Here is a 57,671-nt window from a genome sequence, read left to right as displayed (position 1 = left end):
TCATGTACGACGAGCTGTGGTGCGCACGGTGCAGCGGCCACAGCAGCGGCGAATGCGAGGCGCGGTGCCAAAGGTACTGTGTGAGGTCATCACCGATCAGCAGCAGGCCCGTCATCGCCCACCAGGGCAGATTGGCCCAGGCGTTGTGCTGCGCAGGCATCAGCCAGTTACACAGCGCGTTACTGCCAAGCAGCGCAATCGGCTGAGTGACGGCAACCAGGCTGACGAACATCAGCACTTCCAGCCACGCGTCGTTGGCGGTGGCCTTGCCACTGACACTGGCCTGGTAGCGCCGGGTGACGAACTCCATGGCGCCAAAGCCCAGGATGCAGGCGCTGATCAGGAGCAGTTGCTGCTGTGAACTCATCGGGGTGTCTCCTCGCTTTTGTTGCGAATTCTTGTGGAGACAAGCCTAGGAGTGTCGATTCAATGCGTCCAATGCATAATGAACATCCGTTCAATGCAATGGACGCAACACCATGGATTTACGCCGTCTGAGCCACGTCGTTGCCCTGGCCGACACCCTGCACTTCGCCCGTGCTGCCGAGCTGGCGCACCTGAGCCAGCCCGCCTTCAGCCGCAGCATCCAGGCCATTGAGGATGACCTTGGCATCCGCCTGTTCGACCGGGACGTGGGTGGCGTGCGGCCCACTGCCGCGGGTGAATTCGTGATCGCTCGCGGACGCAAGCTGCTGTTCGAGGCGCGTTGCCTACAGCGCGACGTGGATCTCTACCGCGACAGCCAACTGGGCGACACCGCCTTCGGCGTGGGACCGCTGCTGACCGCCACCCTGATGCCGCAGGCACTGCGTGAGTTGCGGCAGCAGCATCCCCAGGTGGCGCTGCGCATGGAAGTCGGCAACTGGGTGCAGTTGCTGGAAAGCCTACGTACGGAGAGCATCGAGTTCTTCGCCGCCGATGTGCGCGATATGCCGAAAGATGCCGCGCTGGATATCCAGCCGATCGGCGGCCAGCCACCTCACCTGTATGTGCGGGCCGGCCATCCGCTGGCGGAGCGCGAACACACGCTGCGCGAAGTCTGGGAATACGGCATTGCCGTGCCGAAGCTGCTGAGCCCGTCCAAGGTGGAACTGGCCGCTCTGTTGGGCCTGCCAGCAGGACAGGAAGCCAGCATCGCGCTCGAATGCGACAACTACGGCGTGCTCAAGACAGTGGCACTCACCACCGACACCGTGCTGGGGGCAACGGACGCTGCGGTACGGGAGGAGTTGGAGTCCGGTGCGCTCATACGGCTGGCAGTGAAGGGTTGGCTATCGCCGCCGTCAATTACCGGGATTGTGCGGTTGCACGGCAGAACCGCATCGCCGGCAGCGCAGGCGGCCATCGCAGCGATTGTGCGGGCCGCCGTGGCAATCAACGTGTAAGCACGCGGCGCATGGTCCAGTGCGGAATGCCTGCCTCCTCAAACTCCTCGCCCTCGGCCGCGAAGCCGGCGCGGGTGTAGAACGGCATGGCGTGGGTTTGCGCGTTCAGGATCAGTTCGGGGTAACCGAGCGACTTGGCCTTGTCGATCAACGCATCCAGCACGCGCGCGCCAACGCCCGTACCGCGCGCTTCCTTGCGCACCGCCATGCGGCCGATATGGCCGTCAGGTAGCAGACGGCCGGTGGCAACCGCACGGCCAGCCGTGTCACGTGCCAGGGCGTGCCAGCACTGGTCGTCCCACTCATCCCATTCAAGTTCGACGGGCACGCCCTGCTCAATGACAAACACGTCGTAGCGGATGGCGCGCGCGTCTTCGCGCACGGCATCCCAGCGGTCGACTTCAACACCAGCAAGCGGGCGGATAGATTCAGGGGCAGTCATGCTCAGTTTTCAGAATTCAGGCTTCAGGACTTCAAAATTGAGAATGCGATCGCGCAGCGTGTCGGGAATCGGCGCGGAGGTCTGCGTCGCCGGATCGGCGCACACATAGATGACTTCGCCGGTAACGAGGTGCTCGTCTGCGCGATACATCTCGATGATAAAGCGCATGCTGGAGCGGCCCAGGCGCGCGACGCGGCAGCGCAGATCCAGCTCATCATCAAAGCGCGCGGACGCATGGTATTCGAGCGTGGATTTGACCACGTAGAAATCGACACCAAACGTATCCACCACATCCAATGGATACCGCACGCCGATGCTGCGCCAGTACTCGGTAATGCAGACATCGACATACAGCAGGTAGTGGCCGTTGAAGACGATGCGCTGCGCATCCACTTCGGCCCAGCGCACGCGCAGCGGCGTGCTGTGGCGGAAATCCTCGATCGCCATGCCGGTCTCCTCTCGTTATGGCTTATTCAGTCACGGTGCCGAAAGCGCGGCGCAGCGCGTCGGCAGCATCCCGGTGCGCGTCTTCGACGGCCGGCACGAAGCGGCCGATCTTGAAGAAGTCGTGGATCATGCCTTCGTAGATCTTGAGCTCGACCGGTACCTTTGCGACGCGCAGTTTGTTCGCGTAGCCGATGCCGGCATCGCGAATCGGGTCGAAGCCCGCCACGGCAATCCACGCGGGGCACACACTGCTCACGTCTGCGCCGTGGCCGCCCGCGTCCAACGGGGCGAAACGCCAGTCGTCACGGTCGGCATCGGTGCGCAGGTATTGCGAGAAGAACCAGTGGATCATCTCCTGCGTGAGCAGATAGCCCTCGGCGAATTCGCGGTGCGACGAAGTGGTCTCGCGTGCGGTGGTGCCGGGGTAGATCAACAGTTGCAGCACGGGCTGAAAGCCACAATTGCGAGCTTCAATGGCCGTGACAGCGGCCAGCGTACCGCCCGCGCTGTCGCCACCGAATGCGATGCGCGTGGGGTCGGCGCCGATCGTGGCGGCTTCATCGAACACCCACTGCAGCACGTCGAAGGCGTCGTTTGCTGCGGTCGGGAATTTCCAATCCGGCCCGAGCCGGTAATCGACCGACAGCACCATCGCGCCAGACTTGACCGCGAGCGACCGGCAGAGCTGGTCGTGCGTCTTGATGCTGCCCACCGTGAAGCCGCCGCCATGGAAGTACACCAGCAACGGTAGCGGATCGGCCCAGCTTGCCTCGCGCGCCGCGTACGTGCGGATCGGAATGACATAGCCATCGCGCGCCGTGACCGTCAGGTCATGCACAGCCTCCAACGGGATGGTCGGGATGTCGACAATGGGGCTGCTCTTTTCGTAGGCGATCTTGGCGTCGGCGGGGTCGAGCGCATTCAGCGGCGGACGCTTGGCACGCGCCACCAGATCGAGCAACTGGGCAACGTGCGGGTCGAGAGACGGGGACTGCATGAGGGCGTTAACTGAACGATCGTTCTAATTTGGCTATCATCGGAGTATCCATTGAACCACGCCCGCAGGACAAGACGGGCGATGCAGACAACACCATCCGGAGACAACGCATGGCCCTCATCTTCTATCTCACCCACGTTCACCTTGGCTTTGGCACGGTCAACGAACTGAAAAGCGAATGCGCTCGCGTCGGCATCCGCCGGCCGATGATCGTGACGGACAAGGGGGTGGCTGCCGCGGGCCTCGCCCAGCGCGCCATCGATGCCACGGGCGGCTTACCCGTCACGGTGTTCGACGAGACGCCATCCAACCCGACCGAGGCGATGGTGTTGAAAGCCTCTGCGCAATACAAGGACGCGGGCTGTGATGGGCTGATCGCCATCGGTGGCGGCTCGTCGATCGACCTGGCCAAGGGCATCGCCATTGCGGCGACGCACCCGGAGCCACTCACCACCTACGCCACCATCGAGGGCGGCAGCACGAAGATCACGGAAGCGGCGGCGCCGCTGATCGCCATTCCCACCACCGCCGGCACCGGCAGCGAGGTGGCGCGCGGCGCGATCCTCATCCTAGAGGACGGTCGCAAGCTGGGTTTCCACTCTTGGCATCTGCTGCCCAAGTCGGCCATCTGCGACGCTGAGTTGACGCTCGGCCTGCCGCCAGCGCTCACGGCGGCCACCGGCATGGATGCCATCGCGCATTGCATTGAGACCTTCCTCGCCCCAGCCTTCAACCCGCCCGCTGACGGTATCGCGCTGGACGGTCTGGAGCGTGCCTGGGCCAACATCGAGCGCGCCACGCGTGATGGCGCCGACCGCGATGCGCGGCTGAACATGATGAGTGCCTCGATGCAGGGCGCGATGGCGTTTCAGAAGGGGCTGGGGTGCGTGCATTCGCTATCGCACCCGCTGGGCGGCGTGAAGGTGAATGGCAAGACCGGACTACACCACGGCACGCTCAATGCGGTGGTGCTGCCGGCGGTGCTGCGCTTTAACGAGACGGCGGAAACGGTGGTGCGGGACAACCGCTACGCGCGTATGCGCCGCGTGATGAACCTGCCGGCTGGTGCGGACCTCGCCCAGGCCGTGCACGACCTGACGGCGCGCCTGGGCCTGCCGACTGGCCTGCGTCAGATGGGTGTGCCGGATGATGCGCTGGAGCACGTGGTGGAAGGTGCCCTGCTCGACCACTGTCACAAGACCAACCCGCGCATCGCCACGGCAGATGACTACCGCCGCATGCTGGCGGAGTCGATGTAAGCGGGAACGTTACGAAACGAATGGCCGGATCAGCGCAGTGATGCGCTCCGGCTGTTCGTGCACGACCCAGTGCGTGCCGTTGGGAATGCGCTCCAGGCGCATATCCGGAATGAAGCGCTCCAGCCCGTTGAGCAGGCCCTTGGGCAACGCCATGTCCATCTCACCCCAGATCACCAGCGTGGGCATCTTCACGACAAACGCCTCCGGCGGCATCTGATCGATGCGCAGCGGCGCAGTACCTTCGGTGGGCGGGTGCAAAGGCGAGGCGCGGTAGTAGTTCACACCGCCTGTCAGGCCATGCGAGCCGCCCTCACCCGGTCGGCTCCAGGCTGCGTGATAACGCGCTCGCACCTCTGGCGTGAACCACTCGGCCACGGGCTGGCCCATGCCATGGAAGAAACCTTCGAGCTTCTCGAATTCGTTGGCGGCCAGCGCCTCTTCCGAGCCCGGCTGGCGCAACCAGTTCATGTATGCCGACGAAGCCTGCTGCGCTGGATCGCTCAGCAGCGCATTCGCAAACACCCACGGATGCGGCGAATTGACGATCACCAATCGCTCAACCAACTCCGGATGCTGGATGGCAAGGTTCCAGCAGATCGCCCCACCCCAGTCATGCGCGACCACGATGGCACGTTCATACCCCAGCGCCGTGATGAACTGCGCTAGATCCTGCACCAGCAGCTTGGGGCGATACGCCTCCACCGCTGCCGGCTTGCTCGACAGGTTGTAGCCGCGCATGTCAGGCGCCACGGCAAAGTGCGTGTCGCTAAAGGCCGCGAGCTGTGCCTCCCACTCGTACCAGAACTCCGGAAAGCCGTGCACGAACAGCATCAGCGGCGCACCGCGCTTGCCGGCGCTGGCGTAGTGCAGCCGCGTGCCGTTGGGCAGATCGGCGAACTGCGATTCGGCGATGGTGACTGATGATGCGGCAGCCGTTGCTGTAGTCATGGCGATTCCGGAGTCGTGGAAATGGAGTTACCCGCGCAACGCATCCACCAGACGCGCACGCACGTCCGGCTTGCCCTCGAACGGATCCGACGGGTTGCGTTGCGAGACGATGTCTTCAAAGCGATGCTGTACCGGTGCAAGTGCGTGCGGGTGCGAGTAGATGTAAAAGCCCGCGTTGCGGATTGCGTCAAAGGTCATCTGGCCAACCTGCTCGGCGGTGACTTTGCCGGAACTGACGGCTTTCTCCGACATGGCGCGCGAGACCAACTGCGACTTGGTGGGCGGCGCTGTATTGGCCAGATCCTGCGGTCGATTGCGGTCCGACTGCGTGATGCCGGTCGGCACAAAGTACGGGCACAACACCGAGCAATGGATCTGCTCGGTCACCAGGCTCAAGTCCTGATACAGCGATTCCGACAGCGCCACCACCGCATGCTTGGACACGTTGTAGATGCCCATGGCCGGCGCGTTCAGCAGCCCCGCCATCGATGCCGTATTGACGATATGGCCTTCGTACGACGGGTCTTTCTTGGCGGCTTCCAGCATCAGCGGTGTGAAGATGCGCACGCCGTGAATCACGCCATGCAGGTTCACGCCGAGCACCCAATCCCAGTCACGTTCGGAGTTCTCCCAGATCAGGCCACCGGCGCCCACACCTGCGTTGTTGAACAGCAGGTTGACCTTGCCGAACGTCTTGATGGCCGCATCGGCCAGCGCCCGCACGTCTTCCACCTTCGACACGTCGACGCGCAGACCGATCACTTCCACGTCCTGCGCCTGGAACTCGGCAATGGCGGCGTCCAGTGCATCTTGCTGGATATCGGCCAGCACCAGCTTCATGCCCAACCCGGCAGCGATCTTGGCGAACTCCTTGCCGAAACCCGACGCACCACCCGTAATGACGGCCACGCCGCCTGCGAATTGCTTCATACGTGTCTCTCTCGTGTTGTTGTCATGAAAGGCGATCAAAGCGGCAATGCCCGCGTGTCCAACGCCTAGCTTGCAGCTTCAACCTTGCGCACGGCGTAACCCACGCGCGGGAAATACACCACCACCTGGCCGACACGTGCGTCTTCGCGCAGCACGCCCACCGTGTCGCGGGTGGAAACGATCAGTTCACCTTCGATTGGGTCGACACCGTAGTCGACTGCAGCCACCGTCACGCGCGTGCCCTTCGGCAGGCCGTAGCGCTCGTCGAATGGCGCATTCGGTTCGGTCAGTGCGCGTGGCGTGGCAGCCTTGGCGACGTCGAGCGCTTCAGCCGGTGTCATCGGCTGGGCTTGCGAGTGCCCAAGCGCGGCGACGCGATGCATCCACGCCACGACCTCCGGATGGGCGTCCAGAATGCCCGCCACGCCTGTCGCACGGCGGATGAACCACAGGCAGTGATAGACGGAGAAGTCAGCCACCGTCGGCTGCTCGCCGAATAGGAAGATGTGCTCACCGGTGGCGAGTTGTCGCTCCAGTTGTGCGAGGAAGACATGCAGCGTGGACGCGGCCTCCTGCGGCGGCGTGCGCAGGCCGGTACCACCTGCGCGCATGGCCTTGCGGTCTTCCACGAAGGCTTTGACGAATTCCTCTGGCATGCTGCCGAACAGACTTTGGAAGCCCGCCGGTTGCATGACAAAGGTGGCCGACGCCCAGAACAGCGTCGTATCGGCCCATTGCGCCATGGCAAACACCGCTGCCGCATGTTCGGACGGCACGAGCCTGGGCAGGGGGTGAATCGACTCCAGCACCTGCGCGATCAACGCGGTATCGCAGTAGATATCCGCGCCGATCTGCAGGAACGGCGTGCGCCGGTAGCCACCGGTGAGCGGCATCACATCCGGCTTGGGCAAGATCACGGGTACCGTGACGGACTTCCACGGCTGGTCCTTGTAGCCGAGGATCAAACGCACCTTCTCCGAAAACGGCGACGTGGCGTAGTGATGCAGGATCAGATCCGTCATGGGTGCTCCAAAAGGTTGCGAGGCCGATCAGTCGAGCAGATCGGGTTGTTCCTTGACGATGCGGGCGTATAGCGGCTGGAACTGGAACCACCCTGCCTGTGCCGAGCCAACGATGGAATACGCCTGCCGCGCGGCCGCATCGGAAATCGTGCGCGGTGCCTCGCCCGTGCGCGCGCCTGCGGCTTCGGCCAGCAGCTGCACCTGGCAGGAGCGCTCCATGGTGATGAACCACCAGGCAGCCTCGTCGACCGTCTTGCCGACCGTCAGCAGGCCGTGGTTCTGCAGGATGGCGGCCTTGTTGTCGCCGAGTGCTTCGGCAATGCGCTGGCCCTCATCCAGCTCGACTACCACGCCGCCGAAATCGTCATACACCGCATGATCGCCATAGAAGGCGCACACGTCTTGCGTGAGCGGATCGAGCTTGCGACCGAGCGTCGACCACGCGCGCCCGTACGTGCTGTGCGAGTGCGCAGCAGCCACGGCATCGGGCCGCGCCTGATGCACGCGCGAGTGAATGGCAAAGGCGGCAGCGTTGACGGGATAGTCGCCCTCAACAACGTTGCCATGGTGATCGCAGCGGATCAGGTTCGACACCGTCACCTGGCTGAAATGCACGCCGAACGGGTTCACCCAAAAGCTGTCTTGGTGCTCTGGATCGCGCGCCGTGATGTGCCCGGCTACGCCTTCATCGAAACCGAATTTGGAGAACAGCCGGAATGCTGCTGCCAGACGCTGCTTGCGATGCAGGCGCTCTTCGGCGACGGTGGCGAATTGCGGCGGACGCGGCAGATTGCGATAGCGGGCAGCGGCCTCGGGGCTGAGGCTGGCCGCCATGTCATCAGGCCGCTTGGCGTGGGCGGTATCGGGTGCGTTCATGGTGTCTCCTTCACGCAGTCGTTGTGGGTGGAGCCATTCTGTGGGGGCCTTCATCCCGCGGACTGTCAAGCGATTGACAGTCCGCACATCAACGTTAAAACGTCAGACCAGCTTCACGAGTTGCTTGCCGAAGTTCTTGCCCTTGAGCAGGCCCATGAAGGCTTCCGGCGCACTGGCCAGACCGTCTGCCACGCTCTCGCGGAACTTCAGCTTGCCCTGCGCCACAAAGCCGCCCAGCTCGCGCAGTGCTTCCGGCCACACGTCCATGTGTTCGGAGACGATGAAGCCCTCGATGGTCAGGCGCGATACCAGGATCAGTTGCGGGTTCTGCAGCGGCAGCGGCTGGCCGTCGTAACCGGCGATCATGCCGCACATGGCGATACGGCCGAAGGCGTTCATGCGTGACAGCACGGCATCCAGGATCGAGCCGCCGACGTTTTCAAAGTACGAGTCGATGCCGTCGGGCGTGGCTTCCTTGAGCATCTGGTACAGCTCCTTCGAGTCCTTGGCAGCCTTGTAGTCGATGCAGGCATCAAAGCCCAACTCGTTGACCACGTAGTCGCACTTGTCCTTGCCACCGGCAAAGCCCACGGCGCGGCAGCCCTTGAGCTTGGCAAGCTGGCCGACCACGCTGCCCACGGCACCCGAAGCAGCGCTCACGGCCACGGTCTGGCCGGGCTTCGGCAGCATGATCTTGTTCAGGCCGTACCACGCCGTCACACCGGGCATGCCCACCGAGCCCAGATACGCCGACAGCGGAATGTGGCGCGTATCCACCTTTTGGATGCCGCGGCCATCGGACACGCCCACTTCCTGCCAGCCGAACATGCCGACCACGTTGTCGCCCACGGCAAACGACGGGTTCTTCGATGCTTCCACCACGCCCACGGTGCCGCCGATCATGACTTCATCGAGCGGCTGCGGCTGCGCATACGACTTGCTGTCGTTCATGCGGCCGCGCATGTACGGATCGAGCGACAGGAAATGGTTGCGCACCAGCACCTGGCCGTCCTGCAGCTCGGGGATGTCAGCCGTCTCCAGACGGAAGTTGTCCGGCGTCACGGCACCCTGCGGGCGGGAGGCCAGAACAATGCGTTGATACGTCTTCGACATAAATGCGCTCCTAGGTATTCGAGTAAATCACTTCTGATGCATGAAGAATTCGGCCAGCGCGCCGAACGCCGGCAGCGTGATCGGGTCGTTGGCGCCATTGGCGGCAATGGGGTGCGAGGCGTAGCGCACGATGGTCATCTGGGCCACCGGATCAATATAGATGGCCTGACCATGGATGCCGCGCGCCTCGATGGCGTGGTGGCTGTTGTTCGAGATCCACCACATGTCGCGGTACGACCAGCCCGGCAGCGTGGCATAGCCTGCCTTGGCAAACTTGGCCGGATCTCCACCTTTGTGGATGTCATCGATCACGCTCTTGGGCAGGATCTGTTTGCCGTTGAAGCGGCCGCCGTTGCGGATCATCTCGCCAAAGCGGGCCAGGTCGGGAAGTGTCGTGCTCAACCCGCCGCCGCCAAACTCCGTACCGATGCTGTCCAGTGAGAAGTACGCGTCGCTCTGCGCGCCCATTGGCTGCCAGATGCGTTCGGACAGTAGCGCTGCGGTCGACTTGCCTGATGCGCGGCGCACGATCCAGGCCAGCACCTCGGCGTTGACGGTCTTGTAGGCAAACGCCTCGTCGTGCTGGCCTTCCTTGTGCGTCGTGACCAGGTACTCGTAGAAGCTGCCCGGGCCCTTATAGTCAGCCGGGCGCGGCAGTACGCCGCCAGCGCGTGCATACGTCCAGATATCGGCGTTCGGGTCGGCGTAGTTCTCGGAGAAGCGCACGCCAACCGTCATGTCCATCACCTGGCGCACAGTGGCGTCGCCATAGGCGCTGTCCTTCAATTCGGGCACGTACTGCGTAACGGGTGCCGCCGGGTCGAGCTTGCCGTCTGCCACCAGCGTGGCCGCCAGCGTGCCGACAAACGATTTCGTGACCGACATGGCGATGTGCTGCGTGTGTGCATCGAGCGCGCCAGAGTAGCGCTCGTACACCACCTTGCCCTTGTGCATGACGAGAATGCCGTCGGTGTACGTGAGCTTCAGCATCTCGGCAAAGGTGCGACGCGTGCCGCCGGCATCGGTGAAGAGCACGCCGTCGATATCCTGCTCGGCACGGGGCAGCTTGCTCACCGCGCCGTCGCCGCGCCAGATCACGCGCGTGGGCAGAAACTCTCGCACATGGCTGAAGCCGTAACGCGTGCGCGGGAACATATTGCCCGCCATATCGAAGCGGATGATGCGATCGGGTGGTGGCGGAAAACCCTGCATCCAGCCCATCTTGTTCGGGTCGGATTCGTCCGCGGTGAGCGGCTTCTGCATGGGCGGCTTCGGTGCCGGCGGCGCCAGCACGGTGGTCGGTGCACCTGCGGCAGGCGCATCAGCCGGCGCGGAATTGGAGGCGCATCCTTCCAGGGTCATGGTCAGTCCGGTGCAGCAAAGCAGAGTGATGGCAAGGGCAGACGCCCTCCGCCGCGCGAGTTGTTGCATGGTTGTCTCCGTGATTGCTTTTTTTTATGGACCGGGCCTGACTGCCTGCCCGGCCGGCCGGCGTGCAACTGGGTACTGCAACTGCGGTATGTGTAGATCAGCCGTCCGCGCCCGCTTGTGGGGCCGATTCGGGTGTGCGCGGCGGCGGCATGCGCTTGACGAACTTGAACGTGCCCGAACCGCGCGCGACGAGCTTGCCGTCGTCATCCCTCACCTCACCTTCACAGAAAGCCATGGTGGTGGACTGATGCACACAACGCGCGCTGGCCTTGAGCGTGCCACGCCCGGGCTGCATGAACGCCGTCTTCATCTCGATCGTCACCACGCCGCGGCCATGCACGTCTGCTGAGCGACCGGCCATGGCCATCGCCACATCGAGCATCGTCATGGTCACGCCGCCGTGGGCCATTTCCCAGCTATTCATGTGCTGGGCCTCGAGGGGGAGTTCGACGATGCCCTCGCCGCCTTCCGCCTTCAGGCAGCGCATGCCCAGAAGCTTCAGGAAAGGAATCTCGATCGGAAAACCGTTGTTGTCTGCGCTCATGCTGCGTTCAATGGAGTGAAAGCCAGCCGAAATTAGACCACGCTCACGCCGCCGTCGACGGCCAGGATCTGCCCGGTGATGTGCTTGGACGCATTGGAAGCGAACAGCGCGGCCACGCCCTTGAGGTCTTCCTCGTCGCCAATGCGGTGCAGCGGGGTCTTCTCCGACAGCTTGTCCACGCCCAGCTTTTCCAGCGAGCCGCGCGTCATCTTCGAGGGGAAGAAGCCCGGGGCGATCGCGTTGACGGTGATGTTGTGCTCCCCCCATTCGCCTGCCAGCGCGCGCGTGAAATTGACCACTGCGCCCTTGCTGGTGTTGTAGGCGATGGTGTCGAGCGAGCCCGGCGGGTTGCCCTTCAAGCCAGCAATCGATGCCACGTTGATGATCTTGCCGTACTTGCGCGGAATCATCGACCGCTTGCCGATCTGCTGGGAGAGCAGAAACAGGCCACGGATGTTCAGGTTCATCACCTTGTCCCAGGCTTCGACCGGGTGGTCTTCGGCCGGAGCACCCCAGGTGGCGCCCGCGTTGTTGACCAGGATGTCGATATGACCCAGCTTGGCGAGTGCCTCGTCAGCCAGGCGCTGGATGTCCGCTTCGACCGCGCCATCTGCGGCAATCCAGTCGGCCTCGATACCGAGCGACTTCAGGTGCGCCTGCGCTTCCTTCAACTCATCGGCCTTGCGCGCCGACAGCACGATGCGTGCGCCCTGCTCACCCAGCGCCTCGGCAATCTGCAGGCCGAGCCCACGCGAGCCGCCGGTGATCAGCGCCGTCTTGCCTGAAAGATCAAACAGATGCTTGAGCGTACCCATGGTGTCTCCTATGTATCGTTGTCTTAGTTAGAACCAAGCGTCCTGCATATCCAGCGTGGTCGTGTCGAGCGAGCCCAGCAGCACGATCTGCGGGTCGATCTTCGGCAGTTCCCACTGGAAGAAGTAGCGCGCGGCCTGCAGCTTGCCGCGATAGAAATCGGCGTCCTCGCCTTGCGCATTCAGCAGTGCCTTGGCAGCAGCCAGGGCCTGCTCCAGCCAGATCCACGCAATGACGACGTGGCCGAAGGCCTCCAGATACACCGATGCGTTGGCCAGCGTCACACGCGGGTCGCCAGCGGCCCACAGCGTCTGCGTAACCTTGGCCAGCTTTTGCGTAGCCATGCCGAGTGCGCGGCCGTAGCTGATCAGCGCTTCATCGCCGGACTCCAGCGCGCGGCCGACGGTGGCCTGCACGCGCTCGCCGAGTGCTGCAAACGCGGCGCCGTCCTGCATCACAACCTTGCGGCCCAGCAGGTCGAGGCCCTGGATGCCGTGCGTGCCTTCGTGGATCGGGTTCAGGCGGTTGTCGCGGTAGAACTGTTCGACGTTGTATTCGCGCGTGTAGCCATAGCCGCCGTGCACCTGGATCGCCAGGCTGTTGGCCTCCAGGCACCACTGCGACGGCCAGCTCTTGGCGATCGGGGTGAGGATGTCGAGCAGCAGGCCGAGCTTGGTACGCTTGGCGACATCGCCAGCGCTTTCCGCACCGCGCTCTTCGTCGACGAGCTTGGCGCAATACAGGTTCAAGCCGAGCGCACCTTCCACATAGGCCTTCTGCGCCAACAGCATGCGACGCACGTCAGCGTGATCGACGATGCGGATTTGCGGGGAGGCCGCATCCTTGCCCGACGGGCCGACCGGGCGGCCTTGCGGGCGATTGCGTGCGTAATCCACCGCATGCAGATAGCCGGTGTAGCCCAGCATCGTCGCGCCCATGCCAACGCCGATGCGCGCCTCGTTCATCATGTGGAACATGCACGCCAAGCCCTTGTGCGGCTCGCCGACGAGGTAACCAATGGCACCGGCGCGCGGCTGGCCATCCGCACCCTTCGGGCGGAATTGCGTGCCCTCGCCAAAGTTCAGCAGGCAGTTGGTCGTGCCGCGATAGCCCATCTTGTGGTTCAGGCCGGCCAGCACCACGTCATTGCGCTCACCCAGCGAGCCATCTGCATTGACGAGGAACTTGGGCACGATGAAGAGCGAGATGCCCTTCACGCCCGGGATCAGTTTGCCATCCGGCCCGGGGATCTTCGCCAGCACGAGGTGGACGATGTTGTCCGACAGTTCGTGCTCGCCGGCGGAGATCCACATCTTGTTGCCGGTCAAGCGGTATTGCTGGCCCAGCGGCGATTCACCTTCGTATTCCGCACGCGTAACGACATCCGACAGCGACGATCCGGCTTGCGGTTCCGACAGGCACATCGTGCCGTAGAAGCGGCCTTCCATCTCGGGCTGCACGAACGTCTCGATCTGCGCGGGCGTGCCGTGTGCAAGCAGCAGGTTCGCGTTGCCGATGGTAAGGAACGGATACGAGCTGGTGCCGACGTTGGCGGCCTTGAAGAAGCCGAAGCCGGCTTTCTCGACCACGGTCGGCAGTTGCATGCCGCCGCGTTCAAAGTCTTGCCCAGCGGCCATCAGACCCGCCTTGTTGAAGGCATCCAGCGCCACCTTCACTTCGGGAATGATGTGGACCGTGGTGCCGTCAAAATGCGGCTCCTGCTGGTCGTTCTTCTTGTTGTGCGGAGCGAAGAGATCCGTCGCGATGCGCTCGCAGGTATCGAGCGCAGCGTCGAAGGTTTCGCGGGAGTGGTCGGCAAAACGCGGAATGCGGGTGAGCGATTCCACGTCGAGCCATTCATAGAGCAAAAAGCTCAGGTCGCGGCGCGACAGCAGCAGAGAAGACATGACGATGTTAGGGGGTGATTTCCGAACAGACGCTCCATGCCGTCCCTGCGCTGCAAGCGCGCGAGGGGCGACGATGTGAAACAGGCTCCCGTTTGAAGCGGGAGCCTGTGTCTTTAGAGCACCTCGAACAGACCAGCAGCGCCTTGGCCGCCGCCGATGCACATGGTCACGACCACGTACTTGACGCCGCGGCGCTTGCCTTCGATCAGCGCGTGGCCGACCAACCGCGCACCCGATACACCATACGGGTGACCCACGGCGATGGCACCGCCGTTGACGTTCAGGCGATCCATCGGGATGCCCAACTTGTCAGCGCAGTACAGCACCTGCACGGCAAAGGCTTCGTTCAGCTCCCACAGGCCGATGTCTTCGACCTTCAGGCCGGCCTTTTTGAGCAGCTTGGGGATGGCGAACACGGGGCCGATGCCCATTTCGTCCGGCTCGCAGCCCGCCACGGCAAAGCCGCGGAACACGCCCAGCGGCTGCAGGCCCTTGGCGGCGGCGACCTTGCCGTTCATCACCACGGCAGCGGATGCGCCGTCGGAGAACTGGCTGGCGTTACCCGCCGTAACCACGCCGCCCGGCAAGGCCGTGCGGATCTTCGACACGCCTTCGAGCGTCGTATCAGCGCGGATGCCTTCGTCAGCGGAGATCGTGACTTCACGCGTCATCAGCTGACCGGTCTTGGCATCGGCCACGCCCATCACCGTGGTCATCGGCACGATTTCGTCGTTGAACTTGCCGGCGGCAGCGGCAGCGGCAGCACGCTGCTGGCTCTGCACGCCGTATTCGTCCATGCGCTCCTTGGCGATGTTGTAGCGCTTGGCGACCATTTCCGCCGTCTGCAGCATGCTCCAGTAGATCTCGGGCTTGTGCTGGCTGAGCCAGCCTTCGCGCATCATGTGGTGGTTCATCTCCTGCTGCACGCACGAGATGGATTCCACACCGCCTGCGACGAAGATATCGCCTTCATCGGCAATCACGCGCTGCGCGGCCATGGCGATGGTCTGCAGGCCCGACGAGCAGAAGCGGTTGACGGTCGCGCCCGGCACGGTCACGGGGCAGCCGGCGCGCAGAGCGATCTGGCGAGCGATGTTGGCACCGGTCGCGCCCTCCGGGTTCGCGCAGCCCATCAGGATGTCTTCCACTTCGCCCGGCTCGATCTTGGCGCGCTCGATGGCGTGCTGGACCGCGTGGCCGCCCAGCGTGGCGCCGTGCGTCATGTTGAAGGCGCCCTTCCAGCTCTTGGCCAGGCCGGTACGTGCGGTGGAAACGATGACTGCTTCGGTCATGGTGTTGCTCCTCGTATCTGGTGGCGAGCGCGGCTTCTGTTGCGCGCCCGTTGTATTCCGTTATCCGTTCAGAACCTCGTGCGACTGCAACCGCGCGATGCCCGCATCCGTCATGTGCTGCCACGCCTGCGCGAGCGACCCATTCAGGTCAATCGCACGGCAGGCATCTTCGATGACAACGACTTCCAGCCCCGCAGCGCGCGCATCCAGCGCCGACCACGCCACGCAAAAGTCCGTGGCCAATCCAACGCAGAACACGCGCTTGATCCCAAGCTCGCGCAGGTAGCCCAGCAGGCCGGTCGACGTTTTGCGATCCGCTTCAAAGAAGGCGGAATAGCTGTCGATGTGCGGGTGATAGCCCTTGCGGACGATCAACTGCGCATGCGGCACGTCCAGCCCATCGGCCAGTGCGGCGCCGGTGCTGTGCTGCACGCAATGGACAGGCCACAGCACCTGCTGCCCGTACGGCAAATCGATCGTGCCGAACGGCTGCGTGCCGGCATGGTTGGCCGCGAACGACACGTGTTCGCGCGGGTGCCAATCCTGCGTCAGCACCACGCGACCGAATGCCTGGGCGAGCCGGTTGACGACCGGGATGACCTGGTCGCCGTCCGGCACGGCCAGCGCACCGCCGGGCAGGAAGTCGTTCTGCACGTCGATGATCAGCAGGCAATCGGTGGGCGTGAGTTGCATGGTGCGGTTGCGTCGCGTGTCGATTGATCAGCCGTTGAAGCCCTTGCCTTCGTCGGCCAGCTTCTGCAGCAGCGGCGCGACCTTCCACGCTTCACCGTGGTAACCCTTGCTGTAGCGATGCATGGTCTGCGCGACGTTGTACAGGCCGACGGTGTCTGCGTAGAGCATCGGGCCACCGCGGAACAGCGGGAAGCCGTAGCCGGTCAGGTAGACCATGTCGATGTCCGACGCCTTGGAGGCAATGCCCTCTTCCAGGATCTTCGCGCCTTCGTTCACCAGCGCGAACACCAGGCGCTCGACGATCTCTTCATCCGAGATCTTGCGGCGCGTGATGCCCAGATCCTTGGAGTGCTGGACGATCATGTCGTTGACCTGCTGGTTCGGGTACGGCTTGCGGTCGCCCGCCTTGTAGTCGTACCAGCCGCCGCCGGTCTTCTGGCCGAAGCGGCCCATCTCGCACAGCAGGTCGGCCGTCTTGGAGTAGACGATGTCCGGCTTGTCCACGGCACGGCGCTTACGGATAGCCCAGCCGATGTCGTTACCGGCCAGATCGCCCATACGGAACGGGCCCATCGCAAAGCCGAACTTCTCGATGGCCTTGTCGACCTGCTCCGGCAGCGCGCCTTCGTCCAGCAGGTAGCCGGCCTGGCGGCTGTACTGCTCGATCATGCGGTTGCCGATAAAACCGTCACACACGCCCGACACCACGGCCGTCTTCTTGATGGCCTTGGCCAGCTTCATGACGGTCGCCAGCACGTCCTTGGCGGTGTCCTTGCCGCGCACCACTTCCAGCAGCTTCATCACGTTGGCCGGGCTGAAGAAGTGCATGCCGACCACGTCTTGCGGACGCTTGGTGAAGCTGGCGATCTTGTCCACGTCCAGCGTGGAGGTGTTCGACGCCAGGATCGCGCCTTGCTTGACGACTTCGTCCAACTTCTTGAACACGACTTCCTTGACGCCCATTTCTTCAAACACGGCCTCGATGACGAGGTCGGCGTCCTTGATATCGTCATACGAGAGCGTCGGAGTCAGCAGGGCCATGCGCTGCTCGACCTTCTCCTGCGTGAGCTTGCCCTTCTTGGCGCTGTTCTCGTAGTTCTTGCGGATAGTGGCGACGCCGCGGTCGAGCGCTTCCTGCTTGGTTTCCAGCATCGTGACCGGAATACCTGCGTTCAGGAAGTTCATGGAAATGCCGCCGCCCATGGTGCCGGCGCCGATCACGGCAACCTTTTCGACCTTGCGCACCGGGGTGTCTTCCGGCACGTCGGGGATCTTGCTGGCCGCACGCTCGCCGAAGAAGGCGTGACGCAGCGCGCGCGATTCGGACGTGTTCACCAACTCGATGAACAGGTCACGCTCGAACTTGATGCCATCGTCAAAGCGCTTTTCCACCGCGGCCTGCACGGCGTCGACGCACTTGCCCGGTGCCGGGAAGTTCTTGGCGACGGCAGCCACCGTATTGCGGGCAAATTGCAGGAAACCTTGCGGATTGTCGTGCTCGACCTTGCGATCGCGGAGCTTCGGCAGCTTGCCTTCGGCAGCAGCCTTGAGCGCGAAATCAATGGCGCCGGCCATCAGATCGCCATCGACCATCTGGTCTAACAGGCCGCTCTTGGCCAGTTTTTCCGACAGGATGGGCGTGCCCGAAACAATCATGTTCAGAGCGGGCTCCAAGCCGATCGCACGCGGCAGGCGCTGCGTACCGCCTGCACCCGGCAGGATGCCCAGCTTCACTTCCGGCAGCGCGATTTGCGCACCCGGCGCAGCCACACGATAGTGGCAGCCCATCGCCAGTTCCAGGCCACCGCCCATTGCCACCGAGTGGATGGCCGCCACAACCGGCTTGCTGCTCGATTCCACCGCCTTGATGACAGCGTGCAGCGTCGGCTCCTGGGTCGCCTTGGGCGTGTTGAACTCGCGGATGTCGGCGCCGCCCGAGAAGGCCTTGCCTGCGCCGGTGATCACGATGGCCTTGACGCTGGCGTCGTCGCCAGCCTTGACCATACCTTCAACGATGCCCAGGCGCGTGGAGTGGCCAAGGCCGTTGACCGGCGGGTTGCTGAGCGTAATGACGGCAACGCCGTCCTGGACCTTGTACTCCGCTGTCATGCTGGTTCCTTTGGTGATGCGAGGGCCGGCTGGAAGGCGCACCACGCCTCGCGGTTGAACTGTCTCTCAACTATCGTTTTTTTAACGCGCGGTAGGTCCGCGACTCGACAAAGAATACACAAAATAGCACGGTCGTTCAATTTTTATTTTTGCGCTGCACGGCGCCATTCAATGGGCCATTCCGCGGGCAGCGCGGCGGGCTGCGAAAGGTTCAAACACATGTGCTGCAGCATCGATTTTTTGCCCGGCACATGACGGTTTTGATAGAGTCGCGCATTTCGTTCGCCGGGTGCCCATCAGGCGCGGGGACGTCTCGTCACATTTCGTCGATTCCGTTCGCGATCCGAGCAGAATCGTCCACTCTGTACACATGTCAGAACACGCTACCCCGTCTGCAGAGACGCCGGGCTTGCGCCGCACCTTGCGCGCGCGCCATCTCACCATGATCGCCATTGGCGGATCGATCGGTACCGGGCTCTTCGTCGCCTCGGGCGCGACGGTCTCGCAAGCAGGCCCCGGCGGCGCTCTCGCCGCCTACATCCTGATTGGCGTGATGGTCTACTTCCTGATGACCAGCCTGGGCGAGCTTGCCGCCTACATGCCCGTCTCCGGCTCGTTTGCCACCTACGGCGCGCTGTACGTGGACGAAGGCTTTGGCTTCGCGCTCGGCTGGAACTATTGGTACAACTGGGCGGTGACGATTGCCGTGGAGCTGGCAGCCGCGCAACTCGTCATGCACTACTGGTTCCCCGATGTGCCGGGCGTACTGTGGAGTGCGGTCTTCCTCCTCATCATGTTCCTGCTCAATGCCATCTCGGTACGCGGCTTTGGCGAGGCGGAATACTGGTTCGCGCTCATCAAGGTCGTCACCGTCATCTTCTTTATCGGCATCGGCCTGGCGATGATCTTCGGGATCCTGAAAGGCGGCCCGCAATCGGGCCTGCAGAACCTGACACTGGGTGACGCACCGTTCGTGGGCGGGCTGCCGGCGATGATCGGCGTGGCGATGATTGCGGGGTTCTCGTTCCAGGGAACGGAGCTGATCGGCGTGGCAGCGGGGGAATCAGCGGACCCGGCACGCACGATTCCGCGGGCGGTAAAACAGGTGTTCTGGCGCATCCTGCTGTTCTATGTGCTGGCGATCTTCATCATCGGCGTGCTGGTGCCGTACACCGATCCGAACCTGCTCTCGACGGAAATCACCAACATTGGCGTGAGTCCGTTCACGCTGGTCTTCAAGCATGCGGGCCTGGCCTTTGCCGCCGGGCTGATGAACGCGGTGATTCTGACCGCCGTGCTGTCGGCGGGCAACTCGGGCATGTATGCGTCCACGCGCATGCTCTACAACCTGGCCACCGAAGGCCGCGCGCCGCGCATCTTTGCGCAACTCACGAAGAACGGCGTGCCGCGCAATGCGCTGCTGGCAACCACCGCCGTCGGCGCGCTGTGCTTCTTGAGTTCGCTATATGGTGACAAGACGGTCTACCTGTGGTTGCTGAATACCTCGGGCATGACCGGCTTCGTGGCATGGCTGGGCATTGCCATCAGCCACTATCGCTTCCGCAAGGGGCTGGTGGCGCAGGGGCACGATCCGGCGCAGTTGCCGTATCGCTCGAAGTTCTTCCCATATGGCCCGCTGTTCGCGTTCGGGCTGTGCCTGATCATCACGCTCGGCCAGAACTATCAGGCATTCACCAGCGGCACGATCGACTGGCCCGCGGTGATTGCCACGTACATCGGCATCCCGGTCTTTTTCCTGATCTGGACCGGCTACCGGCTGGTGCGTGGCGGCGGCATCGTCCGCTATCAGGACATGCACTTCCCGCGCCCGCCCGTGGTGCGTGATCCGCTGGCCGGCCAGGACCCCGGCCCTGAGCTGCCGACCGTCGCTCCCCACACGCAGCAGTAACTCCGCTACCCGCCCGCCGTTTGCGTTGCATTCGGTGGGCGTTTTGATTTGGGCGCCGACCTTGGCGTCTGCCGCTATGCACACACCCATCACCCCTACCGGCCTCGAAGCCCAATCCGAACTGCGCCGACGCCTGCGCTCGCGCCACCTGATGATGATCGCCCTGGGTGGCGCCATCGGCACGGGGCTGTTCGTTGCCTCCGGTGCGTCCATTGCGCAGGCCGGCCCCGGCGGCGCTCTGCTCACCTACGTGCTGCTTGGCGCGATGGTCTATTGCCTGATGACGAGCCTGGGTGAACTGGCGGTGCATCTGCCGGTGTCGGGTTCGTTCGTGACGTATAGCCGGCTGTATGTGGAAGAAGGCTTCGGCTTTGCGCTGGGATGGAACTACTGGTTTGCGCTGGCGGTGTCGGTAGCGGTGGAGCTGGCGGCAGCGCAACTGGTAATGAAGTACTGGTTCCCGGGTGTATCGGGCATGGTGTGGAGCGCCGCATTCCTGCTGCTCATGTTCGGTCTCAACGCCTTCTCCGTGCGCGGCTTTGGCGAGGCGGAATACTGGTTCTCGATGATCAAGGTGGTGACCATCGTGGTGTTCCTGTTGATCGGCCTGGCGATGATCTTCGGCATCATGCACGGCGGGCCGCAGTCGGGCTGGCAGAACTTCACTGTGGGCGAGGCGCCGTTCGTCGGCGGCCTACCGGCCATGGTGGGCGTGGCGATGATCGCCGGGTTCTCGTTCCAGGGCGTCGAAACCATTGGCGTGGCTGCCGGCGAGGCGGAGAACCCCTCCGGCACGATCCCACGCGCGATCCGCCAGACGTTCTGGCGCATCCTGCTGTTCTATGTGCTGGCGATCCTGATCATCGGTGTGCTGCTGCCGTACACGGATCCGAGCCTGCTGCGCAATGAAGCGACGGATATTGCCGTGAGCCCGTTCGCGCTGGTATTCCAGCACGCCGGCTTGGCGTTTGCCGCCGGGATGATGAATGCAGTGGTGCTGACCGCGCTGCTGTCGTCGGGCACGTCGAGCCTGTATGTATCGACGCGGATCCTGTACGACCTGTCGCTCGAAGGCCAGGCACCGCGCTGGTTTGCCAAGGTGTCGCGCCATGGCGTGCCGATCCGCTCGCTGCTAGCCACTTCGGCCGTGGGCGGGCTGTGCTTCTTCAGCTCGCTGTTTGGCGATCAGGTGGTGTACCTGTGGCTGCTGAATACGTCTGCGGTGACGTGCTTCATTGCGTGGTTCGGCATCGCCGTAGCGCACTACCGGTTCCGCAAAGGGTTCGTGAGCCAGGGGCACTCGGTGGATCAACTGGCTTATCGCTCACCGTTCTTCCCCTTCGGGCCGATCATGGTCGCGATCCTGTGCGTGGTGATCATTCTTGGGCAGAACACCACGGCGCTGTTTGCACCGATTGCCAACTTCGGCCCCTTCGTTGCGACGTACTGCGGGGTGTTCCTGTTCGTGGTGATTTGGCTGGGATACCGCTGGAAGTTCAAGACGCGGTTTGTGAAGTATTCGGAGATGCAATTCAGTGGGGAGCATCTCAAGCGCGACAATTGAGCGCACCCCCTGTCAGACAGGGTGTTTCGTTCGGAAACATGATCAAAGCATTACCCAGCATGCGCTGGGAATACTTAAGATCATCGATCGGCAAAAGAAGCGACGGCCTGGCTCTCGAAAACCAGGCTGGCTAATGCTGACGCCAGATTCTGAACAGACCTCCCTATGTCGCGTATCTCGAAGCGCAAACTACCTGCGATGCCACCGAAAACTCTGGTGGCATCGCTGCTTTCAGCCATCGCACTGACTGCAACGGCTGCGCAACCCGCTCCAGCCGCCGCCAATGCCGCGACGCCAACGCAGCAAAGCAAATGCGACTGCGATTCTCCCCACCGAGAATACAAAGCGGCCGACACGCCGCAGACAACCGCACTGTTTGCCGCCGTCGACGCCAGTGGCGAGGCGGCGTTCTCTGCTGCGTTGGCGCAGGTAGACCACCCGGGCGACTACGCCCTCAACGGCAAGCCACTGCTTCATGCCTTGCTGACGCCACCGCGCAGCTTGCGCTCCAAGAGTGAGACCTACTGGAGCATGACGCCAGAGGAATCGGCGCAGCGCCGCCAAGCCTGGCAGGCGCTGCTGCCGGCGCGCACGCGCATGCTGGCAGCATTGCTGGCCACGCATCCTGCGCTGGATGATGCGACATACGAATCGCGCCGACCGTCCCTGCATCTGGCCCTGTTGTATGGCACGCCGGCGATCATGGAGATGCTGCTGGCGGCGGGCGCCAAGCCCGACCAGCGGGGCGAGAGCAACCGCACGCCGCTGGAGTTCCTGTTGAACCGCGACTTCGAGTTCGCCGTGCGCATGACGTATCTGCCCCGCTTGGTGGACCGTCCAGCCATGACGCGCATGGTGGTGGCGCTGTTCAAGGCCGGTGCCTCGCGACCCTACCTGTCGATGGAAGAGCGGCCCGACGCTGCAACGCTCAGTTGGCTGACCGACAAGCAGGGCCGGGTCCGGCCTGCTGCCGACCACCTGGCGTGGTCGCGGTTGGTGGAGCTGACTGAAGGCGCCGCGCCCTTGTTGGCATTGGCGGCAGTTGGCAGCAAGCCAGCCGATGACGACGGCCTCAACGCGTTGGTGATCGCCGCTTACACGGGCAATTCGGGTGCGCTGCCGTTGCTCATGGACTGGGGCCCGCACATCATCTCGGGCACAGCGTACGGAATCACCTACCAGCGCGACGCGTGGATGGACGCCGCGAAGGCCGCAATGGCGGGCGACCATCCGGAAATCGCACGGCAACTGCTGCGCAAAGGCATGCCGTTTGAGCAGAGATCCGAGCGCGTTGAAGGCACGTTCGTCAAAGTCGAGGCCAGCAACACGCCCATCCTGAACCTGGCGGCCAGCAAGGGAGATGTCACGACCTTGAAGCGCCTGCTGGCGCTGGGTGCACCGGTCGAGGGAGACCCCGCCGGACAGTACGGCACCAGCCCATTGATCGATGCCACGCAGGCCGGCAAGCCCGAGGCTGTGAAGGTGCTGCTGGCAGCGGGCGCCGATCCCCTCCTCACGCAGAGCAAGTACAGCTCGCAGTCCGCGCTGACGGTGGCAATCAAGGCGGATGACCCTTCCATGCTGCGCGAGTTACTGGCCGCATCCAAGCCCGACGCTCTGAAGACGTTGTTGCATGATCCTGCACGCTCGCCGGTCAAGGTGGTCCTGGAGCAGCGCTCCAAACACAGCGTCGAGATGTTGCGGCAACTGGTAAGCGCTGGCGCAGACCTCAAGACGCTGAATTCGAACGCGATTGCCCAAGCCCTGCGGAAGCGGGATACGACACTGGCGACGTATCTGATCGACGCAGGCGTACCAGTCAATCCGCCGGCCGGCGCGTCGGCGCGGGGCGAGGGTTATGTCGATTCGCCACCCTTACAGTTGGCGGTGACCTACAGGCAGAACGCCATCGTCGAGCAATTGCTTGCCAAGGGAGCCGACCCGTTGGCGTTGACGCCAGATGGCGCAAGCACCTTGTTCCAGGTGATCGCGCGGCGGGATGACGCCATGCTGGACCGCCTGCAGCGCGCAGGCGCCAAGCTGGATGACCCACGCCTACCCAAAGCGCCCACGGAATACGCCCTGCTGAACGCCGCGTTGTTGTCCGGCGACGCAGCCGTGCTCCGCCGCATCAGTCAGGCCAACGGCCAGCCGCCCGCCGACGCTTGCCTGCTCTCGGGTGCCGAAGACGTCTTGCTGGATACGCCCGGCTACTTTGCCGCGCTGCGAGAGGCGGGTTTCACGGGCGCGCACGATGAGTGCGTGCGGGATGCCGTTCCGTTGTCGCAGCGCGTTGTGCTCAGCCTGTTGAACGAACAGAAACTGGCTTTGGCACGGCACGACACCGTGGTGGATGTGCTCCGGCAACTCAAGGCGTCCGGGGCTGACCTGAATACGACTGTGCGTGACGGCGCTACGCCACTGGGCAGCGCGATCCAACTGGGCCGCGCAGAGCTGGCCGACGCACTGCTGGCGGCCGGCGCCAGCCCGGATGCCGCCGACGCGAGCGGCCGCAGCCCTGCCTGGATCGCGCTGGAAACCGGGCAGCCCGCCATGCTGGCCCTGCTGGCACGACGCGGCGCCCGCTTTGACAAAACCGCAGCGCCGACTGGCCAATCGTTCAGCACCACGCTGACCTGTCATGCCGCCCCCGCGTTCTCCACGGCTTTGAAGAATGCTGGCGTCAAGCTGAAACAGGTGGCATGCGTTGCGCCGGTAACAATGCTCCCGAGCGCCAAGGGCGCCAGCAAGCAAGGCACTGCGATGAGCCTGCCCGGTCATTACTACCTGCAGGGCGTGCGTGAAGTTGGCAGCGAACTACAGTTGTCCAAGGACGGCCGCTTCGACTACGTGATGAGCTATGGCGCGGTGGACATCGTCGCGCAAGGCGCGTGGCGCAGCGATGGCAAACGGGTCTATCTCGATACCCCGCCCATCGAACCCCTCTCCGTCATTACTGGTGTGCACTCGCAAACGCAGGCTGGTGACCCCGCCGATCAGCTGACGGTTCGCGTCTACGTAAAGAACCGCCCGGTCAACGTAAAGGTGGCCATGTCGTCGGCGGATGCGGATTACGCAGGTGTGCCCGGGAAAGGGACCGACTCGGACGAAGCCAGCGGCGTTGCAGCGCCCATCGCGCCGGGCAAGTTGAAGGCGCTGTCCGTGTTCTTGCCGCTGCCATCAAGCAAGCGCTGGCATGCGGTGGATATCTCTGCGCTCGACCCGGCCACGCGCTCGGTTCGCATCGATCTGGCGTTGCCTGAATCCGCCAGCCGCTCCCCACTGCACGTGGTACTCGTGCAGAACGAGGATGGCTCGCTCGTCGATAACGAGCGCGGGCGACTGCGGTACGCGAAGCAATGACGCGTCCGCAGCCGTGTGGCGCCTCAGCCGAGGCGCCGCACCTTGCGATTACGGCCCAACCGATCGCAGCGTCGACAGGTTGATTGCGTTGGCCATCGCCGCATAGCCCGCGTCATTGGGGTGGAGGCGGTCTCCACTGTCGAACGCCGGCAGCAGGTTTTGCGGGCTTGCTGGATCACGCACCGCTGCATCGAAATCGACAACGGCATCGAATGCGCCGCTGGTGCGTATCCAGCGGTTCACCGCCTGGCGCGTCGCCTCTTTCTCCGGCGACCAGTAGTTCGGATATGGCACCTCCGAGCCCTTGAATGGCGTCAGCGTGCCGCCCATGATCTTGATGCCATGTTGCCGGCTACGCACGATGATCTGCTTGTACCCGTTGATGATCTCTTCAGCTGTCACGGGTGGGCTGGTGGGGGCCAGCGATCCGCCAGGAAAGCCGATGTCGTTGATCCCCTCCAGCAAGATCACCCACTGCACGCCCGGCAGGCTCAGGACATCTCGGTCATACCGGGCCAGCGCGCTGACGCCCGCCAGGTCTGCAAGAACACGGTTACCAGCAATGCCCTGATTGAGCACGGCGAACGCGCCCCACGGGCCATTACTGTTCAGGCGCCGTGAGAGCACATCCGGCCAGCGCTTGTTGGCATCGGTCGTGGAGTTCTGGCCGTCTGTAATCGAATCCCCAAATGCAACAACGGTCCGCGGCTGGTTTTGCGCCTCGACCAGCAGGCCGGACACATAGAAGCGGCTCGTGTATGGGGTTGGTGATGGCTGATCCGGCGAGGCCGTGTTGTCGCCACTCGAGACATAGGCGGTTTGCGCCGCGTAGTCATGGATCGTCCCCAGCGTCGTCGCATTGGGCAGGAACAGCGTGATGGCAACGTCCGACAACGGCGCGATAGGAAGATCGATCGGGTCGCTGATCAACGGTGCGCCAGCATGGAGCGTGGTGGAGGCTTTGCCGCCAAACGTGACAGTGCGGTCAGAGTTGGGGAGGATTTTCGCGCCCCCGGCAGACAGGGCAACATGCACCGGGCCGACGATCACGGGCGCCGTCCCAAACTCATTGCTCAGCCGCAAGCGCAGTTGATTACCGCCCACGCTGGCATGGACGATCTGCCGAATAGTCGTTGCCGCGGGAAAACTCTTAGGGGCAGTCGGATAGATGTTGCGATCTGCGCTGGCCGTCCAGGTCGCCACCCATCGGCCGTTGAATCCGTTTGCCCCGTTACCCTCGCCTGCATGTAGCGTTGAAGAGGCTACCGAGATAAGGGCAATCGCTGCTGCACGGCAAAGACGCTGTCGAAGAAGGCTTCTGCGCATGGTGTCTCCATTGAGAGTTATCGAATGAACCGGGCCGTGTCGAATGCATGACCCATTCGATGTCGTAATGACCAGCCACTCCAACTTCAAGGAGAAATTTGTCAACTGTTGGCTGCCGTTCGGCAAAAGAAAAGGCCCGCACGGTAATCCATGCGGGCCATCTTTCGAACATGGCGCAAAGCGCGGCGCTTACACCTTTACACCTCCAGCCACTCCTGCCGGACCTTCGCATCCGCCTTCAACTGTTGAGGCGTGCCCTCAAACACGATCTGCCCGTGGCCCATCACATACACGCGCTGTGAAATATCCAGGGCAATGGCCAGCTTCTGCTCAACCAGCAAGACAGAAATCCCCCGCTCCTTGAGTGTCTTCAGATACTCGCCCACGAGGGTCACGATCAGCGGTGCCAGCCCTTCGGTCGGCTCGTCGATGATGATGAAATCCGGATCGCCCATCAGCGTGCGGCACAGCGTGAGCATCTGCTGCTCGCCGCCGGAGAGCACACCTGCTGGCGTGTTCTCCCGCTCCTGCAACCGGGGGAACATGCGGTACATGTCTTCCAGCTGCCAGCGCGGCTTCGGCTGACTGGGGTTGCGCTTCTCGCCCAGCAACAGGTTCTGCCGCACGGTCAGCGTCGGGAAGATGTCGCGATTCTCCGGCACATAACCGATACCCTGATGCGCCACCTCGAAGGTGCGCATACCGCTGACGTTCTTGCCGCGCAGCAGGATCTCGCCTTCGTGCTTGACCATCCCCATGATGGACTTGGCCAGCGTCGAGCGCCCCACCCCGTTGCGCCCAAGCAGGGCGACGATCTCGCCCTCGCCCACGTGCATGTCGACGCCGTGCAGGATGTGGCTCTTGCCGTAGTACGCGTGCAGGTCGCGTACTTCGAGCATGGGAGTGTTGGTTGCCATCAATGCGCTCCTGCAGGTTCATCCAGCGTGGTGCCGAGGTAGGCCTCCTTCACGCGGCGGTTGTTGCGAATGGCTTCGGGCGTGTCGGTGGCAATGACTTCGCCATAGACCAGAACCGAGATGCGGTCGGCCAGGCCAAACACCACGCTCATGTCGTGCTCGACCATCACCAGCGTCTTGCCGACCGTGACCTTACGGATCAGGTCCACAGCATGGTCCGACTCAGAACGGCTCATGCCCGCGGTCGGCTCATCCAACAGGATCACATCTGCACCGCCCGCGATGGTGATGCCGATCTCCAGCGCACGCTGCTCGGCATACGTCAGCAGACCTGCAGCGGCATCGCGCCGGTGTGTCATGCCGATCTGCTCCAGCACTTCCTCGGCACGCTCACGTGCGTCGCGCAACTCGGCCAGCTTGTGCCAGAACGAGTACTTGTAGCCAAGCGACCAGAGCACCGCGCAACGCAGGTTTTCGAACACCGTCAGCCGATGAAAGATGTTGGTGATCTGAAAACTGCGCGACAGGCCTTTGCGGTTGATCTCAAACGGGGCGAGACCGCTGATCTCCTCCCCATTCAGGCACACGCTGCCCGAGCTGGCGGGGAAGCGGCCCGAGATCAGATTGAACGTCGTCGACTTGCCGGCACCATTTGGGCCGATGAGCGCATGGCGCTCGCCCTTACCGACGGTGAGGTTGACCCCTCGAATGATCTCGGTGGCGCCAAAACGCTTGCGTACATCGCGCAGTTCAAGCGCGGGGGTGGGTCCCAATGCGGGTTGACTCATGGTTGCGGCTCCTGCAAGGCGTTGTCCCAGGCGGTGCGCAGTTTTCCTGTTGCGGTACGCAGGCCGAAGGCGCCCACCAACCACAGCGCGGCGGTCACGACCCACGGCATCCAGGTGGTCGGTGCGACGGACATGCCGAACAGCGTTGCCACGCCGCCCGAGCCCTCGTCCTGCACGGCATAGATCATCTCTACGGTAGAAATTAGCGCCACCAGCAGGATCGCTGCCGGCACGAATGCCACGCTATAGGCCGGCAGCAGCGTCTTCAGCTTGCCGCGCCGTGCAATCGGCAAATGCATCACCAGCAGGCTGGCAATGCCGCCCGGTGCGTACATGACCATCAGCACGAAGAACAGGCCCAGATACAGCAGCCACGCCTTGGTGATCCCGGACAGCGCCACAGTAAAGAACACCGTGAGCACCGCGCCGATGATCGGGCCAAAGAAGCTGCCCATGCCACCGATGAACGCCGCCAGCAGCACCGCGCCCGAGCGCACGGCCGACACGTTCTCAGCCGTCACGATCTCAAAGTTGATGCACGACAGCGCCCCGGCAATGCCCGCGAAGAACGCCGACAGGATCACCACCAGGAAGCGCACGCGTTGCGTGTTGTAGCCGATGAACTCCACACGCTCGGGGTTGTCGCGCACGGCGTTGGCGATACGGCCCAGCGGCGTCTGCGTCCACGCGTACATCAGCGCCATCGAAATCAGGCACCACGCGGCGATCAGGTAGTACACCTGGCGCGCCGGCCCGAAGGAGACGCCCGCAAGCGCATCACCGATGCTACGGTTGGTCGACACCCCACCTTCGCCGCCGAAGAAATCCGGGAACATCAGCGCGCTGGCAAAGACCATCTCGCCGATACCCATCGTGATCATCGCGAAGGTGGTGCCCGCCTTCTTGGTGGTGACATAGCCGAAGATCACGCCGAACAGCGCGCCGCCCAGGCCGCCCACGATGGGCAGCAAGGCCACGGCCAGCGGCCCGGCGACGCCCAGCGTCTGCATGGCGCCGATCTTGTTGAGCAGATGCACGGCCATGAAGGCACCCAGACCGGCATACACCGCGTGCCCGAACGACAGCATGCCCGACTGCCCCAGCAGCATGTTGTACGACAGCGCGAAGATGATCATGATGCCCATCTGCGAGAGCAGCGTGATGGCAAAACCCTGCGGCCAGATGAGCGGCAGCACGATCATCACCAGCGCGGTGGTGCTCCAGATCAGCCAGCGGGCGAGGTTGACCGGCTTGAACTTCATCGTTCGCGCACGATCATTGGCCGCTTCATTGGTCGATGCGGCCCCTTGTTGTTTCGCTTGTTGGTGCATAGCGCGTTCCATTTAGCTCTCCCGCGTACCCATCAGCCCACGCGGGCGGAAGATCAGCATCAGCACCAGCAGCAGATACGGCAGCACCGGCGCAACTTGCGCAATCGTCAGGTTCCAGACCGAGATGAGCGGCACCTCCGGATTGAGCGTGACGCCGATCGTCTGCAGCACGCTCGTCACCGAAATATCCAGCGTGACAGCGAACGTCTGAATGCAGCCGATGAGTAGCGACGCGATGAAGGCACCAACCAGCGACCCCATGCCGCCCACCACCGCCACCACGAAGACGATGGAGCCGACTGCCGCCGCCATCGACGGCTCGGTCACGAAGGCATTCCCGCCGATCACGCCTGCCAGCCCAGCCAGCGCGCAGCCGCCACCGAACACCAGCATGAACACACGCGGCACGTTGTGGCCGAGCGCTTCCACTGTGTCCGGATGCGTAAGCGCTGCCTGAATGACCAGCCCGATGCGTGTGCGCGTGAGCAGCAGGAAGATGCCCACCAGCATCAGCAGCGACACCAGCATCATGAAAGCGCGGTACTTGGGGAACGACGACGTGAACAGCGTGAACAGCGGGCCGTCCAAGGCATCCGGCACGCGGTACGGCACGGCCGGCAGACCCCACACCAGCTTCACGCCTTCTTCAATGAGATAAGCCAGGCCAAAGGTAAACAGCAGCTCGGCAACGTGGCCGTAACGGTGCACGGTACGCAGGCCAAATCGCTCGACCACCGCACCCAGTGCGCCCACCAGCAGCGGCGCCACGATCAGCGCGGTCCAGAAGCCCAGATACCCGCTGACGACGTAGGCGAAATACGCGCCCAGCATGTAGAAGCTGGCATGCGCAAAGTTGAGAACGCCCATCATGCTGAAGATCAGCGTCAGGCCCGAAGACAGCATGAACAGCAGCAACCCGTAGCTGATGCCGTTCAAGAGATTGATGACTAGGAATTCCACGCTACAGCCCTCTCGGCAAGGCATGGACACGGCATACCGGTCCATGCCCTTGCTCGTTTAAAACATCGCCGCACGATAGCATCGGGCGGCCCTTCGGCACACCACCTACCGTTTCACATCCCCACGCTATTAGGGACGTTTCATCTGGCAGGAGGTCGGCTGCGACGCGATGTACTGATCAAGCACTGCATCGGTCTTCCAGCCGTAGCCCGTGTTTTCCTGGTCGTACTTGACGTTCTTGCCGTTGGTCTTTTCCCAGGTGGCGATGTAGAGCGGCTGCTGACCCTGGTGGTCAGAAGCGCGCATCTCGAAGGTGCCGTTCAGGCTGTCGACCTTCATGCCTTCAAAGGCCTTGGCAACCTTGGCGGGTTCGGCAGACTTGGTCTGCTTGACGGCCTTGGCCAGCATGGCAATGCCGGTGTACGAGGCCATCAGGTAGAAGTCGTCGTTGTACTTCTTCTTGAAGCCGTCGACGATGTCCGCGCCCTTGTAGCCGTCGTTGTTGACGTTCCAGTAGCCGACAAACTTCACGTGGTCGGCACCGGCTGCACCCATCGCAGTCGGCACGCCCGTGGTGGCGCCGTAGTAGGTGTAGAAGTTGGCGTTCAGGCCAGCATCCTTGCCCGCCTTGATCAGCAGTGCGAGGTCGCTACCCCAGTTGCCGGTGATGACGGTGTCCGCCCCCGACGACTTGATCTTCGAGACATACGGCGAGAAATCCTTCACCTGTGCCAGCGGGTGCAGGTCTTCACCCACGATCTCGATGTCAGGACGCTTGCGCTTGAGGTACTCCTTGGCCGCGCGCGCCACCTGATGACCGAACGAATAGTTCTGGTTGATCAGGTAGACCTTCTTGACCTTCGGATCTTTGGCCAGGAAGCTGGTCAGGGCCTCCATCTTCATGTCGGAGTTCGCGTCCAGGCGGAAGTGCCAGTAGTTGCACTTGCTGTTGGTCATGTCCGGGTCCACCGCCGCGTAGTTCAGGTAGACGATTTCCTTGCCCGGATTACGCTCGTTGTACTTGGCCACGGCGTCTTCCAGCGCCATGCCGACACTCGAGCCATTGCCCTGCACGATGTAGTGGATGCCCTGGTCGGCCACCTGCTTGAGCACGGTCAGGCTTTCCTGCGGCGAGAGCTTGTTGTCGAACCCCACCACCTCGAACTTGGTGCCGTCGCCAGCCCAGTTCTTCTGCGTGGCCATGTCGGCGATGTACTGCCAGCTGCGCAACTGGTTTTGCCCCAGCGCACCCATCAGGCCCGACAACGGGTCGATCCAGGCGATCTTGACGGTTTCGGCGGCGGATGCAGCAGCGCTCCCCAGCGCCCCACCGATTGCCACGACACTTGCAACAGCCACAATCAACGGACGGAACTTCGTCATGCGTGTCTCCTTCAGGTGGTGGAGGCAGCCGCGAGTCACTCTCCGGCGCACCTCTGGCGGGTACGTCGGCTGTTGGCGTCTCCAGGTTGCAACGCGCCCGGGCTTCATTCCACCGCGTGTCTCTTGCAGTGGCTGGCCCTGATCCGGTTGTCTTGCGTCCGCCGTCCTCACGCCCGGCTTGATGCTGGTGCGCGGGCGGCGGTTTCTGTTCTGACTGCTAGGCCTGTGCGGCCGGGAACTGGTAGTCCTTGAACTGCTCGCGCAGCTTGAGTTTCTGCATCTTGCCGGTGGCCGTGAGCGGAATCTCGGTGACAAACACCACGTCATCCGGAATCCACCACTTGGCGATCTTGCCCTCGAAGAACTTGAGCATCTCCTCACGCGTGAGCTCGGCGCCCGGCTTCTTCATCACCACCAGCAGCGGGCGCTCGTCCCACTTGGGGTGGTGGATAGCGATGCATGCGGCCATGTGCACGGCAGGGTGCGCGGCGGCCACGTTCTCCACGTCGATGGACGAAATCCACTCGCCGCCGGACTTGATCACGTCCTTGCTGCGATCGGTGATCTGCATGTAACCGTCGGCATCGATATTCGCCACGTCACCGGTCGGGAACCAGCCGTCCACCAGCGGTGAATGATCGCCCCGGTAATAGCTATCGATGATCCACGGCCCGCGCACGTAGAGATCACCAAAGGCCTTGCCGTCCCACGGCAGTTCGTGGCCTTCTGCATCGACGATCTTCATGTCGACGCCGTAGATGGCACGGCCCTGGCGTTCGAGCACGTGCTGCTTGGCTTCTTCGGGCAGGTCGGCGTGTTTGCCCATCAGCTTGCAGGTCGTGCCCAGCGGCGACATCTCGGTCATGCCCCAGGCATGGATGACTTCCACATCGAGCGATTTCAGCGTACGGATCATGGCCGGCGGCGCAGCCGATCCACCGATGACGGTGCGGCGGAATGTCGAGAACTTGAGATTGTTGGACTGCACGTGCTGCAGCAGCCCCAGCCACACCGTCGGCACACCGGCGGAGAAGGTCACCTTCTCCTGCTCGAACAACTCGTAGACGGAAGCGCCATCCAGCTTCGGCCCCGGGAAGACCAGCTTGGCCCCCACCAGCGGCACCGAATACGGCAAGCCCCACGCATTGACGTGGAACATCGGCACCACGGGCAGGATGACGTCCTGCGCCGAGCACCCCAGCGCATCCGGCAATGCCGAGGCGTACGAGTGCAGCACCGTGGAACGATGCGAATACAGCGCCCCCTTCGGGTTGCCCGTCGTGCCCGACGTGTAGCAAAGGCTGGAGGCCGTGTTCTCGTCGAACTGCGGCCAGGTGTATTCAGCGCTCTGCGCATCCAGCAACTCTTCATAGCAGAGCATCGGCACGCTGGAGTTGGGCATGTGCGCGCGATCCGTCATCGCCACCCAACCCTTCACGTTCGGGCAATGTGCCGCGATGCCCTCGATGAGCGGCACGAAGGTCAGGTCAAAGAAGACGTACTGATCGTCAGCGTGATTGACGATATAGGCGATCTGGTCCGGAAACAGCCGCGGGTTGATGGTGTGGCACACCGAACCCGAGCCGGACACGCCGTAATAGATTTCAAGGTGGCGATAGCCATTCCAGGCCAGCGTACCGACGCGCTCGCCGGGCTGCACGCCCAGTGCGGCCAGCGCATTTGCCAGTTGCTTGGAGCGATCCCGCACTTGCCGGTACGTGGTGCGATGGATATCGCCCTCGACACGGCGTGACACGACTTCAGTCGAACCGGAATTGCGCGCTGCATGTTCGATGATGGTCGAGATGAGCAAAGGGTTGCTCATCATTTGTCCCATCAGGGCCATGGTGTCTCCTAGAAAAACTGAACAACCGTTCTATTTTTTGGCCGATTGTTCCCGTGATCGTCTAGCACGTCAACGGGTTGTTGTTGTGCGCTGCCACATCGGCCCCCATGTTTACCCGGCCATCTGAAAAACCCTGCGAACCGTTGTGGTGCAAGGGTTCGCAGGCTGCAGCTTTTTTTACTGCCAAGTACAATACGCGATAGCGTTGCTGCGTCTCAACATGGCGTTTTCCCCTACGCAGAGCGCATTTTTCCGCACCGCGGCAACCACAACTCTTGACGATTCGGCACTGTTTTTGCGCCGTTTCCTGTGCTAATCGATCGCCCTGATTCATGCCGACTTCCCCTGCCGCCCTGCCTGACGATTCCCTTATCAGCACCTTCGACTGGTCGAGCCGCCCTGCTGCTGCCCCCGGATTCTCTGCATTGGGTGAGCGTTTTCTGACACGGTTGTCGCCCATGCCAATGTCCTCGGCAGGCGCGCCATATCTCGTGGGCTTCTCGCCCCAAGCGGCCGTGCCGCTGGGCCTTTCGCGTGCAGCGCTTGATACGCCTGCTGGGCTCGATGTGTTCACAGGCAACACGATTGCCGCTTGGAGCGATCCGCTCGCCACGGTTTACTCGGGTCACCAGTTCGGTGTGTGGGCCGGCCAGTTGGGCGATGGCCGCGCGCTGCTGCTGACTGAGCTGCAGACCGCCGACGGCCCCTGCGAAGTCCAGCTCAAGGGCGCGGGCCGCACACCGTACTCGCGCATGGGCGACGGGCGCGCCGTGCTGCGCTCGTCCATCCGCGAGTTCTTGTGCTCGGAAGCAATGGCAGGCCTCGGCATCCCGACCACGCGCGCACTGTGCGTGACCGGCACCGATGCGCCGGTCCGCCGTGAAGAGATCGAAACCGCCGCCGTGGTCACGCGCCTGGCGCCGTCATTCGTGCGTTTCGGTCACTTCGAGCACTTTGCCGCCAACGAAAAGTTGCCCGAGTTGCGCGCACTGGCCGACTACGTGATCGACCGCTTCTACCCGGACTGCCGCACCGCACCGCAGCCCTACCTGGCCATGCTGCGTGAAGTCGCCCGCCGCACCGCCGAGCTGATGGCGCAATGGCAGGCCGTCGGCTTCTGCCACGGCGTGATGAACACCGACAACATGTCGATCCTCGGCCTCACGCTCGACTACGGCCCGTTCGGCTTCCTGGATGGCTTCGACGCCAACCACATCTGCAACCACTCCGACACTGGTGGCCGCTACGCGTACGCCCAGCAACCGCAGATCGGCTACTGGAATCTGTTCTGCCTGGCGCAAGCCCTGCTGCCGCTGTTTGGCGAAGATCCCAACGGTTTCGTCGACTTGAGCGATGAAGCGCAGGCCCAACCCGCTATTGATGCCGCGCAAGACACACTGCTCACCTACCGTGACGGCTACGGCGCAGCCTTCCACGCCCGTTACCGCGTCAAGCTCGGCCTGTCGACCGCGCGGGATACCGATGAGGCCCTCCTCGGCGACCTGTTCAAGCTGCTGCACACACAGCGCACCGACTACACGCTCTTCTTCCGCCACCTCGCCGAGGTGCGACGCGACGACACATCCGCCGCGGCAGAAGCGCGCACCGTGCGCGATTTCTTCTTCGACCGCGCCGCCGCTGACGTGTGGCTGGCCGCCTATCGCCAGCGCCTCCAGACCGAGCCGCAAACCGATGAGGAACGCACTGCAGCCATGCACCGCGTCAACCCGAAATACGTGCTGCGCAACCACTTGGCCGAAATCGCCATCCGCCGCGCCAAGGAAAAGGACTTCTCTGAGGTCGAAAACCTGCGCGCCGTGCTGGCCCGTCCGTTTGACAATCACCCCGGCTTCGAGCACTACGCGCAGCCCGCGCCCGATTGGGCGTCGTCGCTCGAGGTGAGCTGCTCGTCGTAACCGGACATGCGGTACGCGTGATGTGCTGGAACTGACGCCATGCTCTAATCCGCGCCTGTCAGGATCGCCGCCGCAACACGACAAAACAACGTCAGCCGCCCACGAAGCGGCTGGCGACACCAACAAGGAGTCTCATCACATGACCGTCCAGAAAACCAACGCCGAATGGCGTGACCAGCTCTCCGACATTGAATACCGCGTCACCCGCGAAGCCGCCACCGAACGCCCCTTCACCGGCGAGTACTGGGACCACTGGGAGCGCGGCGTCTACAACTGCGTGTGTTGCGGCACGCCGCTGTTCGAATCGTCGACCAAGTTTGACGCGGGTTGCGGCTGGCCAAGCTATTTCCAGCCCATCAACGGCGAGGTGATCGCCGAGAAGACTGACCGTTCGCACGGCATGCTGCGCATCGAAGTGCAATGCAAGAACTGCGGCGCGCACCTCGGCCACGTCTTCGAAGATGGCCCTGCGCCGACCGGCCTGCGGTATTGCATCAACTCGGCTGCGCTAAAATTCGGCGATTGATCCTCCGCATAGGCCCGCACAAGCGCGTTCCCGCATGAAATTCCTGTTCGATCTGTTCCCGGTCATCCTGTTCTTTGCTGCCTTCAAGGTGGCCGGTATTTATGTGGCGACCACCGTCGCGATGGTCGCCACCGTGCTGCAGATCGCCTGGGTGTGGTTCAAGCACCGCAAGGTGGACGCCATGCAGTGGCTGTCGTTGCTCATCATCGGCGTGTTTGGCGGCGCAACGCTCATCTTCCACAACGACACCTTCATCAAGTGGAAGCCGACGGTGCTGTACTGGCTGTTTGGCGTCGTGCTGCTGGGCAGCGTAGTGTTCGTTCGCAAGAACCTCATCCGCGCCATGATGGAGCAGCAGGTGTCGCTGCCCGAACAGATGTGGGGCCGACTGAACCTGGTGTGGGCCGTGTTCTTCCTGGCCATGGGTGGCCTGAACCTGTACGTGGCCTACCACTTTGACACCGACGTCTGGGTCAACTTCAAGCTGTTCGGCTCGATGGGCCTGATGGTGCTGTTCATCCTCGTGCAGAGCGTCTGGCTCGCCCGTCACATGCAAGAGCGCCCCGCCGACAAAACTGTCGACAACTCGAAGGAACAGATCTGATGGCCGCAGACCCGCGCGAAATCGAGCGCCTGCTGCGCGAGGCCTTCCAGCCCATCCACCTTGTCGTTGAAGACGACAGCGCCAAGCACGCCGGCCACGCCGGCGCGGCCTCCGGCGGCGGACATTACAACGTCGAAATCGTCAGCTCAGCCTTCGCCGGCAAGAGCCGCGTTGCGCGCCATCGCATGGTGTATGATGCGCTGCACACGCTGTGGCCAGCGGCGATTCATGCCCTGGCGATCCGCGCGGTCACTCCCGAAGAAAACACGTAAGCGCATTCCACGCTCACTCGTCCTTCCCTCGAACGCAATCCCATGAAGATTTCCAGCCTCACCGCCAGCCTGCTGGCTGTTGCCCTTGCTGCGACCGTTGCACCCGCCATGGCGCAAAACGCCGCCGTGGTCAACGGCAAAGCCATCCCGAGCGCCAAGGTGGACGCGCTGATCAAGAAGTCGGGCCAGCCCGAATCGCCGGAGCTGCGCAGCAAGGCCCGCGACATGCTGATCGACCGCGAACTGATCGAGCAGGACGCCGCCAAGCGTGGCCTGCTGGAGCGCGACGACGTGCAAGAACAACTGGCCGCATCCCGCCTGAACGTGCTGGTGGCCGCCGAGTTCGAGGACTACGTCAAGAACAGCCCCGCCACCGAAGACGAACTGCAAAAGCAGTACGAGAAGATCAAGGCGCAGTTCGGCAACGGCAAGGAATACCACGCCCACCACATCCTGGTGGACAAGGAAGCCGACGCGAAGGCGATCATCGCCAAGCTCAAGGCTGGCGGCAATTTCGAAGCCATTGCCAAGGCCCAATCGAAGGACAAGGGATCGGGCGCCAACGGCGGCGATCTGGACTGGGCGAACCCGGGCACCTATGTGCCGGAGTTCTCAGCCGCCCTCACGGGCCTGAAGAAGGGTGAGATCACCCAGACGCCGGTCAAGTCGCAATTCGGCTGGCACGTGATCCGCCTGGACGACACGCGCGACGCGAAGATCCCGTCCTACGAAGAGGTCAAGCCGCAGTTGCTCGAAATGATGATGGGCGACCAGAACTGGCAACGCAGCAAGTTCCAGGCAATGCTGAAGGATCTGCGCGAAAAGGCGAAGATCCAGTAATCACCGCCCCGCAGGGGGCTGTAGAAAAGGGGCCTCGTGCCCCTTTTTGATTTTTGGGCCCAGGATCGATCGCACGCAACGTGAAACCCTTGCCCGGTCAATCAGGTATGCCTCAAAGCGCTTCTGAAGTGTTTGCTGAAAAGCGCTGAGATTTGTCTCATAATGTGCGCCCACGTGCGCCGGCTTTGCACTGCTTCGGTGCGCTCAAGAACGTCTGAAAACCAACCACGCCAGCAGGGGCTCATCCCGCCCGTCGCCAGAGCGAAACCACCCAAAAGGAAAACAGGAGATCCTTATGTCCAGCTTCAAGCACGCCTTCCGCCTCGCTGCGCTTGCCGCCATTCCGATGGCACTTCTGCAAGCCACCCCGGCGCTGGCCCAGGCTACCAAGTCGGTCGAAGTGCTGGCCATCGTTGAGCACCCGGCTCTCGACGCCATCCGCGACGGCGCCAAGGAACAGCTCAAGGCCGAAGGCTTCGACGCCGGCAAGAACCTGAAGTGGGAATACCAGAGCGCGCAAGGCAGCACCGCCACCGCCGCGCAGATCGCCCGCAAGTTCATCGGCGACAAGCCGGATGCCATCGTCGCCATCGCCACGCCGTCGGCGCAGGCCGTGGTTGCCGCCACCAAGAGCATCCCGGTGGTCTACTCCGGTGTGACTGACCCGGTTGCCGCCCAACTGGTCAAGAGCTGGGAACCGACGGGCACCAACGTGACCGGCGTGTCCGACAAGCTGCCGCTGGACAAGCAGATCGCCCTGATCAAGCGCGTGGTGCCGGGCGCCAAGCGCGTGGGCATGGTCTACAACCCGGGTGAAGCCAACTCGGTCGTGGTCGTCAACGAACTGAAGAAGCTCCTGACGGCCCAGGGCATGACGCTGGTGGAATCGGCTGCCCCGCGCACCGTGGACATCGCCCCGTCCGCCAAGAACCTGATCGGCAAGGTCGACGTGATCTACACGAACACCGACAACAACGTGGTGTCGGCGTATGAGTCGCTGGTGAAGGTGGCCAACGAAGCGAAGATCCCGCTGGTGGCCGGTGATACGGACAGCGTGAAGCGTGGCGCCATCGCCGCGCTGGGCATCAACTACTACGACCTGGGCAAGCAGACCGGTGCTGTCGTTGCCCGCATCCTGAAGGGCGAGAAGCCGGGCGCAATCGCCTCGGCCGGCAGCTCCAACCTGGAACTGTTCGTGAACGAAGGCGCCGCCAAGAAGCAAGGCGTGACCCTGTCGGCAGACCTGCTGAAGGACGCCAAGGAAGTCATCAAGTAAGTCGCAAGGCGCCGGACCGGCTTCCACCCAACGGAAGCCGCCCGGCGCGGGTCCAGCAGCCCGAATCCAAACGCGGTTATCCGCCGCATAATGGCCGGGCGCTCGCGCTCTACCCTCAAGCGTCCCCGTTCATCGCCTTCTTTGCCTGACGGCGTGGTGCCCAACCACCTCGCCCTACTCTGTCATGTCACTTTTTTCGTTACTCGGCGCCCTGGAGATCGGTCTGATCTTCAGTCTCGTGGCGCTCGGGGTGCTGATTTCCTTCCGCATCCTCAACTTCCCTGACCTCACTGTCGACGGCAGCTTCCCTATGGGTGGCGCTGTTGCAGCCACGCTCATCGCCGGCGGACACGATCCGTTCACGGCGACCCTGTGCGGCACGCTGGCTGGTGCCGCTGCGGGCTTCATCACGGGCTGGCTCAACGTGCGCCTGAAGATCATGGATCTGCTCGCCAGTATTCTGATGATGATCGCGCTGTACTCGGTCAACCTGCGCATCATGGGCAAGCCGAACGTGCCGCTCATTACCGAGCCGACCGTGTTCTCGCTGCTGCAGCCGGAATGGATGCCCGACTACGTGTTCCGCCCGGTGCTGCTGGCCGTGGTGGTGGTCGTGGTCAAGCTGCTGGTGGACTGGTTCTTCTCCACGCAGGTCGGCCTCGCGCTGCGTGCCACCGGCGCCAACCCCCGCATGGCACGCGCCCAAGGCGTGGCTACCGGCCGCGCTACGCTGGCCGGCATGGCGCTGTCCAACGCGCTGGTCGCCCTTGCCGGTGCGCTGTACGCGCAAACGCAAGGCGGCGCGGATGTGTCGATGGGTATCGGCACCATCGTGATCGGCCTGGCCGCCGTCATCATCGGCGAGACCGTGCTGCCGGCACGCCGCCTGGTGCTGACCACGCTGGCCGTGGTGGTGGGCGCGATCCTGTATCGCTTCTTCATCGCCCTGGCGCTCAACAGCGATTTCATCGGCCTGCAGGCGCAGGATCTGAACATGGTGACCGCCGCGCTGGTGGTGATCGCTCTCGTGCTTCCCGGTGTGCGCCGCAAGGTGTTCGGCAAGCTGGCCAAGAACGGCTCCAAGGGGAACTGACATGCTGAGCGCACAAGGACTCACCCTCACCTTCAACCCCGGCACGCCGATCGAAACCCGCGCGCTGCGTGGCCTGTCGCTGGAGATCCCCACAGGCCAGTTCGTGGCCGTGATCGGCTCGAACGGCGCCGGCAAGTCGACGTTCCTGAACTCCATCAGCGGCGACCAGTTGGTCGATTCGGGCAGCATCACCATCAACGGTGAAGACGTCACCCGCAAGACCGCCTGGCAGCGCGCCGACAAGGTCGCCCGCGTGTTCCAGGACCCGATGGCCGGCACCTGCGAGAACCTGACCATCGAAGAGAACATGTCGCTGGCCATGTGCCGCGGGCAGCGTCGTGGCTTCTCGTTCGCAACCAACCGCAAGTGGCGCGAGATCTTCCGCGAGCAACTGCGCCGGCTCGACCTGGGGCTGGAAAACCGCCTGACGGATCGCATCGGCCTGCTCTCGGGCGGCCAACGCCAAGCGGTGAGCTTGCTGATGGCCTCGCTGCAACCGTCGCGCATTTTGCTGCTGGACGAGCACACCGCCGCGCTGGACCCCAAAACGGCCGCCTTCGTTCTGGAGCTGACCGCCAAGATCGTCTCGGAAAGCAAGCTGACGACGATGATGGTCACGCACTCCATGCGTCAAGCGCTCGACTACGGCGACCGCACGGTGATGCTGCACCAGGGCAACGTGATCCTCGACGTGCAGGGCGAGGAGCGCAAAGGCCTCGACGTGCCGCACCTGCTGCAAAAGTTCGAGGAAACGCGCGGCGCCAAGGTGGACGACGACGCGCTACTGCTCGGCTGATGCCAGCGTCGCGTTCCAACGCACCATGAAGAACGGGCACCTTCGGGTGCCCGTTTTTTTGCACTGACGGAGTCATCTCCCCGCGCGGAGCCGCCTGCCTACAATGCACAGTCAACCATGATGTTTCCCGCATTCTCGAACACCTTGCCATGACCAAGGCACACCGTCCGGCCATCCGCATTGCGCCCGACCAGCACGAGCAGGACACGCCAACGCTTTCGCGAGGGCAGAAGTCATTCAACGCGCTGATCAAGCAGATCGAAAATCGGCGCAAGCGGCTGGCCGACTGGGAGGCCGCCACGACGCAGTTTCAGACGCGCTATGCCGGCGAGTTCCTGCCGCTTGCGCGGACCCACACCAACCTGAAGATCCGGCTGGTGCGCGCTCTGGACCAAGCCTACGAGCACGAGGCGCTCACCAAGCCCGAGCGTCGCAAAATATCCGCCCGCATCGTCGACCTGGCCGGCAATCTGATTGACGAAGACGCCAGCCTGAAAGCCATTTACAACAAGTACAGCGGAACGGACTTCGACCGTGAAGCCGCAGCACACACCGCGGAGATGAAATCGCGGCTGGAGGCAATATTCGGTGTCGATCTGGGGGATGACGACGATCTGCCTTCGCAGGAAGCGCTATTGCAACGCGCCCGTGCGCACGTCGAGCAACAGACCGCCAAGAAAGCCGCCCTCGCAAGCAAGCGCGAAGCCCGCCGAGCCGCCCGGAAAAAATCCCCCAAGCAGCTTGCGGAAGAGGCACGCGAGCAGGAGGAGCAGGCACAGATCAGCCTGTCCATCCGCGAGGTCTACCGCAAGCTTGCCAGCGCCCTGCACCCCGACCGTGAGCCTGATCCGCAGGAGCGCGACCGAAAGACCCGGCTCATGCAGCGCGTCAACGAGGCTTATGACAAGAACAACCTGCTGCAACTGCTGGAGCTGCAGCTTGAGCTTGACCACATTGACCAGCGCTCCATCAACCACCTCAGCGAAGCCCGGCTGACGCACTACAACGAGATCCTGAAGGACCAGGTGCGCGAGCTGGACCGGCAGATCCATCGTGCCGAGATGGGGTTCCGGCACACCTACGGATACCACCGGCACGGGGCGCTGTCTCCGGACGCGGTCTTGCAGCATCTCGCCACGAACATCGACGCGCTCCAGGTGAGTATTCGCAGCATCGAGCAGGACCTTGCAGCATGCGACGACATCATGCATTTGAGGCGCATGCTGAAATCCCGCACGCAGGCGCAATCAGCCGTTGACTGATGCCCTTTCGAGGAACAGTCCAATCCAGCAAAACGGGCACCCGAAGGTGCCCGTTCTCTTTACAGCGATCGGTAATGCGATCAGAAGCGGTGCTGCAGACCCGCCGTCACACCAATCTGGCTGTTGCCGTAGCCAACTACATCACGCGAGAGGCTCACGTTCTGGCCGTTCTGGGCCTTGGCGTAAGCCGCCGACAGATACGCCGTGGTGCGCTTGGACAGCGCGTACTGGCCGCGCAGCGAGAACATGATCGGGTCAGCCGAGTTGTTCACGCCCTTGATGTTCTGCTTGTACACCGCGCCGTACAGTGTGAACGCCGGCGTGAAGTCGTAGCTGGCGCCTGCCCAGTACATGTCGCTGCGCTGTGTGGCGGCGGCCGTGGTGAACGCGCGCTTGTAGTTGCGGTAGCCCGCGAACAGCTTCAGCGCACCGAAGTCGTAGCTGGCGCCAGCGTGGATGCCCTGGATGTAGTCGGTCGTATCAGCCGGCGTCACGCTCGTGCCTGCGCCGTTCTGGCGGTCCCACGTGGCAGCGGCCGAGAAGCCGCCCACGCTGTAGCCGATACCCAGGTCGTACTTGGACGAGCTCTTGAAGTTGCCTGCCGCCTCGCCAAAGCCCACGGTGGCGCCCAGCTTCAGGCCGCCGAACGTGCCGTCATAGCGCACGGCGTTGGAGGCGCGCGAGAACAGGCCGTCTTTGCGGTCACCCGTTGCCGTGGACGACGTGGCCCACGAGTAGTTCGGCGCGTAGCCCATCGGGTCGTACGGCAGCATGAAGTCGTATGTGGTGGTGAAGGTGCGACCGGCCACGACTTGGCCAAAGCCACCTGCCAGGCCAACCACTGCGCGGCGGTCGAACAGCGTGTTGTCGGTGTCCAGCTTGCCGGTGTCGACGGCGATGCCGCTTTCCAGGTTGAAGACCGCCTTCAGGCCGCCGCCCAGGTCTTCCGTGCCGCGCATGCCCCAGCGCGAGGTGTTCTTGCCGCCCGACACCAGTCGGGTGACGCCGCCACCGTTCGGGCCGGCGTGGTTCACGTACTCGATGCCCGAGTCGACGATCCCGTACAGGGTCACGTTGGACGATTGTGCGGCTGCAGTGCCGGCGGTGGCGAACGCAACTGCCGCCAGCGCCATCGAAGTCATTTTCATCAGGTCTCCCTTAATCGTTGTCCTGCCGCAAGCGCCGCTGTGACGGGGCCTTGGGGCGGCACGGATCGTATGAGGGGCGCACTTTCAGTTCACTTTCGATTGGCCGGAAATTGGAGGGGTGTACTCAGGGGGTATCGGGGGTTTCCCCTAGCTTCAAAACGTGCGGGGATGTCTGTATCTCTCTGCGGCTGATTGAGACACGTCCGATATGCGCATCCTGTTGGTGGAAGACAACCTGAAGCTGGCCAGCACGCTGGAAGAAGCCCTGAGCCAGGCCGGCTTTACGGTTGACTGCGTGCACGACGGCCACGCGGCCGATCTGCTGCTCACCACGCAGGACTACGCACTGGCCATTCTCGACATCGGCCTGCCACGCCTGGATGGGCTGGAAGTGCTGCGCCGCCTGCGCGCCCGCAAGAACCCACTGCCGGTGATGATCCTGACCGCACACGGCGCCGTGGAAGAGCGCGTGCGCGGCCTGAACCTCGGTGCTGACGATTACCTTGCGAAGCCGTTCGACCTGACCGAAGTGGAAGCCCGCGCCCGCGCGCTCATCCGCCGCAGCCACGGCCACGAGAGCACACAACTGCAATGCGGCCCGCTGCATTACGACGGCATCAGCGGCGCCTTCACACTCAACGGCGAGCTGCTCGCCCTCACCGGTCGTGAACGTGCCGTGCTGGAAGTGCTGATGCTGCGCGACGGCCGCGCCGTCAACAAAGCGGCCATCTCCGAGAAAATCTTCAGCATCAACGAATCCGTCAATGCCGATGCCATCGAGATCTACGTACACCGCCTGCGCAAGAAGCTCGACGGCAGCGGCGTGGCCATCGTCATGCTGCGCGGGCTCGGATACCTGCTGGAAGCGGCGGAAGGCACAGCCCCATGAGCCCGCCGAGCCTGCGCCGGCAGCTCTCGCTCTGGCTGCTGCTGCCGCTGCTGGGGCTGCTCGCGCTCGATGCGTGGCTGACCTACACGCGCGCCATGAACGCCGCGCACGTTGCGTTCGACCGCACGCTGGAAGCATCGCTCAAGGCCATGCGTGAAGGCGTGCGCCTGCGCGAGGGGCACTTCGCCATCGACCTGCCCTACCTGGCGCTGGAAATCCTGGAGTCCGAAACCGGCAGCAGCATCTTCTACCGGATCGCCGACACGGGCGGCAACACGCTCACCGGCTACAACGAGCTACCCCTGCCCGGCGGGCGTCAGCCCATGCCGTACCACACCGTCTTTTACGACACGACGTTCCGCAACATGCAGGTGCGCATGGCGGCCCAGCCGATACCGGTGCGCGATACGCAATCCGCACAGATCCGGCTCGTGTGGCTGCTGGTGGGCGAAACGCTGGAGCCACGCGAAGCGCTAGCGCACGAGATTTTGGCGGGCTCGCTGCAGCAGGAGGTGCTGCTGGTGGTGCTGGCCGTAGGCATTGTCTGGCTGGGCGTGCGGCGCGGGCTGCGGCCGCTGCGGCAGTTGAGCGAAAGCATGGCCAGCCGCGGCACCGATGAACTGGCGCCCCTGCCCCAGCACGGCTTGCCGGCCGAAGTCGCCCCGCTGGTCGAGGCGATCAACCAATACGTGGCGCGCCTGCTGCGCATGGTGCAGGCCCGCAAGCGCTTCTTTGCCGATGCGGCCCATCAGTTGAAGACACCACTCGCCGTGATCCAAGCGCAATCGGAACTCGCGCTGCGCGAGCCGGACGGCGATCGCATCCGCCGCCATCTGGAGCCACTGCACGGCACCGTGCGACAGGCGGCCAAGGGCGTGCAGCAATTGCTGTCGCTCTCAAGGCTGGAGCCGGACAGCGGCTACGCCCCGCAACTGCAACCGCTGCGCCTCGACACGCTGGCCGGCGACGTGGCGCTTGAGCTCGCGCCGGTCGCGCGCAAGGTCGGCATCGACCTCGGCTTTGAAGGCGACCCCGTCATGGTGGCCGGTGAGCCCCAATGGCTGCAGGAGATGATCGGCAACCTGCTCGACAACGCCATCCGTTACGCAGGCCACGGCGCCCGCGTAACCGTGCGCGTCAAACGCCAGACGATGGCCATGCTGGGTGACCAGGCTGTGCTGCAGGTGGAAGACGACGGCCCCGGCATTGCCGTGCCTGAGCGCGATGCGGTGTTCAGCCGCTTCTATCGCGGTGCCGCTGCGGCCGCCGCGCAAGATCAGGATGGCAGCGGCCTGGGCCTGGCCATCGTGCGGGAGATCGCCCGCGTGCATGGCGGCACCGTGGCGCTATCGGAAACGCCCGGCGGCGGGCTGACCGTGAGTGTGTGCCTGGCGCTCGCCCCGGTTGACGAGCCAGCAACCTGATCGCACGTCACCTGACGGGTTGCTGCAAGACAACATGGCCGGGCCGTAACAGTGTGTCGTGCCAGTTGCGGTGCACCGCTTCCGTGACGACGCGCCGCACCATTTTCAGGCGTGCAAGCGCGCCTCTCCTTGCCCTCGAATTGGTTCCATCCGGTCTGCGGCAGCCGCCACCGCACCTGCCCCGGCAGCGATCTACACTCAAACGATTGCGCCATCCACCCGAACACCCCGCCATGCTTGCCTGGGCAAGGCCCTGGGGCTTTTCCCTATTGTGGTGCCGGAGGGCCTTTTGCCCGCTCGCAGTGCAAGCTTAGTGACTCCAATTGGCTCTATCAAATAACCAGAATTGGGTCCACTTGGCAAAACAATGAGCCGCTATAGTCCTTCCACAGATCGTCACAACACGACATGTTGACCAGCCCGGCACACGCGGGAAACGGCAGGAGGCAGCAATGAAGACCGACGACGTGATCGTCAGCTTTCGCGGTGTACGCAAGACGTACGACGGCGAGACCCTTGTAGTCAAACACCTGGATCTCGACATCTACCAGGGCGAGTTCCTCACGCTGCTCGGCCCCTCCGGCTCGGGCAAGACAACGTGCCTGATGATGCTGGCCGGGTTTGAATTCCCGACCGGCGGCGAGATCCGCCTGGAAGGCGCGCTGCTCAATAACGTGCCGCCGCACAAGCGCAACATCGGCATGGTGTTCCAGAACTACGCGCTGTTCCCGCACCTGACGGTGGCACAGAACGTGGAATACCCGCTGACTGTGCGCAAGATTCCAGCCAGTGAGCGCGCCGACCGCGTGCACAAGGCCCTGCAGATGGTGCGTATGGAAGGCTTTGCCAAGCGCTACCCCGCACAGCTCTCGGGCGGCCAGCAGCAGCGCATCGCACTGGCCCGCGCGCTGGTGTTCGAGCCCAAGCTGGTGCTGATGGACGAGCCGCTGGGCGCGCTCGACAAGCAACTGCGCGAACACATGCAGTACGAGCTGAAGTCCCTGCACGAAAAACTGGGCGTGACCTTTGTCTACGTCACGCACGACCAGGGCGAGGCACTCACCATGTCTGACCGCGTGGCCGTGTTCGACAAGGGCATCGTGCAGCAGCTCGACACGGTGGACAGCCTGTACGAACGCCCCTGCAACGAGTTCGTCGCCAACTTCATTGGTGACAGCAACACGCTGCGCGGCACCGTCACCCGCATCGACGGCGACTACTGCGAGCTGCAACTCAATGACGGCGCCCGCATCATGGGCCGCAACATCGCCGGTGCCAGCGTGGGTGCCACCGCCACCGGCTGCATTCGCCCCGAGCGCATGCGCCTGATTGACGGCGCACCTGCCAATGGCAATGCAATCGCTGGCCAGACACGCGGCCTCGTCTACTTTGGCGACCACGTGCGCATGCGCTGCGCCCTGCCCGACCAACCCGAATGCTTCGTCAAGGTGCCGCTGGGCACGCGCGCGCTCGAAGGCTTTGCGCCCGGCGCGCCGATCCAGCTTGAGTTCGCACCCGAACACCTGCGCGTTTTTGCCTAAACCACGCGGGCACATCACCCGATGCGCCCACGTACCACGACCACAAGCCGTAACTACAAGCCAAAGCCAAAAGAGGAGCCAGGAATGAAACACATCGCGAAGATGCATCTGAGCGTACTTGCCGGCGCGTTCGCCATTGCATTCGGTGCGCACGCTGCAGAAGTCACCGTCGTCAATTTCGGCGGCGCCAACGGCGACGCGCAGAAGGCCGCCTTCAACAAGCCGTTTGAGACGCAGACCAGCAACAAGGTCACCGTGGTCGAGTACAACGGCGAGCAGGCCAAGATCAAGGCCATGGTGGAAGCCAAGCACGTCAACTGGGACGTGGTGGAAGTCGAATCCGGCGACATCGGCCGCGGTTGCGATGAAGGCCTCTTCGAAAAGCTCGACTGGAGCAAGATCGCCAAGAAGACCGATCTGATTCCCGAGTCGCCCAGCGTCTGCGGCGTGGGCTTCTTCGTGTGGTCGACCGCGATGGCGTACAACGCCGACAAGCTCAAGACCGCCCCCACCGGCTGGGCCGATTTCTGGGATGTGAAGAAATTCCCGGGCAAGCGCGGCATGCGCAAGGGTGCGCGCGGCAACCTGGAATTCGCGCTGATGGCCGACGGCGTGCCGGTCAAGGACGTCTACAAGGTGCTGGCCACCAAGGACGGCCAGAACCGCGCGTTCAAGAAGCTCGATCAGTTGAAGGCGAACATCCAGTGGTGGGAAGCCGGTGCGCAGCCGCCGCAGTTCCTGGTGGCGGGTGACGTGGTGATGTCCACCGCGTTCAACGGCCGCATCGACGCCGCGCAACGCGAAGGCAAGAACCTGAAGGTGGTCTGGAACGGCAGCATCTACGACCTGGACTACTGGGCCATCCCCAAGGGCACGCCCAATAAGGCGCTGGCCGAGCAGTACATCGCCTACACGCTGTCGCAGAAGCCGCAGCAGGAATACGCCAAGCACATCGCGTACGGCCCGGCCAACGTAGCGGCCATCAAGGCGCTCGATGCCAAGACCCAGGCCAACATGCCCAACTCGCCCGAGAACGCCAAGAACGCCGTGCTGCAGAACCTGCAGTTCTGGACCGACCACGGTGACGAGCTGGAACAGCGCTTCGCCTCGTGGGCGTCGAAGTAAGGACGTAGTGCAGTGACCGCGCGGATGCCCTGCCAACTTGATCGTGGCGCGGCGTCCGCCGGATGAATCTCCGCAGCATTTGGCGAGGCAGCATTGAACACCATGACGATCGCGGCTGAATCGGTTCCGGAATCGACGGCCAAACTCAAACGCGAACTGAAGAGCGCTGAGGCGCGCAGGCGTGCCATGGCGCTGGCCCTGGTGGCGCCGCTCGCCATCTTCCTGCTGCTGATCTTCGTTGTGCCGATCGGCGCCCTGCTCACGCGCGCCGTGCAGAACCCCGAGGTGGCCGACGCGCTACCCAAAACGGTAGCCGCGCTCAAGAACTGGGACCGCAAGACCCCACCCGCTGATACCGCTTACGTTGCGTTAGCCGCAGACCTGACCACGGTGAGCGAAGGCGAAGCGATGGGCGCCTTGGCCCGCCGCCTGAACACGGAGATTCCCGGCTTCCGCTCGCTGGTCGCCAAGACCGCGCGTGCCATGCCGCTGGCCGACGACCAGGGCAAGGCGCTGACGCTCACGCCCGACCAGACCCGCGCCAAGCTCCTCGAACTCGACGAGCGCTGGGGCGACGCCACCTACTGGCAGGCCATCGCCAAGAACAGCAGCCGCACATCGCCGTTCTACCTGCTGGCCGCGCTGGACCACAAGCAAGACGCCTTCGGCCACATCGAAGCGACCGATCCCGACGAGCAGATCTACGTGACCGTGTTCGTGCGCACCTTCGTCATCAGCGCGATGGTCACGCTGTTTGCGCTGCTGCTGGGGTACCCGCTGTCGTACTGGATTGCGTCGCTGCCCGAGCGCCGCGCCAACCTGGTCATGGTGCTGGTGTTGATCCCGTTCTGGACCTCGATCCTCGTGCGTGTGGCCGCGTGGATCGTGCTGCTGCAGACCGAGGGGCTGATCAACCACGGCCTGATGGACCTCGGCATCATCAAGGAGCCGCTCGCACTGCTGTTCAACCGCGTGGGCGTGTACATCTCCATGACGCACATCCTGCTGCCGTTCATGATCCTGCCGCTGTACAGCGTGATGAAGTCGATCCCACCCACGTACCAGCGCGCTGCCATATCGCTGGGCAGCCATCCGTTTGCCGCGTTCTGGCGCGTGTACGTGCCGCAGACGTATCCGGGCATCGGCGCCGGGGCGCTGCTGGTGTTCATCCTGGCGCTGGGCTACTACATCACGCCCGCGCTGCTGGGCGGGCCGAACGACCAGATGGTCAGCTACTACGTGGCGTACTTCACCAACGTCACCATCAACTGGGGCATGGCGTGCGCGCTGGGCGCTCTGCTCTTGGCAGCCACCTTGGTGCTGTACGGGGTGTATGGGCGCTTCACGCGGCCCAAGGTTCGCGTCGGTTGAACGGAGCGCATTGACTATGAAACTCGCCAAACCGATGTTCGCCCCACACACCTCGCTCATCGAGCGCATCTGGTACTTCGCGCTGCGCGGCCTGGCCGTGCTGACGCTGCTCTACCTCGTGCTGCCGGTGCTGGTGATCGTGCCGCTGTCGTTCTCGTCGAGCACGTTCCTCTCGTACCCGATTCCGAGCTATTCACTGCGGTGGTATCAGAACCTCGTCACGTCGGATGAATGGCGCATGGCGGCCAAGAACAGCTTCATTGTGGCGCCCGCAGCTACGATCGTGGCAACGGTGCTCGGCACGCTTGCCGCCATCGGCCTGAACAAGGCGGACTTTCGCGGCAAGGCGCTGCTGATGGCCGTGCTGGTGTCGCCGATGATCGTGCCGGTGGTCGTGGTGGGCGTGGGTATGTATCTGTTCTTCGCGCCGCTGGGGCTGGCGAACACATATATCGGGCTGATCCTCGCGCATGCGGCGCTGGGCGTGCCGTTTGTGGTGACCACCGTGCTGGCCACGCTGCAGGGCTTCAACCACAACCTGGTGCGCGCGAGCCTGTCGCTGGGTGCGAACCCGGTCATGACCTTCTTCCGCATCACCCTGCCTGTCATCGCACCGGGTGTGATTTCGGGTGCGCTGTTTGCCTTTGCTACGTCGTTCGACGAGGTCGTGGTCACGCTCTTCCTGGCCGGCGCCGATCAGGTCACGCTGCCGCGCCAGATGTTTACCGGGATTCGCGAGAACATCTCGCCGACGATTGCTGCGCTGGCGACGATTCTGATCGTGTTCTCGACCTGCCTGCTGCTGACGTTTGAGTGGTTGCGCGGGCGGGCGGCGGCCAAGGCGGTGGCCTGAACATCACCTCGCGGGCTGCCAAGCGCAGCTCGCCTGTCACGACTCCATCGATACCGTTGCACCGGCCAATCGGAGGCGGATTTACCTAGAATTCGCCCGAGGCCGCCATCCGGCCCGCATCGGGCCGTTGCCCGACATTTCGTTCGCCGCGCTGTCCGATATCGAGGGCCATCGATGATCTTCCTGAAGACACTGCGCAGATTGGCGCGGATGCCAGTCGCCCTGGCAGCACTCATCACCTTTGGCTGCGCCTCGCGCATCGCCGATGCCGCAGACATCTGGCTCGCTGCGGTCGACCCCGTCGTCCGCGCCGCCCACCACTGGGACGCGAGCGCGGACTACATGGACCTGTTCCTGCCCGACGCGCCCTGGGCCACGGTCGCCAAGCACACGCGCGTCTTCAAGATCGGGCCAGGCTTTGCATCGCAAGGCAGTGATGCCGACCTGAAGCAGCTCTTTGCCAACCTGCAACGCAGGCATATCGCGCTGGCGCTGGAGATCGGCCTGCTGAGCATCTCGGATCATTGCCACGAAAAAACCGAAGCCTACGGCGAACCCGGCCTGGTCGAACGTGTACTGCAGCGGATCAAACGGCTCGGCGGCCACCTTGATTACCTTGCGATGGACGAGCCGTTCTTCTATGGCCATCAATATGCGGGGCCCGATGCGTGCAAGTTGTCCGCATCGCAGTTGGCACAGGACATTGCGCCCAATGTCGCCATTGCAAAGACAATCTTCCCCGGCATCAAGATCGGTGATGTGGAGGTGGTCTACGATTCAGCGGCGTTTCTCGACGCTACCAAGGAGTGGATCGACGCCTACGCCAAGGCAACCGGCACCCCGCTGGCATTCTTCCATGCGGATGAAAGCTGGTCGCCGCAGGCAACACAGCAACTGGTGCCGTTGGCCGCGTTTCTGAAACAACGGCAGATCCATTTTGGCGTGATCTATAACGCCGGCCCGCAAGGGACGAGCGATGCGCTCTGGGCGCAAGCCGCCACCCGGCATGCAGATCAGGTAGAAAGCGAACTCGCCTTGCAGCCGGATGATGCGCTGTTTCAGACCTGGGAGCCGTTTCCGACACGCCTGCTGCCGGAAACGGAAAGCGGCACCCTGACCAACATCGCGCTTCGGTATCTGCGCGCACCCAGCCGCCTATCACTCACGCAAAAAGGTGCCCGCCTAGAGGGCCGACTGACTGACGGAAAAGGCACGCCGGTTGCGCATGCGGCCATCCTGCTCAGCACGTTCGGAGACACAAGTCACGACGGCGGCATGGTGCGAAAGACCGTCACCGGCAAGGTCCCCGCCAACGCGCGCGCCGCTGTGCTTGCGGTACGCGTCAACCAGGAATTGAGTTGCATGGCCTGTACGGGCGCCGTCGTCGCAAGGTTGGGCCCCGCCACCTACCGGGAAACCACCGAGGGCGGCGAGACGGACCAGCGCTTCACGCCCGCTGTCATCGATGTGTCGGCAACGCATACGATGGCCACGAACTCGGCCAAGTTTCCCATTCAGCCCGATGCCGGCTTCACGTTCGAGATACCCGTGGCTGTTCGGACACAGGCAGAACACGCCAGCAGCGTCGGCGTGCTGTTCGTCGACGCGCTGGGGCACGAAGTGCAGCGAAGAATGATCCGCCTCGAAACCACCGAAGCACAGCTCGGCACAGCCGAAACCGATACCGACGGCAGGTTTGCATTCGCGTTACGCCCCGGATTCGCGGACGGGACTCAGCCCGCCTTCACGGCCCAGTTTGACGGCTCCGACACGCTCCGGGGAGCTTCAGCGCGAAGCTTGCCTCGCGACTGACCAGGCCGTCCGGCGCGTTGCGCTTTCACGCATCGAGCCCGGGGCCTGCCAGCTGGACTGTGCCTGCTTACAAGAACATGCCGCCCGAGGCTTCGATGCGTTGAGCATTGATCCAGCGGTTATCCGGCGACAGCAGCGACGCCACCACACCACCGATATCGTCTGGCACTCCAGCTCGGCCCAACGCCGTGTTGGAGGCCACCATCGCATTCAGATTGGCGTTATCACGCACGGCACCGCCGCCAAAGTCCGTCTCGATGGCACCCGGTGCGACTACGTTCACTGCAATGCCGCGCGCGCCGAGCTCCTTCGCCAGGTACTTGGTCAGCACCTCGATCGCGCCCTTCATCGCCGCATACGCGCCGTAGCCCGGCAGAGCAAAGCGCGCCAGCCCCGACGAGATGTTCACGATGCGTCCGCCATCGGCCATGAGCGGCAGCAGGATCTGCGTGAGGAAGAACACGCCCTTGAAGTGCACGTTCATCAGTTCATCGAACTGCACTTCGGTTGTCTCGGCCACGGTGGCGTGCACGCCAACGCCCGCGTTGTTGACAAGGAAATCGAAACGCTCAGCCTTCCATTGCGCCAGCACACCGCGCACGGCATCGGCAAAGGCCGGGAAGGTGGCGATCTTGCCGGTGTCGAGCTGCAGCGCGGCAGCGCGACGGCCCGGGGCAGTCACCTCGGCCACCAGGGCATCGGCTTCCGCGCGGTTGCTGCGGTACGTGAAGATCACGTCGGTGCCGCGCTGGGCCAGCTTCTGGACCATGTTCTTGCCAAGACCGCGGCTGCCGCCGGTCACGATGGCGATGGGGGGGTGGGATTGGGTCATGTTGCTCTCCGTCGGGTTAAGGGTGTCGAACACCGTGAGAGCATGGTATTGGGCGACAAACGAAGAATAAATCTCGCCTATCCTATTGCTGTGTTTGCTCACAGATAACAATCGACTCGCTACCGTCATGTCCACCAACCGACTCGAAGCCATGCAGATCTTTGTGCGCGTGGCCGAACTCGCCAGCTTCACGCGTGCCGCAGAAGCCCTGAGCATCCCCAAGCCCGCCGCCTCGGTAGCGGTGCAGCAACTGGAAACGATGCTCGGCACCCGCCTGCTGCACCGGACCACCCGCAAGGTGCAACTCACGCAAGACGGCCAGACTTTCTACGAGCGCTGCCAGGACCTGCTGGCCGACATGGACGAGCTACAGACTATGTTCCGCCAGAGCCCGCAGGCGCTACGCGGCCGCTTGCGTGTGGACATGCCGGTGGGCGTCGCCCGCCGCATTGTCATCCCCGCCCTGCCCAGCCTGCTGGATGCGCACCCTGAGCTGGAAATCGAACTCTCCAGCACCGACCGCCGCGTCGACCCGGTGCGCGAAGGCTTTGATTGCGTGCTGCGCATCGGCACCCTCACCGACAGCAGCCTGATCGCCCGCCCGCTCGGCCAGCTGTCACAGATCAATTGCGCCAGCCCGGCATACATCGCCCGCTACGGCATGCCGAAAATGCTGGAAGACCTCGACCACCATCGCATCGTCCACTACGTGCAAACGCTGGGCACCAAATCGCCGGGGTGGGAGTACACCGTGGATGGCCGCTCCGCATTTAGGCCCATGCAGGGTGCGGTGACGGTCAGCTCGGCCGAGAGCTATGACGCTGCGTGCCGCGCGGGGCTGGGGATGATTCAGGCGCCGGTGTATGCCGGGCTGTCATCTGCCATTGCGGATGGCACGCTGGTGGAGGTGCTGCCCGATTTCCGGCCGCCGCCGATGCCGGTGTCGTTTGTATATCCGAACCGGAGGAATCTGCCGGTGCGGGTGCAGGTGTTTATGAATTGGATGGAGGGGTTGTTGAAGGGGTATATGGCGGAGCGTGGTTCGGGGGGCTAGGGAAATCGCTCCTCAGATAATCTGCCGACGGACAAGGAGCACCATGAAGAGCCAGAACACCATGCCAAGGATGGCAACTGGGTCCTGCCCCACTCGCTTTGGATCGCAGCACATCGACCTCGCGCCTGGAGCGGATTGCGCCCGCCATTGGCCTTGACAGGAATCGGTGGCACGAAGAAATCGAACAGGTCAGCTCCTTTCCATTTGAGAAGCCGCTGAACCTATAAAATACGGACTCGCCACGATTCCCGTGGCAACCGCACTCAGCACCCATGTTACGTTTAAGCGAAGTCAAACTCCCTCTGGACCATGCCGAAGACGATCTTGAAGCCGCAGTTCGTGCGCGCCTCGCGGATCTCGGCGTAGCGGCAGACGGGCTCGTCCGTTACACCGTATTCCGCCGTGCCCACGATGCACGCAAGCGCTCGGATATCAAGCTGACCTATATCGTCGACGTCGAAGTCAAGGACGAGGCGGCCGTGCTCAAGCGGATCGCCGGCAAGCCGCATTGCGGGGTGACGCCGGACATGACCTACCGCTTTGTTGCGCAGGCACCCGAGCACATGACGCGTCCGCGTCCGGTGGTGATCGGCATGGGGCCGTGCGGTCTGTTCGCGGGACTGATCCTCGCGCAGATGGGGTTCCGTCCCATCATCCTCGAACGTGGCAAAGCCGTGCGCGAGCGTACCAAGGACACCTTTGGCCTGTGGCGCAAGAGCGTACTCAACCCGGAATCCAACGTGCAGTTTGGCGAAGGCGGCGCTGGGACGTTTTCCGACGGCAAGCTGTACAGCCAGATCAAGGATCCGCACCACTACGGCCGCAAGGTGCTCGAGGAATTCGTCAAGGCGGGCGCACCGGAAGACATCCTGTATCTGAGCCGACCGCACATCGGCACGTTCCGCCTCGTCAGCATGGTGGAAAAAATGCGCGCGACCATCCACGAACTGGGCGGCGAAGTGCGCTTCGAAACCCGGGTGGACGATATCGAAATCGAACAGGGCAAGGTGCGCTCGCTCAAGCTCTCGAACGGTGAAACGCTGCGGTGCGACCACGTCGTGCTGGCCGTTGGCCACAGCGCCCGCGACACGTTCCAGATGCTGCACGATCGCGGTGTTTATGTCGAAGCCAAGCCGTTTTCACTGGGTTTTCGCATCGAACATCCGCAGGGGCTGATCGATCGTGCCCGCTTTGGCAAGTTTGCGGGCCACAAGGAACTCGGCGCGGCCGACTACAAGGTGGTCCACCACTGCAGCAATGGCCGGGCGGTCTACAGTTTTTGCATGTGCCCCGGCGGCACGGTGGTCGCGGCAACCTCTGAGCCGGGCCGCGTCGTCACCAATGGCATGAGCCAGTATTCGCGGGCCGAGCGCAACGCGAATGCGGGCATCGTCGTCGGCATCACGCCGGAAGACTATCCCGGCGGGCCGCTGGCGGGCATCGCGTTTCAGCGCAAATGGGAAGAGCGGGCATTCGAACTCGGCGGCGGCAACTACCAGGCGCCCGGTCAACTGGTTGGCGATTTCATCGCCGGCCGGCCGTCGACGTCGCTTGGCTCCGTCATGCCGTCGTACAAGCCGGGCGTGCACCCGACCGATCTCAGCACGGCACTCCCTGACTACGTGATCGAAGCCATCCGTGAGGCGCTCCCCCAGATCGATAAGAAGATCGCAGGCTTCGCGATGCACGATGCCGTGCTCACCGGCGTGGAGACGCGCACTTCGTCACCGATCCGGATTCGACGCAAAGACGACTACCAAAGCATGAACGTCGAAGGTCTGTATCCGGCCGGCGAAGGCGCCGGATATGCCGGTGGTATCTACTCGGCGGCCATCGACGGCATCGAAGTGGCGCAAGCGGTGGCACTCAATCTGACATCGACGCACGCGTCCTGATGTGTGGGAACGAGGGCGGCTGGCGAGCCGCCTCACGAGTGTGATCGTCTCGTCGACCCGGTACGCGAAGGCTTCAATCGCATGCTGCGCATCGGCCCCTCACTGGCAGCAGCCTGATCGCCCGCTACGGCATGGCAAAGAGGGCTTGCCGCTGCCCGCAACCTAACCCTCGCCCCCGTCATGAAAGCTCTCCAATACTGTGCAATGTGCGCGCTACTCGCCTGTAGCGTCGCCCTCGCATCGCCCGATGAAGATCGGCTCGGCAAGGCGCAAGGCTATCCGCTTGCGCCAAGCGCGGCACGCATCCACGACGCCCAATACATCGTGGGGGCCTTCAGCGGCATGGACCATATCTCGCCGTCTTGCGAACTTGCGCCGGCCGACAAACCGGCGCCATTCAAGATCGCAGAAAAGGAGGCGGATGTCCGGTATCGCTTCCGCAACCATGACTACACGCTGGCGGACTACATGGAGCATCAGCGCGCGACCGCCGTGCTGATCGTTCAGGATGGCGTCATCCTGGCTGAGCATTACGGCTACGACCGTACCCAAGACATGCGCATGCTGTCCAACTCGATGGCCAAGACGCTGGTGGCACTTGCCATCGGCAAGGCGCTGGAGGATGGAAGCCTGCGCTCGCTGGACGACCGCGTTGACCAATACGTGCCCGGGCTTGCGGGCACGCTGTACGGCGCAACGCGCATCATCGATCTTCTGCGCATGGCCTCTGGCGCGAAGTACGTCGAGGACTACACCCCCACCGACGACCGGGCTCGCTTCCTCAAAACGGCAGCCAGGCAAGGCGTGCTCGCGGCAGCCGCCCAAGTCAACGAGCGCGCCGATGCGCCGGGCACGCGTTTCAACTATGCGGGCGTGCAAACCGAAGTGTTGGCGCTGGTGCTGCAGGCGGCTACGCAGCGCAGCCTGTGCGACTTCGTTGACGACAAGCTATGGAAGCCGATGGGGGCACAAGCGAAGGCAACCTATCTTGTGCGCGAATCCGACGGATCCGCGTTTGCCCAGGGCGGCTTCAATGCGACGGCTCGGGACTACGCGCGCCTCGGATCCATGCTGGCCAACGATGGCGTGGTGCAAGGCCAGCAAGTCGTGCCGCGCGAGTTCCTGTTGGACATGACCGACGCATCCCGCCAGCCCGATCCGTTTCGCCCTGGGCAGATGGTCTATCACGGCAGCCGCTACTACGGCTATGGCTTCCAGGTCTGGCTTCCGCCGGGAGAAGCGCGGCGCTTCGTGCTGCTCGGCATCCATGGACAAGCCATCTACGTGGACCCGCGATCCAGGCTGACCATGGTCCATCTTGCGGTGGGGCAGGATGCGGCGGGCGATGCGAGCGGCGCCCATTTAGGCGCAGAGCGGGAGGCGTTGTGGCGCGGCGTTGTGGAGAGGTTTGGGCGCTGAAGCGCGGGATGCTGGGCACCAACTCGCCGGGGTTAGCGAGGGCGCAGGTGTTTATGGGCCGGATGGAGAGGTTATTGGGGCCGTATTTGGGGGGCGCAGTTAGGGAGCGCCGGGCCTGTCCGAGATTT

General features: G+C 63.5%; 50 protein-coding genes (1 of these 50 running past the window's edge). 24 read left to right on the top strand and 26 right to left on the bottom strand.

Going from position 1 to position 57,671, the window contains the following annotated elements; genetic code table 11:
* On the bottom strand, positions 1–367 hold the 5' end (the start) of the coding sequence (locus PI87_RS00245; protein ID WP_039595685.1) for a sterol desaturase family protein. 518 nt of this gene lie to the left of the window's left edge; the window shows 367 of its 885 coding nt (coding positions 1–367); it begins with the start codon at positions 365–367; its stop codon lies off the left edge, out of view.
* Between the two features lie 112 nt (positions 368–479).
* Between PI87_RS00245 and PI87_RS00240 the strand changes: the two genes are divergently transcribed.
* On the top strand, positions 480–1,385 hold the full coding sequence (locus tag PI87_RS00240; RefSeq protein ID WP_039595684.1) for a LysR family transcriptional regulator: 906 nt from the start codon (positions 480–482) through the stop codon (positions 1,383–1,385).
* Here the strand turns inward: PI87_RS00240 and PI87_RS00235 are convergent.
* The 3 genes from PI87_RS00235 to PI87_RS00225 are packed head-to-tail and all read right to left on the bottom strand — an operon-like array spanning position 1,375 to position 3,271.
* Positions 1,375–1,827: a GNAT family N-acetyltransferase gene (locus tag PI87_RS00235; protein WP_039595683.1), complete on the bottom strand. Its 453-nt coding sequence runs from the start codon at positions 1,825–1,827 to the stop codon at positions 1,375–1,377. The two genes, PI87_RS00240 and PI87_RS00235, sit on opposite strands and share 11 nt — an antisense overlap.
* Positions 1,828–1,836: 9 nt before the next feature.
* Complete coding sequence (locus PI87_RS00230; RefSeq protein ID WP_039595682.1) at positions 1,837–2,274, bottom strand: acyl-CoA thioesterase; 438 nt, start codon at positions 2,272–2,274, stop codon at positions 1,837–1,839.
* A gap of 22 nt (positions 2,275–2,296) precedes the next feature.
* Entirely contained in the window at positions 2,297–3,271 is a 975-nt protein-coding gene (locus PI87_RS00225; RefSeq protein WP_039595681.1) for an alpha/beta hydrolase, read from the bottom strand.
* A 110-nt stretch (positions 3,272–3,381) separates the two neighbouring features.
* Between PI87_RS00225 and PI87_RS00220 the strand changes: the two genes are divergently transcribed.
* Entirely contained in the window at positions 3,382–4,530 is a 1,149-nt protein-coding gene (locus PI87_RS00220; RefSeq protein WP_039595680.1) for an iron-containing alcohol dehydrogenase, read from the top strand.
* Between the two features lie 9 nt (positions 4,531–4,539).
* Here PI87_RS00220 and PI87_RS00215 read toward each other — a convergent pair whose 3' ends face one another.
* From PI87_RS00215 to PI87_RS00160, 12 genes are all read right to left on the bottom strand, one after another.
* The gene (locus PI87_RS00215; RefSeq protein ID WP_039595679.1) at positions 4,540–5,478 is read right to left on the bottom strand and encodes an alpha/beta fold hydrolase; all 939 of its coding nucleotides are present in this window, start codon (positions 5,476–5,478) and stop codon (positions 4,540–4,542) included.
* Between the two features lie 27 nt (positions 5,479–5,505).
* Complete coding sequence (locus PI87_RS00210) at positions 5,506–6,408, bottom strand: SDR family oxidoreductase (protein WP_039595678.1); 903 nt, start codon at positions 6,406–6,408, stop codon at positions 5,506–5,508.
* A 65-nt stretch (positions 6,409–6,473) separates the two neighbouring features.
* Complete coding sequence (locus PI87_RS00205) at positions 6,474–7,430, bottom strand: glutathione S-transferase family protein (RefSeq protein ID WP_039595677.1); 957 nt, start codon at positions 7,428–7,430, stop codon at positions 6,474–6,476.
* Positions 7,431–7,457: 27 nt separating this feature from the next.
* Positions 7,458–8,306 carry a class II aldolase/adducin family protein gene (locus PI87_RS00200; RefSeq protein ID WP_039595676.1) on the bottom strand — a complete coding sequence of 283 codons (849 nt, stop codon included), beginning with the start codon at positions 8,304–8,306 and terminating at the stop codon, positions 7,458–7,460.
* A 102-nt stretch (positions 8,307–8,408) separates the two neighbouring features.
* A complete protein-coding gene (locus PI87_RS00195; RefSeq protein WP_039595675.1) occupies positions 8,409–9,419 on the bottom strand; it encodes an NADP-dependent oxidoreductase in 1,011 nt (336 codons plus the stop codon).
* 27 nt (positions 9,420–9,446) lie between these two features.
* Positions 9,447–10,850: a serine hydrolase domain-containing protein gene (locus PI87_RS00190; protein WP_039595674.1), complete on the bottom strand. Its 1,404-nt coding sequence runs from the start codon at positions 10,848–10,850 to the stop codon at positions 9,447–9,449.
* A 97-nt stretch (positions 10,851–10,947) separates the two neighbouring features.
* Complete coding sequence (locus PI87_RS00185) at positions 10,948–11,394, bottom strand: PaaI family thioesterase (protein WP_039595673.1); 447 nt, start codon at positions 11,392–11,394, stop codon at positions 10,948–10,950.
* 32 nt (positions 11,395–11,426) lie between these two features.
* Positions 11,427–12,209: an SDR family oxidoreductase gene (locus PI87_RS00180; protein WP_039595672.1), complete on the bottom strand. Its 783-nt coding sequence runs from the start codon at positions 12,207–12,209 to the stop codon at positions 11,427–11,429.
* Between the two features lie 27 nt (positions 12,210–12,236).
* Positions 12,237–14,114 (bottom strand): acyl-CoA dehydrogenase, encoded by a 1,878-nt coding sequence (locus PI87_RS00175; RefSeq protein ID WP_039595671.1) that lies wholly within the window; start codon positions 14,112–14,114, stop codon positions 12,237–12,239.
* 113 nt (positions 14,115–14,227) lie between these two features.
* A complete protein-coding gene (locus PI87_RS00170; protein ID WP_039595670.1) occupies positions 14,228–15,406 on the bottom strand; it encodes an acetyl-CoA C-acyltransferase in 1,179 nt (392 codons plus the stop codon).
* Positions 15,407–15,466: 60 nt separating this feature from the next.
* Positions 15,467–16,099: a bifunctional nicotinamidase/pyrazinamidase gene (gene pncA / locus PI87_RS00165; protein WP_039595669.1), complete on the bottom strand. Its 633-nt coding sequence runs from the start codon at positions 16,097–16,099 to the stop codon at positions 15,467–15,469.
* A gap of 27 nt (positions 16,100–16,126) precedes the next feature.
* On the bottom strand, positions 16,127–18,208 hold the full coding sequence (locus tag PI87_RS00160; protein WP_039595668.1) for a 3-hydroxyacyl-CoA dehydrogenase NAD-binding domain-containing protein: 2,082 nt from the start codon (positions 18,206–18,208) through the stop codon (positions 16,127–16,129).
* A gap of 370 nt (positions 18,209–18,578) precedes the next feature.
* Here PI87_RS00160 and PI87_RS00155 point away from each other — a divergent pair, with 370 nt between their 5' ends.
* From PI87_RS00155 to PI87_RS00145, 3 genes are all read left to right on the top strand, one after another.
* Positions 18,579–20,117 carry an amino acid permease gene (locus PI87_RS00155; protein ID WP_039595667.1) on the top strand — a complete coding sequence of 513 codons (1,539 nt, stop codon included), beginning with the start codon at positions 18,579–18,581 and terminating at the stop codon, positions 20,115–20,117.
* 76 nt (positions 20,118–20,193) lie between these two features.
* Positions 20,194–21,681, top strand: coding sequence for an amino acid permease (locus PI87_RS00150; RefSeq protein ID WP_052321349.1), 1,488 nt, complete (start codon positions 20,194–20,196; stop codon positions 21,679–21,681).
* Positions 21,682–21,879: 198 nt separating this feature from the next.
* Positions 21,880–25,044 (top strand): ankyrin repeat domain-containing protein, encoded by a 3,165-nt coding sequence (locus PI87_RS00145; RefSeq protein WP_157003043.1) that lies wholly within the window; start codon positions 21,880–21,882, stop codon positions 25,042–25,044.
* Positions 25,045–25,092: 48 nt separating this feature from the next.
* Here PI87_RS00145 and PI87_RS00140 read toward each other — a convergent pair whose 3' ends face one another.
* The 8 genes from PI87_RS00140 to PI87_RS28935 all read right to left on the bottom strand — a co-directional run bounded on the left by PI87_RS00140 (position 25,093) and on the right by PI87_RS28935 (position 34,055).
* Positions 25,093–26,475, bottom strand: coding sequence for an SGNH/GDSL hydrolase family protein (locus PI87_RS00140; protein WP_232313913.1), 1,383 nt, complete (start codon positions 26,473–26,475; stop codon positions 25,093–25,095).
* A 92-nt stretch (positions 26,476–26,567) separates the two neighbouring features.
* Positions 26,568–27,287 carry an ABC transporter ATP-binding protein gene (locus PI87_RS00135; RefSeq protein WP_039595665.1) on the bottom strand — a complete coding sequence of 240 codons (720 nt, stop codon included), beginning with the start codon at positions 27,285–27,287 and terminating at the stop codon, positions 26,568–26,570.
* Positions 27,287–28,075, bottom strand: a complete 789-nt coding sequence (locus PI87_RS00130; protein WP_039595664.1) for an ABC transporter ATP-binding protein — start codon at positions 28,073–28,075, stop codon at positions 27,287–27,289. Before PI87_RS00130 ends, PI87_RS00135 begins: the two co-directional genes overlap by 1 nt.
* The gene (locus PI87_RS00125) at positions 28,072–29,418 is read right to left on the bottom strand and encodes a branched-chain amino acid ABC transporter permease (protein ID WP_039595663.1); all 1,347 of its coding nucleotides are present in this window, start codon (positions 29,416–29,418) and stop codon (positions 28,072–28,074) included. Before PI87_RS00125 ends, PI87_RS00130 begins: the two co-directional genes overlap by 4 nt.
* Positions 29,419–30,366 carry a branched-chain amino acid ABC transporter permease gene (locus PI87_RS00120; protein ID WP_039595662.1) on the bottom strand — a complete coding sequence of 316 codons (948 nt, stop codon included), beginning with the start codon at positions 30,364–30,366 and terminating at the stop codon, positions 29,419–29,421.
* Between the two features lie 129 nt (positions 30,367–30,495).
* The gene (locus PI87_RS00115) at positions 30,496–31,749 is read right to left on the bottom strand and encodes a branched-chain amino acid ABC transporter substrate-binding protein (RefSeq protein ID WP_039595661.1); all 1,254 of its coding nucleotides are present in this window, start codon (positions 31,747–31,749) and stop codon (positions 30,496–30,498) included.
* 217 nt (positions 31,750–31,966) lie between these two features.
* Positions 31,967–33,595: a 3-(methylthio)propionyl-CoA ligase gene (locus tag PI87_RS00110; RefSeq protein WP_039595660.1), complete on the bottom strand. Its 1,629-nt coding sequence runs from the start codon at positions 33,593–33,595 to the stop codon at positions 31,967–31,969.
* A gap of 61 nt (positions 33,596–33,656) precedes the next feature.
* The gene (locus PI87_RS28935) at positions 33,657–34,055 is read right to left on the bottom strand and encodes a hypothetical protein (protein ID WP_232313939.1); all 399 of its coding nucleotides are present in this window, start codon (positions 34,053–34,055) and stop codon (positions 33,657–33,659) included.
* On the opposite strand from PI87_RS28935, the gene PI87_RS00105 reads away from it, so the two are divergent.
* The 9 genes from PI87_RS00105 to PI87_RS00065 all read left to right on the top strand — a co-directional run bounded on the left by PI87_RS00105 (position 34,021) and on the right by PI87_RS00065 (position 42,180).
* Entirely contained in the window at positions 34,021–35,511 is a 1,491-nt protein-coding gene (locus tag PI87_RS00105) for a protein adenylyltransferase SelO (protein WP_232313934.1), read from the top strand. The two genes, PI87_RS28935 and PI87_RS00105, sit on opposite strands and share 35 nt — an antisense overlap.
* Before the next feature lie 139 nt (positions 35,512–35,650).
* Positions 35,651–36,037: a peptide-methionine (R)-S-oxide reductase MsrB gene (gene msrB / locus PI87_RS00100; RefSeq protein WP_021194541.1), complete on the top strand. Its 387-nt coding sequence runs from the start codon at positions 35,651–35,653 to the stop codon at positions 36,035–36,037.
* A 34-nt stretch (positions 36,038–36,071) separates the two neighbouring features.
* Positions 36,072–36,641: a septation protein A gene (locus tag PI87_RS00095; protein WP_039595658.1), complete on the top strand. Its 570-nt coding sequence runs from the start codon at positions 36,072–36,074 to the stop codon at positions 36,639–36,641.
* A complete protein-coding gene (locus PI87_RS00090) occupies positions 36,641–36,913 on the top strand; it encodes a BolA family protein (RefSeq protein ID WP_039595657.1) in 273 nt (90 codons plus the stop codon). Before PI87_RS00095 ends, PI87_RS00090 begins: the two co-directional genes overlap by 1 nt.
* Before the next feature lie 42 nt (positions 36,914–36,955).
* A complete protein-coding gene (locus PI87_RS00085) occupies positions 36,956–37,753 on the top strand; it encodes a peptidylprolyl isomerase (protein WP_039595656.1) in 798 nt (265 codons plus the stop codon).
* A 295-nt stretch (positions 37,754–38,048) separates the two neighbouring features.
* A complete protein-coding gene (locus PI87_RS00080; protein WP_039595655.1) occupies positions 38,049–39,029 on the top strand; it encodes an ABC transporter substrate-binding protein in 981 nt (326 codons plus the stop codon).
* Positions 39,030–39,213: 184 nt separating this feature from the next.
* Positions 39,214–40,122, top strand: a complete 909-nt coding sequence (locus tag PI87_RS00075; RefSeq protein WP_039595654.1) for an ABC transporter permease — start codon at positions 39,214–39,216, stop codon at positions 40,120–40,122.
* A gap of 1 nt (position 40,123) precedes the next feature.
* Positions 40,124–40,918 (top strand): ABC transporter ATP-binding protein, encoded by a 795-nt coding sequence (locus tag PI87_RS00070; RefSeq protein ID WP_039595653.1) that lies wholly within the window; start codon positions 40,124–40,126, stop codon positions 40,916–40,918.
* 149 nt (positions 40,919–41,067) lie between these two features.
* On the top strand, positions 41,068–42,180 hold the full coding sequence (locus PI87_RS00065) for a J domain-containing protein (RefSeq protein WP_039595652.1): 1,113 nt from the start codon (positions 41,068–41,070) through the stop codon (positions 42,178–42,180).
* An 80-nt stretch (positions 42,181–42,260) separates the two neighbouring features.
* Here PI87_RS00065 and PI87_RS00060 read toward each other — a convergent pair whose 3' ends face one another.
* Positions 42,261–43,328, bottom strand: a complete 1,068-nt coding sequence (locus tag PI87_RS00060) for a porin (protein WP_039595651.1) — start codon at positions 43,326–43,328, stop codon at positions 42,261–42,263.
* A 208-nt stretch (positions 43,329–43,536) separates the two neighbouring features.
* Between PI87_RS00060 and PI87_RS00055 the strand changes: the two genes are divergently transcribed.
* From PI87_RS00055 to PI87_RS00025, 7 genes are all read left to right on the top strand, one after another.
* Positions 43,537–44,217 (top strand): response regulator, encoded by a 681-nt coding sequence (locus tag PI87_RS00055; RefSeq protein WP_039595650.1) that lies wholly within the window; start codon positions 43,537–43,539, stop codon positions 44,215–44,217.
* Positions 44,214–45,641: a sensor histidine kinase gene (locus PI87_RS00050; protein ID WP_039595649.1), complete on the top strand. Its 1,428-nt coding sequence runs from the start codon at positions 44,214–44,216 to the stop codon at positions 45,639–45,641. Before PI87_RS00055 ends, PI87_RS00050 begins: the two co-directional genes overlap by 4 nt.
* A 452-nt stretch (positions 45,642–46,093) precedes the next feature.
* Positions 46,094–47,182 (top strand): ABC transporter ATP-binding protein, encoded by a 1,089-nt coding sequence (locus PI87_RS00045; protein WP_039595648.1) that lies wholly within the window; start codon positions 46,094–46,096, stop codon positions 47,180–47,182.
* Between the two features lie 84 nt (positions 47,183–47,266).
* A complete protein-coding gene (locus PI87_RS00040) occupies positions 47,267–48,307 on the top strand; it encodes an ABC transporter substrate-binding protein (RefSeq protein WP_039595647.1) in 1,041 nt (346 codons plus the stop codon).
* 102 nt (positions 48,308–48,409) lie between these two features.
* Positions 48,410–49,678 (top strand): ABC transporter permease, encoded by a 1,269-nt coding sequence (locus tag PI87_RS00035; RefSeq protein ID WP_039596398.1) that lies wholly within the window; start codon positions 48,410–48,412, stop codon positions 49,676–49,678.
* Positions 49,679–49,694: 16 nt separating this feature from the next.
* On the top strand, positions 49,695–50,531 hold the full coding sequence (locus tag PI87_RS00030) for an ABC transporter permease (RefSeq protein ID WP_039595646.1): 837 nt from the start codon (positions 49,695–49,697) through the stop codon (positions 50,529–50,531).
* Positions 50,532–50,705: 174 nt separating this feature from the next.
* On the top strand, positions 50,706–52,343 hold the full coding sequence (locus PI87_RS00025) for a hypothetical protein (protein WP_039595645.1): 1,638 nt from the start codon (positions 50,706–50,708) through the stop codon (positions 52,341–52,343).
* A gap of 67 nt (positions 52,344–52,410) precedes the next feature.
* Here PI87_RS00025 and PI87_RS00020 read toward each other — a convergent pair whose 3' ends face one another.
* Complete coding sequence (locus PI87_RS00020) at positions 52,411–53,175, bottom strand: SDR family NAD(P)-dependent oxidoreductase (RefSeq protein WP_039595644.1); 765 nt, start codon at positions 53,173–53,175, stop codon at positions 52,411–52,413.
* 127 nt (positions 53,176–53,302) lie between these two features.
* Here PI87_RS00020 and PI87_RS00015 point away from each other — a divergent pair, with 127 nt between their 5' ends.
* The 3 genes from PI87_RS00015 (at position 53,303) to PI87_RS00005 (ending at position 57,543) form a co-directional block, all read left to right on the top strand.
* Positions 53,303–54,229 carry a LysR family transcriptional regulator gene (locus PI87_RS00015; RefSeq protein ID WP_039595643.1) on the top strand — a complete coding sequence of 309 codons (927 nt, stop codon included), beginning with the start codon at positions 53,303–53,305 and terminating at the stop codon, positions 54,227–54,229.
* A 272-nt stretch (positions 54,230–54,501) separates the two neighbouring features.
* Positions 54,502–56,124, top strand: a complete 1,623-nt coding sequence (locus PI87_RS00010) for an NAD(P)/FAD-dependent oxidoreductase (RefSeq protein WP_039595642.1) — start codon at positions 54,502–54,504, stop codon at positions 56,122–56,124.
* A gap of 180 nt (positions 56,125–56,304) precedes the next feature.
* Entirely contained in the window at positions 56,305–57,543 is a 1,239-nt protein-coding gene (locus PI87_RS00005; RefSeq protein ID WP_232313912.1) for a serine hydrolase domain-containing protein, read from the top strand.
* The last annotated feature ends 128 nt before the right edge of the window (positions 57,544–57,671 follow it).

The organism is Ralstonia sp. A12, assembly GCF_000801955.1.
In the GTDB taxonomy this organism is placed as follows: Bacteria; Pseudomonadota; Gammaproteobacteria; order Burkholderiales; family Burkholderiaceae; genus Ralstonia.
Note: the sequence above shows the minus strand (reverse complement) of the source record. Positions and strands in the feature narration are given on the sequence as shown.

Bases quoted from the DNA above. Each gene is read 5' to 3' on its own strand.
- PI87_RS00055 (WP_039595650.1), top strand. From the start codon at position 43,537: ATGCGCATCCTGTTGGTGGAAGACAACCTGAAGCTGGCCAGCACGCTG.
- PI87_RS00085 (WP_039595656.1), top strand. From the start codon at position 36,956: ATGAAGATTTCCAGCCTCACCGCCAGCCTGCTGGCTGTTGCCCTTGCT.
- PI87_RS00185 (WP_039595673.1), bottom strand. From the start codon at position 11,394: ATGAGCGCAGACAACAACGGTTTTCCGATCGAGATTCCTTTCCTGAAG.
- PI87_RS00175 (WP_039595671.1), bottom strand. From the start codon at position 14,114: ATGTCTTCTCTGCTGCTGTCGCGCCGCGACCTGAGCTTTTTGCTCTAT.
- PI87_RS00150 (WP_052321349.1), top strand. From the start codon at position 20,194: ATGCACACACCCATCACCCCTACCGGCCTCGAAGCCCAATCCGAACTG.
- PI87_RS00015 (WP_039595643.1), top strand. From the start codon at position 53,303: ATGTCCACCAACCGACTCGAAGCCATGCAGATCTTTGTGCGCGTGGCC.
- PI87_RS28935 (WP_232313939.1), bottom strand. From the start codon at position 34,055: ATGGGCGACAACCGTGTCAGAAAACGCTCACCCAATGCAGAGAATCCG.
- PI87_RS00240 (WP_039595684.1), top strand. From the start codon at position 480: ATGGATTTACGCCGTCTGAGCCACGTCGTTGCCCTGGCCGACACCCTG.
- PI87_RS00205 (WP_039595677.1), bottom strand. From the start codon at position 7,430: ATGACGGATCTGATCCTGCATCACTACGCCACGTCGCCGTTTTCGGAG.
- PI87_RS00225 (WP_039595681.1), bottom strand. From the start codon at position 3,271: ATGCAGTCCCCGTCTCTCGACCCGCACGTTGCCCAGTTGCTCGATCTG.
- PI87_RS00110 (WP_039595660.1), bottom strand. From the start codon at position 33,595: ATGGCCCTGATGGGACAAATGATGAGCAACCCTTTGCTCATCTCGACC.
- PI87_RS00160 (WP_039595668.1), bottom strand. From the start codon at position 18,208: ATGACAGCGGAGTACAAGGTCCAGGACGGCGTTGCCGTCATTACGCTC.
- PI87_RS00045 (WP_039595648.1), top strand. From the start codon at position 46,094: ATGAAGACCGACGACGTGATCGTCAGCTTTCGCGGTGTACGCAAGACG.
- PI87_RS00035 (WP_039596398.1), top strand. From the start codon at position 48,410: ATGACGATCGCGGCTGAATCGGTTCCGGAATCGACGGCCAAACTCAAA.
- PI87_RS00130 (WP_039595664.1), bottom strand. From the start codon at position 28,075: ATGAGTCAACCCGCATTGGGACCCACCCCCGCGCTTGAACTGCGCGAT.
- PI87_RS00195 (WP_039595675.1), bottom strand. From the start codon at position 9,419: ATGTCGAAGACGTATCAACGCATTGTTCTGGCCTCCCGCCCGCAGGGT.
- PI87_RS00050 (WP_039595649.1), top strand. From the start codon at position 44,214: ATGAGCCCGCCGAGCCTGCGCCGGCAGCTCTCGCTCTGGCTGCTGCTG.
- PI87_RS00210 (WP_039595678.1), bottom strand. From the start codon at position 6,408: ATGAAGCAATTCGCAGGCGGCGTGGCCGTCATTACGGGTGGTGCGTCG.
- PI87_RS00115 (WP_039595661.1), bottom strand. From the start codon at position 31,749: ATGACGAAGTTCCGTCCGTTGATTGTGGCTGTTGCAAGTGTCGTGGCA.
- PI87_RS00090 (WP_039595657.1), top strand. From the start codon at position 36,641: ATGGCCGCAGACCCGCGCGAAATCGAGCGCCTGCTGCGCGAGGCCTTC.
- PI87_RS00030 (WP_039595646.1), top strand. From the start codon at position 49,695: ATGAAACTCGCCAAACCGATGTTCGCCCCACACACCTCGCTCATCGAG.
- PI87_RS00230 (WP_039595682.1), bottom strand. From the start codon at position 2,274: ATGGCGATCGAGGATTTCCGCCACAGCACGCCGCTGCGCGTGCGCTGG.
- PI87_RS00125 (WP_039595663.1), bottom strand. From the start codon at position 29,418: ATGGAACGCGCTATGCACCAACAAGCGAAACAACAAGGGGCCGCATCG.
- PI87_RS00190 (WP_039595674.1), bottom strand. From the start codon at position 10,850: ATGCAACAACTCGCGCGGCGGAGGGCGTCTGCCCTTGCCATCACTCTG.
- PI87_RS00155 (WP_039595667.1), top strand. From the start codon at position 18,579: ATGTCAGAACACGCTACCCCGTCTGCAGAGACGCCGGGCTTGCGCCGC.
- PI87_RS00180 (WP_039595672.1), bottom strand. From the start codon at position 12,209: ATGGGTACGCTCAAGCATCTGTTTGATCTTTCAGGCAAGACGGCGCTG.
- PI87_RS00065 (WP_039595652.1), top strand. From the start codon at position 41,068: ATGACCAAGGCACACCGTCCGGCCATCCGCATTGCGCCCGACCAGCAC.
- PI87_RS00220 (WP_039595680.1), top strand. From the start codon at position 3,382: ATGGCCCTCATCTTCTATCTCACCCACGTTCACCTTGGCTTTGGCACG.
- PI87_RS00215 (WP_039595679.1), bottom strand. From the start codon at position 5,478: ATGACTACAGCAACGGCTGCCGCATCATCAGTCACCATCGCCGAATCG.
- msrB (WP_021194541.1), top strand. From the start codon at position 35,651: ATGACCGTCCAGAAAACCAACGCCGAATGGCGTGACCAGCTCTCCGAC.
- PI87_RS00135 (WP_039595665.1), bottom strand. From the start codon at position 27,287: ATGGCAACCAACACTCCCATGCTCGAAGTACGCGACCTGCACGCGTAC.
- pncA (WP_039595669.1), bottom strand. From the start codon at position 16,099: ATGCAACTCACGCCCACCGATTGCCTGCTGATCATCGACGTGCAGAAC.
- PI87_RS00060 (WP_039595651.1), bottom strand. From the start codon at position 43,328: ATGAAAATGACTTCGATGGCGCTGGCGGCAGTTGCGTTCGCCACCGCC.
- PI87_RS00200 (WP_039595676.1), bottom strand. From the start codon at position 8,306: ATGAACGCACCCGATACCGCCCACGCCAAGCGGCCTGATGACATGGCG.
- PI87_RS00075 (WP_039595654.1), top strand. From the start codon at position 39,214: ATGTCACTTTTTTCGTTACTCGGCGCCCTGGAGATCGGTCTGATCTTC.
- PI87_RS00040 (WP_039595647.1), top strand. From the start codon at position 47,267: ATGAAACACATCGCGAAGATGCATCTGAGCGTACTTGCCGGCGCGTTC.
- PI87_RS00080 (WP_039595655.1), top strand. From the start codon at position 38,049: ATGTCCAGCTTCAAGCACGCCTTCCGCCTCGCTGCGCTTGCCGCCATT.
- PI87_RS00010 (WP_039595642.1), top strand. From the start codon at position 54,502: ATGTTACGTTTAAGCGAAGTCAAACTCCCTCTGGACCATGCCGAAGAC.
- PI87_RS00020 (WP_039595644.1), bottom strand. From the start codon at position 53,175: ATGACCCAATCCCACCCCCCCATCGCCATCGTGACCGGCGGCAGCCGC.
- PI87_RS00170 (WP_039595670.1), bottom strand. From the start codon at position 15,406: ATGACCGAAGCAGTCATCGTTTCCACCGCACGTACCGGCCTGGCCAAG.
- PI87_RS00070 (WP_039595653.1), top strand. From the start codon at position 40,124: ATGCTGAGCGCACAAGGACTCACCCTCACCTTCAACCCCGGCACGCCG.
- PI87_RS00145 (WP_157003043.1), top strand. From the start codon at position 21,880: ATGCCACCGAAAACTCTGGTGGCATCGCTGCTTTCAGCCATCGCACTG.
- PI87_RS00095 (WP_039595658.1), top strand. From the start codon at position 36,072: ATGAAATTCCTGTTCGATCTGTTCCCGGTCATCCTGTTCTTTGCTGCC.
- PI87_RS00025 (WP_039595645.1), top strand. From the start codon at position 50,706: ATGATCTTCCTGAAGACACTGCGCAGATTGGCGCGGATGCCAGTCGCC.
- PI87_RS00005 (WP_232313912.1), top strand. From the start codon at position 56,305: ATGAAAGCTCTCCAATACTGTGCAATGTGCGCGCTACTCGCCTGTAGC.
- PI87_RS00235 (WP_039595683.1), bottom strand. From the start codon at position 1,827: ATGACTGCCCCTGAATCTATCCGCCCGCTTGCTGGTGTTGAAGTCGAC.